The organism is Bradyrhizobium sp. JYMT SZCCT0428, assembly GCF_018131075.1.
In the GTDB taxonomy this organism is placed as follows: Bacteria; Pseudomonadota; Alphaproteobacteria; order Rhizobiales; family Xanthobacteraceae; genus Bradyrhizobium.
In genome coordinates this window covers 56287-112806 of sequence record NZ_JAFCLS010000022.1, presented here as the reverse complement: position 1 = coordinate 112806, position 56520 = coordinate 56287, and the positions used below count along the sequence as shown (strand labels likewise).

Annotated in this window: 53 protein-coding genes, 1 tRNA gene and 1 pseudogene; 30 read left to right on the top strand and 25 right to left on the bottom strand. The window is 63.2% G+C overall.

Annotation, left to right across the window (positions count from 1 at the left end):
• Positions 1-114 precede the first annotated feature (114 nt).
• The 7 genes from JQ575_RS22995 to JQ575_RS22965 all read left to right on the top strand — a co-directional run bounded on the left by JQ575_RS22995 (position 115) and on the right by JQ575_RS22965 (position 6485).
• The gene (locus tag JQ575_RS22995; RefSeq protein WP_044540085.1) at positions 115-342 is read left to right on the top strand and encodes a DUF2007 domain-containing protein; all 228 of its coding nucleotides are present in this window, start codon (positions 115-117) and stop codon (positions 340-342) included.
• A complete protein-coding gene (locus tag JQ575_RS22990) occupies positions 335-1099 on the top strand; it encodes a tRNA1(Val) (adenine(37)-N6)-methyltransferase (RefSeq protein WP_212035430.1) in 765 nt (254 codons plus the stop codon). The genes JQ575_RS22995 and JQ575_RS22990 overlap by 8 nt, the downstream gene beginning before the upstream one ends.
• 270 nt (positions 1100-1369) lie before the next feature.
• Positions 1370-2281 carry a S49 family peptidase gene (locus JQ575_RS22985; protein WP_212035429.1) on the top strand — a complete coding sequence of 304 codons (912 nt, stop codon included), beginning with the start codon at positions 1370-1372 and terminating at the stop codon, positions 2279-2281.
• A gap of 114 nt (positions 2282-2395) precedes the next feature.
• Positions 2396-2587, top strand: coding sequence for a hypothetical protein (locus JQ575_RS22980; RefSeq protein ID WP_192735211.1), 192 nt, complete (start codon positions 2396-2398; stop codon positions 2585-2587).
• Positions 2588-2814: 227 nt separating this feature from the next.
• Positions 2815-3750 carry a glycine--tRNA ligase subunit alpha gene (locus tag JQ575_RS22975; protein WP_212035428.1) on the top strand — a complete coding sequence of 312 codons (936 nt, stop codon included), beginning with the start codon at positions 2815-2817 and terminating at the stop codon, positions 3748-3750.
• Positions 3750-5879: a glycine--tRNA ligase subunit beta gene (gene glyS, locus JQ575_RS22970; RefSeq protein WP_212035427.1), complete on the top strand. Its 2130-nt coding sequence runs from the start codon at positions 3750-3752 to the stop codon at positions 5877-5879. Before JQ575_RS22975 ends, glyS begins: the two co-directional genes overlap by 1 nt.
• A gap of 3 nt (positions 5880-5882) precedes the next feature.
• Positions 5883-6485, top strand: coding sequence for a bifunctional 2-polyprenyl-6-hydroxyphenol methylase/3-demethylubiquinol 3-O-methyltransferase UbiG (locus JQ575_RS22965; RefSeq protein WP_212035426.1), 603 nt, complete (start codon positions 5883-5885; stop codon positions 6483-6485).
• Positions 6486-6598: 113 nt separating this feature from the next.
• Here the strand turns inward: JQ575_RS22965 and JQ575_RS22960 are convergent, their stop codons facing one another.
• On the bottom strand, positions 6599-6958 hold the full coding sequence (locus JQ575_RS22960) for a DUF1236 domain-containing protein (RefSeq protein WP_212035425.1): 360 nt from the start codon (positions 6956-6958) through the stop codon (positions 6599-6601).
• A gap of 233 nt (positions 6959-7191) precedes the next feature.
• On the opposite strand from JQ575_RS22960, the gene JQ575_RS22955 reads away from it, so the two are divergent.
• A complete protein-coding gene (locus JQ575_RS22955; protein WP_192735205.1) occupies positions 7192-7347 on the top strand; it encodes a DUF3096 domain-containing protein in 156 nt (51 codons plus the stop codon).
• Here the strand turns inward: JQ575_RS22955 and JQ575_RS46130 are convergent, their stop codons facing one another.
• Positions 7348-7686 carry a hypothetical protein gene (locus JQ575_RS46130; protein WP_312015999.1) on the bottom strand — a complete coding sequence of 113 codons (339 nt, stop codon included), beginning with the start codon at positions 7684-7686 and terminating at the stop codon, positions 7348-7350. It abuts the gene before it with no gap.
• Here JQ575_RS46130 and ppdK point away from each other — a divergent pair.
• From ppdK to JQ575_RS22925, 6 genes are all read left to right on the top strand, one after another.
• A complete protein-coding gene (gene ppdK / locus JQ575_RS22950) occupies positions 7679-10387 on the top strand; it encodes a pyruvate, phosphate dikinase (RefSeq protein WP_312015998.1) in 2709 nt (902 codons plus the stop codon). The two genes, JQ575_RS46130 and ppdK, sit on opposite strands and share 8 nt — an antisense overlap.
• Positions 10388-10870: 483 nt before the next feature.
• Positions 10871-12343 carry a cell wall hydrolase gene (locus JQ575_RS22945; RefSeq protein ID WP_212035423.1) on the top strand — a complete coding sequence of 491 codons (1473 nt, stop codon included), beginning with the start codon at positions 10871-10873 and terminating at the stop codon, positions 12341-12343.
• 346 nt (positions 12344-12689) lie between these two features.
• Positions 12690-13934 carry an MFS transporter gene (locus JQ575_RS22940; RefSeq protein WP_212035422.1) on the top strand — a complete coding sequence of 415 codons (1245 nt, stop codon included), beginning with the start codon at positions 12690-12692 and terminating at the stop codon, positions 13932-13934.
• A gap of 41 nt (positions 13935-13975) precedes the next feature.
• On the top strand, positions 13976-14962 hold the full coding sequence (locus JQ575_RS22935) for an MDR family oxidoreductase (RefSeq protein WP_212035421.1): 987 nt from the start codon (positions 13976-13978) through the stop codon (positions 14960-14962).
• A 164-nt stretch (positions 14963-15126) separates the two neighbouring features.
• Complete coding sequence (locus JQ575_RS22930) at positions 15127-15714, top strand: hypothetical protein (RefSeq protein WP_212035420.1); 588 nt, start codon at positions 15127-15129, stop codon at positions 15712-15714.
• A 138-nt stretch (positions 15715-15852) separates the two neighbouring features.
• Complete coding sequence (locus tag JQ575_RS22925; RefSeq protein ID WP_212035419.1) at positions 15853-16119, top strand: DUF6894 family protein; 267 nt, start codon at positions 15853-15855, stop codon at positions 16117-16119.
• A 9-nt stretch (positions 16120-16128) separates the two neighbouring features.
• Here the strand turns inward: JQ575_RS22925 and JQ575_RS22920 are convergent, their stop codons facing one another.
• From JQ575_RS22920 to JQ575_RS22895, 6 genes are all read right to left on the bottom strand, one after another.
• The gene (locus tag JQ575_RS22920) at positions 16129-18846 is read right to left on the bottom strand and encodes a DUF2339 domain-containing protein (protein ID WP_212035418.1); all 2718 of its coding nucleotides are present in this window, start codon (positions 18844-18846) and stop codon (positions 16129-16131) included.
• 137 nt (positions 18847-18983) lie between these two features.
• Complete coding sequence (locus tag JQ575_RS22915; protein ID WP_192735197.1) at positions 18984-19490, bottom strand: tyrosine phosphatase family protein; 507 nt, start codon at positions 19488-19490, stop codon at positions 18984-18986.
• A gap of 547 nt (positions 19491-20037) precedes the next feature.
• Positions 20038-20226 (bottom strand): DUF3606 domain-containing protein, encoded by a 189-nt coding sequence (locus JQ575_RS22910; protein WP_212035417.1) that lies wholly within the window; start codon positions 20224-20226, stop codon positions 20038-20040.
• A 285-nt stretch (positions 20227-20511) separates the two neighbouring features.
• A complete protein-coding gene (locus tag JQ575_RS22905; protein ID WP_409363629.1) occupies positions 20512-21120 on the bottom strand; it encodes a hydrolase in 609 nt (202 codons plus the stop codon).
• 11 nt (positions 21121-21131) lie between these two features.
• Positions 21132-21758 carry a DNA-3-methyladenine glycosylase I gene (locus tag JQ575_RS22900; RefSeq protein WP_212035415.1) on the bottom strand — a complete coding sequence of 209 codons (627 nt, stop codon included), beginning with the start codon at positions 21756-21758 and terminating at the stop codon, positions 21132-21134.
• A gap of 10 nt (positions 21759-21768) precedes the next feature.
• Positions 21769-22650, bottom strand: coding sequence for a folate-binding protein YgfZ (locus tag JQ575_RS22895; RefSeq protein WP_212035414.1), 882 nt, complete (start codon positions 22648-22650; stop codon positions 21769-21771).
• A gap of 150 nt (positions 22651-22800) precedes the next feature.
• On the opposite strand from JQ575_RS22895, the gene JQ575_RS22890 reads away from it, so the two are divergent.
• Positions 22801-24135, top strand: a complete 1335-nt coding sequence (locus JQ575_RS22890) for a dihydroorotase (protein WP_212035413.1) — start codon at positions 22801-22803, stop codon at positions 24133-24135.
• A 128-nt stretch (positions 24136-24263) separates the two neighbouring features.
• Here the strand turns inward: JQ575_RS22890 and JQ575_RS22885 are convergent, their stop codons facing one another.
• From JQ575_RS22885 to JQ575_RS22865, 5 genes are all read right to left on the bottom strand, one after another.
• Positions 24264-24530 (bottom strand): hypothetical protein, encoded by a 267-nt coding sequence (locus tag JQ575_RS22885; RefSeq protein WP_192735255.1) that lies wholly within the window; start codon positions 24528-24530, stop codon positions 24264-24266.
• Positions 24531-24621: 91 nt separating this feature from the next.
• Positions 24622-25326, bottom strand: a complete 705-nt coding sequence (locus tag JQ575_RS22880; protein WP_249166828.1) for an HAD family hydrolase — start codon at positions 25324-25326, stop codon at positions 24622-24624.
• 1 nt (position 25327) lies between these two features.
• A complete protein-coding gene (locus JQ575_RS22875; protein WP_212035411.1) occupies positions 25328-25705 on the bottom strand; it encodes a TIGR02301 family protein in 378 nt (125 codons plus the stop codon).
• Between the two features lie 129 nt (positions 25706-25834).
• The gene (locus JQ575_RS22870; protein WP_212035410.1) at positions 25835-26254 is read right to left on the bottom strand and encodes an NUDIX hydrolase; all 420 of its coding nucleotides are present in this window, start codon (positions 26252-26254) and stop codon (positions 25835-25837) included.
• A 91-nt stretch (positions 26255-26345) separates the two neighbouring features.
• Positions 26346-26858: a hypothetical protein gene (locus JQ575_RS22865; protein ID WP_249166827.1), complete on the bottom strand. Its 513-nt coding sequence runs from the start codon at positions 26856-26858 to the stop codon at positions 26346-26348.
• 62 nt (positions 26859-26920) lie between these two features.
• Between JQ575_RS22865 and JQ575_RS22860 the strand changes: the two genes are divergently transcribed.
• Positions 26921-27613 carry an SOS response-associated peptidase gene (locus tag JQ575_RS22860; RefSeq protein WP_212035409.1) on the top strand — a complete coding sequence of 231 codons (693 nt, stop codon included), beginning with the start codon at positions 26921-26923 and terminating at the stop codon, positions 27611-27613.
• A gap of 143 nt (positions 27614-27756) precedes the next feature.
• On the opposite strand, the gene JQ575_RS22855 is transcribed toward JQ575_RS22860, so the two are convergent.
• Genes JQ575_RS22855 through JQ575_RS22840 form a run of 4 tightly spaced genes read right to left on the bottom strand, consistent with a single transcriptional unit; the run spans position 27757 to position 31258 of the window.
• Positions 27757-28338 carry an NUDIX domain-containing protein gene (locus JQ575_RS22855; RefSeq protein ID WP_212035408.1) on the bottom strand — a complete coding sequence of 194 codons (582 nt, stop codon included), beginning with the start codon at positions 28336-28338 and terminating at the stop codon, positions 27757-27759.
• A 15-nt stretch (positions 28339-28353) separates the two neighbouring features.
• Complete coding sequence (locus JQ575_RS22850; protein ID WP_212035407.1) at positions 28354-28803, bottom strand: GNAT family acetyltransferase; 450 nt, start codon at positions 28801-28803, stop codon at positions 28354-28356.
• 8 nt (positions 28804-28811) lie between these two features.
• Positions 28812-30239: an FAD-binding oxidoreductase gene (locus JQ575_RS22845; RefSeq protein WP_212035406.1), complete on the bottom strand. Its 1428-nt coding sequence runs from the start codon at positions 30237-30239 to the stop codon at positions 28812-28814.
• 26 nt (positions 30240-30265) lie between these two features.
• Positions 30266-31258, bottom strand: a complete 993-nt coding sequence (locus JQ575_RS22840; RefSeq protein WP_212035405.1) for an L-threonylcarbamoyladenylate synthase — start codon at positions 31256-31258, stop codon at positions 30266-30268.
• Positions 31259-31326: 68 nt separating this feature from the next.
• Here JQ575_RS22840 and JQ575_RS22835 point away from each other — a divergent pair.
• Together JQ575_RS22835 and JQ575_RS22830 are read left to right on the top strand one after the other, a co-directional pair.
• A tRNA-Pro gene (locus tag JQ575_RS22835) sits at positions 31327-31403 on the top strand.
• A 517-nt stretch (positions 31404-31920) separates the two neighbouring features.
• A complete protein-coding gene (locus JQ575_RS22830) occupies positions 31921-32613 on the top strand; it encodes a DUF2270 domain-containing protein (RefSeq protein WP_211999088.1) in 693 nt (230 codons plus the stop codon).
• A gap of 130 nt (positions 32614-32743) precedes the next feature.
• On the opposite strand, the gene JQ575_RS22825 is transcribed toward JQ575_RS22830, so the two are convergent.
• Together JQ575_RS22825 and JQ575_RS22820 are read right to left on the bottom strand one after the other, a co-directional pair.
• Entirely contained in the window at positions 32744-33361 is a 618-nt protein-coding gene (locus JQ575_RS22825; protein WP_212035404.1) for a PepSY domain-containing protein, read from the bottom strand.
• A gap of 49 nt (positions 33362-33410) precedes the next feature.
• Positions 33411-34604 (bottom strand): patatin-like phospholipase family protein, encoded by a 1194-nt coding sequence (locus JQ575_RS22820; protein ID WP_212035403.1) that lies wholly within the window; start codon positions 34602-34604, stop codon positions 33411-33413.
• 361 nt (positions 34605-34965) lie between these two features.
• Here JQ575_RS22820 and JQ575_RS22815 point away from each other — a divergent pair, with 361 nt between their 5' ends.
• The 4 genes and pseudogenes from JQ575_RS22815 (at position 34966) to dinB (ending at position 39898) form a co-directional block, all read left to right on the top strand.
• Entirely contained in the window at positions 34966-36249 is a 1284-nt protein-coding gene (locus JQ575_RS22815) for a four-carbon acid sugar kinase family protein (protein WP_312015997.1), read from the top strand.
• A complete protein-coding gene (gene pdxA, locus JQ575_RS22810) occupies positions 36246-37256 on the top strand; it encodes a 4-hydroxythreonine-4-phosphate dehydrogenase PdxA (protein WP_212035402.1) in 1011 nt (336 codons plus the stop codon). The genes JQ575_RS22815 and pdxA overlap by 4 nt, the downstream gene beginning before the upstream one ends.
• Before the next feature lie 88 nt (positions 37257-37344).
• A pseudogene (locus JQ575_RS22805) lies at positions 37345-38540 on the top strand (adenylate/guanylate cyclase domain-containing protein).
• Between the two features lie 110 nt (positions 38541-38650).
• A complete protein-coding gene (dinB, locus tag JQ575_RS22800; RefSeq protein WP_212035401.1) occupies positions 38651-39898 on the top strand; it encodes a DNA polymerase IV in 1248 nt (415 codons plus the stop codon).
• A gap of 3 nt (positions 39899-39901) precedes the next feature.
• On the opposite strand, the gene JQ575_RS22795 is transcribed toward dinB, so the two are convergent.
• Positions 39902-40273, bottom strand: a complete 372-nt coding sequence (locus JQ575_RS22795) for a helix-turn-helix domain-containing protein (protein WP_212035400.1) — start codon at positions 40271-40273, stop codon at positions 39902-39904.
• Positions 40274-40431: 158 nt separating this feature from the next.
• Here JQ575_RS22795 and JQ575_RS22790 point away from each other — a divergent pair, with 158 nt between their 5' ends.
• The 4 genes from JQ575_RS22790 to JQ575_RS22775 all read left to right on the top strand — a co-directional run bounded on the left by JQ575_RS22790 (position 40432) and on the right by JQ575_RS22775 (position 45362).
• Complete coding sequence (locus JQ575_RS22790) at positions 40432-41358, top strand: DMT family transporter (RefSeq protein WP_212035399.1); 927 nt, start codon at positions 40432-40434, stop codon at positions 41356-41358.
• A 112-nt stretch (positions 41359-41470) separates the two neighbouring features.
• Positions 41471-43804 carry a xanthine dehydrogenase family protein molybdopterin-binding subunit gene (locus JQ575_RS22785; RefSeq protein WP_212035398.1) on the top strand — a complete coding sequence of 778 codons (2334 nt, stop codon included), beginning with the start codon at positions 41471-41473 and terminating at the stop codon, positions 43802-43804.
• Complete coding sequence (locus JQ575_RS22780; protein WP_212035397.1) at positions 43801-44709, top strand: 2-dehydro-3-deoxygalactonokinase; 909 nt, start codon at positions 43801-43803, stop codon at positions 44707-44709. The genes JQ575_RS22785 and JQ575_RS22780 overlap by 4 nt, the downstream gene beginning before the upstream one ends.
• Positions 44710-44723: 14 nt before the next feature.
• Positions 44724-45362, top strand: coding sequence for a 2-dehydro-3-deoxy-6-phosphogalactonate aldolase (locus JQ575_RS22775; protein ID WP_212035396.1), 639 nt, complete (start codon positions 44724-44726; stop codon positions 45360-45362).
• A 71-nt stretch (positions 45363-45433) separates the two neighbouring features.
• Here JQ575_RS22775 and JQ575_RS22770 read toward each other — a convergent pair whose 3' ends face one another.
• Together JQ575_RS22770 and garD are read right to left on the bottom strand one after the other, a co-directional pair.
• Positions 45434-46837: a glycosyltransferase family 39 protein gene (locus JQ575_RS22770; protein ID WP_212035395.1), complete on the bottom strand. Its 1404-nt coding sequence runs from the start codon at positions 46835-46837 to the stop codon at positions 45434-45436.
• Positions 46838-47496: 659 nt separating this feature from the next.
• Positions 47497-49041 carry a galactarate dehydratase gene (gene garD / locus JQ575_RS22765; RefSeq protein ID WP_312015996.1) on the bottom strand — a complete coding sequence of 515 codons (1545 nt, stop codon included), beginning with the start codon at positions 49039-49041 and terminating at the stop codon, positions 47497-47499.
• 214 nt (positions 49042-49255) lie between these two features.
• On the opposite strand from garD, the gene JQ575_RS22760 reads away from it, so the two are divergent.
• From JQ575_RS22760 to JQ575_RS22750, 3 genes are all read left to right on the top strand, one after another.
• Positions 49256-50317: a ketopantoate reductase family protein gene (locus JQ575_RS22760; protein ID WP_212035394.1), complete on the top strand. Its 1062-nt coding sequence runs from the start codon at positions 49256-49258 to the stop codon at positions 50315-50317.
• Between the two features lie 99 nt (positions 50318-50416).
• Positions 50417-50857, top strand: coding sequence for an SgcJ/EcaC family oxidoreductase (locus JQ575_RS22755; protein WP_212035393.1), 441 nt, complete (start codon positions 50417-50419; stop codon positions 50855-50857).
• Positions 50858-50916: 59 nt separating this feature from the next.
• A complete protein-coding gene (locus JQ575_RS22750) occupies positions 50917-51789 on the top strand; it encodes an alpha/beta fold hydrolase (protein ID WP_212035392.1) in 873 nt (290 codons plus the stop codon).
• Here the strand turns inward: JQ575_RS22750 and JQ575_RS22745 are convergent.
• The gene (locus JQ575_RS22745) at positions 51776-53770 is read right to left on the bottom strand and encodes an AI-2E family transporter (protein WP_212035391.1); all 1995 of its coding nucleotides are present in this window, start codon (positions 53768-53770) and stop codon (positions 51776-51778) included. The two genes, JQ575_RS22750 and JQ575_RS22745, sit on opposite strands and share 14 nt — an antisense overlap.
• A gap of 285 nt (positions 53771-54055) precedes the next feature.
• Between JQ575_RS22745 and JQ575_RS22740 the strand changes: the two genes are divergently transcribed.
• Positions 54056-54319, top strand: a complete 264-nt coding sequence (locus tag JQ575_RS22740) for a hypothetical protein (RefSeq protein ID WP_212035390.1) — start codon at positions 54056-54058, stop codon at positions 54317-54319.
• A gap of 246 nt (positions 54320-54565) precedes the next feature.
• On the opposite strand, the gene JQ575_RS22735 is transcribed toward JQ575_RS22740, so the two are convergent.
• Positions 54566-54718, bottom strand: coding sequence for a hypothetical protein (locus tag JQ575_RS22735; protein WP_212035389.1), 153 nt, complete (start codon positions 54716-54718; stop codon positions 54566-54568).
• Between the two features lie 182 nt (positions 54719-54900).
• Complete coding sequence (locus JQ575_RS22730) at positions 54901-56151, bottom strand: multidrug effflux MFS transporter (RefSeq protein ID WP_312015995.1); 1251 nt, start codon at positions 56149-56151, stop codon at positions 54901-54903.
• Between the last annotated feature and the right edge of the window lie 369 nt (positions 56152-56520).

Here is a 56520-nt window from a genome sequence, read left to right as displayed (position 1 = left end):
CAATTCGCACTATCCTTATCTACAATAGAAAGTGCAGGCTGAAGCGGCAAGGGCAGGCAGTGGTTGACAGGTACCAGCCGGCCTTGGACCGGGCCGGCCTAAGGAGGGCGCAAATTGCGGGAATTGGTTCGGACCAACGATATTGTGCTGGTTTCCGCGGTCGGCGCGCTGCTCGACGGCGCCAATATCCATCATCTGGTGCTCGACCAGAACATGAGCATCATCGAGGGATCGCTCGGCGTGCTGCCACGCCGCATCCTGGTCCATGAGGACGACAACCGCGAGGCGCGCCAGCTTCTGACCGATGCCGGGCTTGCCCATGAATTGCGGGCGGATGAGTAATTCCCCCGATGTCACCGAGGACGCGTTTCTCGGCGGGAGCTTGCACCTGCGGCAACTGAAATCGGGGCACCGCGCCGGTCACGATGCCATGCTGCTGGCAGCGGCAACGCCGGCCCGTTCAGGCAATCGCGTGGCCGATCTTGGCGCTGGTGTTGGTGCGGCAGGGCTGGCGGTGGCCAGACGCGTCGGGGATGTCGACCTCGTGCTGGTCGAGATCGATGCCGGTCTCGCAAGCCTGGCGCGCGCCAATGCCGAGGCGAATGCCCTTGCCGCCGAGGTCATCGTGCTCGATGTCGAGGCGGCCGCCGACGCCTACGCCGCGGTCAACTTGCATCCTGATAGCGCCGATGTCGTTTTGATGAATCCGCCGTTCAACGATTCCGTGAGGCATCGGGTCTCGCCGGACCGCGCGCGCGGGATCGCGCATGTCGCGACATCCACCACGCTCTCGAACTGGAGTCACGCGGCCCGCCGCATCCTCAAATCCAGGGGCATGCTGACGCTGATCTGGCGCGCCGACGGAATTGCCGAGGTGCTGGCGGCGCTCGATCACGGTTTTGGCAGTCTGGAAATTTTGCCCATTCACGGCGATGTGAAGGCGCCTGCGAATCGAATCCTGGTTCGCGCCACCAAGGGCGGGCGCGCGCCGACTCGAATTCATGCCGGACTGATGCTCAATGATGAGCGAGGGGTGCCCAATAAAGCGGTGCAGGAGATTTTGGCGGGGAGGGGGATATTGCCGTTGGCCACCCCCTGAGGTGGCCGAGGAACTGATGTCTCGAACGCGAGACGAAGCGGAAAAGCCTATTGCGGAAGGGTTTCCGACTGCCGTTTCGGAGCGTTGGTGAAGTGGACCGCGGTCAGGATGGTGCCGATCAACAATATCAGCAGGTAGATTTTCATGTCACTCTCCGCTGCGCCATTGCAGCCGTAACGGCCACGTTGCACAAGGCATTCCTGCCCCAGTTCGTTCCAGCTCTTCCAATGACACTGGCGTGATAAAAAATGGTTAATTCGAGGTAACGGCATGAGTGAACAAATAAGTGATCGTGTGGGATTGCCGGGCCTTATCGAACGGCTGAAGGGATTGGTCCCGGCCAAATTCCGGCGCGGCGCCGCGGTGGTGCCGGTGGTGCGGTTGTCCGGCGTGATCGGCGCGGTGACGCCGCTGCGGCCGGGCATGTCGCTCGCCGGTGTCGCCAAGACCCTCGAACGCGCTTTCGGTACCAAGAATGCCAAGGCGGTTGCGCTCGTGATCAATTCGCCCGGCGGCTCGCCGGTGCAATCGCGCCAGATCTATCTGCGGATCAGGCAACTCGCCGCCGAAAAGAATTTGCCGGTGCTGGTGTTCGTCGAGGACGTCGCCGCATCCGGCGGCTACATGATCGCCTGTGCCGGCGACGAGATTTTCTGCGATCCGTCCTCGATCCTCGGTTCGATCGGCGTGGTCGGCGGCACTTTCGGCTTCCAGGAGCTGATCAAGAAAATCGGTGTCGAACGGCGGCTCTATACCGCGGGCGTCCACAAGGCGACGCTCGATCCGTTCCTCCCCGAAAACCCCGATGACGTGGCGCGCATCAAGGCGCTCCAGCGCGAGATCCACACCATCTTCATTGCACTGGTCAAACAGAGCCGCGGCAGCCGCCTCAAGGGGGCCGACGACACGCTGTTCACCGGCGAATATTGGGCCGGCGAAACCTCGGTGTCGCTGGGCCTTGCGGATGCGGTCGGCGATTTGCGTTCGACGCTGCGCGCCCGCTACGGCGACAAGGTGCTGACCCCCGTGATCGCGCCCGCCAGCGGGATGCTGTCCGGCCTTCTTGGCCGGCGGTCGCCGGGGGCGGGCTCCATGGGCGCGCTCGACGGTTTTGGGGGCCTGCCGGATGAGCTGATCTCCGCGCTCGAAACCAGGGCAATTTGGGCCAAATTCGGGTTTTAGAGCCCGGGAGAGGCGCGCCATTTAGTCCTAAAGGCGGGAATTGCGGCGCAGCCCGGCTTGCGCGAGAATGCACCTATTGGGGGCGTGACCGACGTGAACGACAAGGATCGACCGATGCCACCGTTGATCGCATTCGCAGGGGCCCTGGGTGGGCTCGCCGTGGTCCGCTGGGCTTACAAGACCGCCGTCCGGATCAACCGGGAGCTGGAAGAAGCGCGGCTGGCCCGCGTCTCGGAATCTGCTCAAACCAGCGAAATTCCGACCCTGCGCCGGGACCCCGTCACCGGGGCCTATCGTCCGGGTTAAACTGATTTTCGTCATGCCCGGGCTTGTCCCGGGCATCCACGACTAAGCTTTCTCCAGCCAAGAAAGACGTAGATGGCCGGGCATAGGCGAGCGGAAGCGACGCCGTCCTTCAGACGGCTATGCCCGGCCATGACGACGGTCATTGGCTCCCCATCGCCTTGATTCCCCTCGCCACCGCCGATACGGTCCCGCGCGCCCAAAACCCCCTCGCGAGACCGATTCTGCCGATGGACGAATTGCCTGCCCATATGCGCCCGGAACGTTCGTTCCAGGGCTTCATTCTCGCTCTGCAACGGTTCTGGGCCGAACAGGGCTGCGTGATCCTGCAGCCCTACGACATGGAAATGGGCGCGGGCACCTTTCATCCCGCGACGACCTTGCGCGCGCTCGGGCCAAAACCGTGGCGGGCCGCCTATGTGCAGCCCTCGCGCCGGCCCAAGGATGGCCGCTACGGCAAGAACCCCAACCGGATGCAGCATTATTACCAGTATCAGGTGATCATGAAGCCATCGCCGCCGAACCTTCAGGAATTGTACCTGAAGTCGCTCGCCGCGATCGGCCTCGATTCCAGCCTGCACGATATCCGCTTTGTCGAGGACGATTGGGAAAGCCCGACGCTGGGCGCCTGGGGGCTCGGCTGGGAGTGCTGGTGCGACGGCATGGAAGTGTCACAATTCACTTACTTCCAGCAGGTCGCGGGCGTCGAATGCGCTCCGGTCGCCGGCGAACTCACCTACGGAATGGAGCGGCTCGCCTGCTACCTGCAGGGCGTCGACCACGTCATGGATCTCAACTTCAACGGCCGCGAGGGCGTCGACAAGGTGACCTATGGCGACGTGTTCCTGCAGGCCGAGCAGGAATATTCCCTGCATAATTTCGAGCACTCCGATTCCGAAATGCTGTTCAAGCAGTTCGTGATGGCCGAAGAGGCCTGCAAGAAATATCTCGCGGCGGGCTGGAAATCCGGCAGCAACCAGAAGGAACACCTGATGGCGCTGCCGGCCTATGACCAGTGCATCAAGGCGAGCCATGTCTTCAACCTGCTCGATGCCCGCGGCGTGATCTCGGTGACCGAACGGCAAAGCTACATCGGGCGCGTGCGCGACCTCGCAAAAGCCTGCGGCGAAGCCTGGGTCCACACCGAAGCGGGCAGGGCGTCCTGATGCCTGATCTTTTGCTCGAATTGTTTTCCGAAGAAATCCCCGCGCGCATGCAGGCGAAGGCGGCTGACGATCTGCGCCGCATGGTCACCGATAGGCTGGTTGCCGAGGGGCTGGTCTACGAGGGTGCAAAAGCCTTCGTGACGCCGCGGCGGCTGGCGCTGACGGTGCACGGCATTCCGGCACGGCAATCCGACCTGAAGACCGAACGCAAGGGTCCGAAAATCGGCGCGCCCGATGCGGCCGTGCAGGGCTTTTTGAAAGCGACTGGGCTGGATGAGGCAACAATCCAGCGCGACCCGAAGGGCGACTTCTATGTCGCGCTGATCGAGAAGCCCGGCCGCCCGACGCTCGACGTGCTCGCCGATATTCTTCCGGTCATCGTGCGCACTTTCCCGTGGCCGAAATCGATGCGCTGGGGTGAGCGCTCGGCCAAATCAGGCGCGCTGACCTGGGTGCGGCCGCTGCACTCGATTATCGCGACCTTCGGTCCGGAGACCGAAGAGCCTGAAATCGTAAAATTCTCGATCGACGGCATCGAGGCCGGCCAGACCACTTTTGGGCATCGCTTCCTGGCGCCATCAGCGATCTCCGTGCGCCGCTTTGAGGATTACGAGGCCAAGCTGAAGGCCGCCAAGGTCGTGCTCGACCCGCAGGCGCGCAAGGACATCATTTTGGCCGACGCCAAACAGCTGGCGTTCGCGCAGGGCTTTGAGCTGGTCGAGGACCAGGTGCTGCTCGACGAGGTGTCAGGCCTCGTCGAATGGCCTGTCGTGCTGATGGGATCGTTCGACCAGGAGTTTCTGTCGATCCCCGGCGAGGTGATCCGCGCCACCATCCGCAACAACCAGAAATGCTTTGTGGTCAGCGATCCCAAGGATTCTGATAAGAATCCTGACAAAACCGGAAAGCTCACCAACAAATTCATCCTCACCGCCAATATCGAGGCCACCGACGGCGGCAAGGCGATCATCGCCGGCAACGAGCGCGTCATCCGCGCGCGCTTGAGCGATGCGAAGTTCTTCTACGAGAGCGACCTGAAGACGAAGCTCGAAGACCGCCTGCCGAAATTCGAGAACATCGTGTTCCACGAGAAGCTCGGCACGCAGGGCGAACGCATCAAACGCATCGAGCGTCTGGCCGCGGAGATTGCGCCGCTGGTTGGCGCCGATGTCGAGAAGACCAAGCGCGCCGCGCATCTGGCGAAGGCGGATTTGCTGACAGAAGTGGTCGGCGAATTCCCGGAGTTGCAGGGCCTAATGGGCAAGTACTATGCCCTCGCGCAGGGCGAAGACGCTTCCGTCGCGGCTGCGAGTGAAGAGCATTACAAGCCGCAGGGGCCTGCGGATCGCGTGCCGACTGATCGGGTGAGTGTCGCCGTCGCTTTGGCTGACAAGATGGATACACTGGTTGGTTTCTGGGCGATCGACGAGAAGCCGACTGGAAGCAAGGATCCGTATGCGCTGCGAAGGGCGGCGTTGGGCGTGATTCGGCTCATCGCGGAGAACACGATCAGGCTTCCAATCCTGAAAGCTGCACAATCGGCCATTCTCGGTCTCCCCGAAAAGGGAGCCAAGTATCCGGCCGCCGATGCGCAAAAGCTTCCGGGCGATCTCCTCTCCTTCTTCGCCGACCGCCTCAAGGTCCAGCTCCGCGACCAGGGCGCACGTCACGATCTCGTCGATGCCGTGTTCGCGCTCGGCGGCCAGGACGATCTGCTGATGGTGGTCCGCCGCGTCGAGGCGCTCGGCAAGTTCCTCGACACCGACGACGGCAAGAACCTGCTCGCGGGTACAAAACGCGCCAGCAACATCCTCTCGATCGAAGAGAAGAAAGACAAGCGCAGCTTCGACGGTGCGCCGGATCCGACGCTCTACAAGCTCGACGAAGAAAAGGCGCTGGCGAAGGCGATCGACCAGGTGAAGAGCGAGGCCGGCGCTGCGGTGGCCAAGGAAGATTTTGCCGCCGCGATGAGCGCGATGGCCAAGCTGCGGCCGGCGGTCGATGCGTTCTTTGACAAGGTCAAGGTCAACGACGATGAACCAAACGTGCGCGAGAACAGACTGAAGCTCTTGAACGAAATCCGCGCGGCGACGCGCGCGGTGGCGGACTTTTCGAAGATCGAGGGCTGACACGTGGATCAGAAGACGCTGGCCGCTTACGATTTGGATGCGGCGGCGTTCGCCAAGGACTGGCTCGAGCAACCGGCGCCGGTCGATTTGCACGAAATCGTCGAGCGCTTCTTCGTGCGCGGCGGCAATTCAGCCGATATCGGCTGCGGCTGCGGCCGCGAGGTAGCCTGGCTCAACGCCAACGGCTTTTCCGCCACCGGTTTTGACGCCTCGGAAGGCCTGCTGGCGGAGGCGCGGCAGCGGTATCCCGGTTTTAAGTTCGCGCATGCCGAATTGCCCGACCTGAAGGGCATCGGCACCTACGACAACGTGCTGTGCGAGACCGTGATCATGCATCTGGAGCGCGCGCAGATCGCCCCTGCCGTCCGCCGGCTGCTCACCGCCGTCAAGCCCAGCGGAATTCTCTATCTGAGCTGGCGGATCACCGACAATGCCGACCTGCGCGATTCGCAGGGGCGGCTTTACTGCGCGTTCGATACGGCGCTGGTGCTGGGGGAATTGAAGTCGACGTCGCTGTTGCTCGATGAAGAGGTCGTCAGCGCCTCCTCGAGCAAGAAGATTCACCGTCTCGTCGCCAAGAAGCCGGGTCTGGAGATCAGGGAATAGAGCGCCAACGAAAAGCCCCGCCCAGGGGGAAACCGGGCGGGGCTTTCTTGTCCGGTCGTATCTCGCGCACATCCGCTTGCGCGGCGCCCGGACTATCGTTCAGGCTAGCGGGATTAGTCGACCACCTGAACGATGCGACGCGAACGCGGTTCGACCAGGACCGTCTGGCCGTTCACCACGGTGTAGCGATAGGGCGTTGCCGCATAGGTCTGCGGTACGTCGTAATAGGTGATGCCGGCTTCTGGCAGCACGCCGCCAACGGTCACGCGCTCAGGAATGGTGAAAGGCGGCACGCGCTCACGCACGACATATTCCCGGAACGCCGGGCGTTGTTCGATGGTGATGCCCTCATGCTCGCCGATCACCACGGTGCCGCCGCCAACGACACCCACGGTGCCGCTCTGCGCCTGTGCTACGATCGGTGCAGCCATCACGCCGGCGATAGCTGCGATGGCAAGAAGTCTGTTCTGCATAGTGTAACTCCCTCGTGCAGAAGAACGCCGGCTGGCCAGCGTACAATGCGAGCCAATTCATCGCGCGCGGCATTGTTCCGGAAAAACGCGGCCACATCCGCGGCATTTCTGGGGAATTATCGCGAACGCGGGAACCCGTTGAGGCGACAGGCGTCTCCTATTCCGGAACCGCGCCAGCGGTTAAGTTGCCGCCCTCGATTCGAGCTTCCCCTCATCACCAGGAGAAATTTCAAATGACCATCACCGCCGCGCATATTTCCCCGATCGTCGCCCTGATCGCGGGAGTCCTGATCCTGATCATGCCGCGGTTCCTGAATTTCATCGTCGCGATCTACCTGATCATCGTCGGTCTGGCCGGGCTCGGCGTGTTCAAGATGCTGCGCTTCTAGTCAGGCAAGCGGGGTTTCGCGGCTTGCGCGGAACCCCTCAAAGTGGTGTAAGGCGCGCATCTTCTCCTCTCTTTTCGGATTGTCATCTGCCATGGCCAAAGCGGTTGCGAAGTCCAAGAAAAACCTTGTGAAAATCGTAGCGAAATCAAAGTCATCGGCGCCGGGCAAAGCCGCGCCGGCGGCCTCGGCGCGCAAGACGCTTACGAAGGCTCCGGTTGCGAAGGCAGTTGCGAAGCCCGCTCCCAAGGCGGTTACGAAGCCAGTTGCCAAACCTGTTGCCAAGCCAGCTGCGAAGGCTCCGAGCAAGCCTGCCGGCAAGACGGCGAAGAAGGTGAGCAAGCCGGCCGTCGAAGCGGTAAAATCCGGCCAGTGGGTCTACACGTTTGGCGACGGCAAGGCCGAGGGCAAGGCCGGCTTGCGCGATCTGCTCGGCGGCAAGGGCGCCAATCTCGCCGAAATGGCCAATCTCGGCCTGCCGGTGCCTCCGGGCTTCACGATTCCGACCTCGGTCTGCACTTACTTCTACGCCCACGACAAATCCTATCCGGCCGCGCTGAAGGCGCAGGTCGAAAAGGCCCTGGAGCATGTCGGCAAGCTCGCCGGCAAATCGTTCGGCGATTCCAAGAATCCGCTGCTGGTGTCGGTGCGCTCCGGCGGCCGCGCCTCGATGCCGGGCATGATGGATACCGTGCTCAATCTCGGCCTCAACGATGAGACCGTCGAAGCGCTCGCCGAATTGTCCGGCGACCGCCGCTTTGCCTATGACAGCTATCGGCGCTTCATCACGATGTATTCGGATGTCGTGCTCGGCTTCGAGCACCATCATTTCGAGGACATCCTCGACACCTTCAAGGACGGCCAGGGCTATACGCTCGACACCGATCTGACCGGCGACGACTGGGTCGAACTGGTCGGCCGTTACAAGGATGCGGTGGCGCGCGAGACCGGCCACGATTTCCCGCAGGATCCGCACGCGCAATTGTGGGGCGCGATCGGCGCGGTGTTCTCATCCTGGATGAACGCGCGCGCGGTGACCTACCGCCGGCTGCACGATATTCCGGAATCCTGGGGCACCGCTGTCAACATTCAGGCCATGGTGTTCGGCAATATGGGCGAGACCTCGGCGACCGGCGTCGCGTTCACGCGCAATCCCTCGACCGGTGAGAGCAAGCTGTACGGCGAATTCCTGATCAACGCTCAGGGCGAAGACGTGGTGGCGGGTATCCGCACGCCGCAGGACATCACCGAATATGCGCGCCAGGAATCCGGCTCCGACAAGCCGTCGATGGAAGTCGCGATGCCCGACGCGTTCAAGGAGCTGACGCGGATCTACACGCTGCTCGAAAAGCACTACCGCGACATGCAGGACATGGAGTTCACGGTCGAGCAGGGCAAATTGTGGATGCTGCAGACCCGCGGCGGCAAGCGCACCGCCAAGGCGGCGCTGCGGATTGCGGTCGAACTCGCCAATGAAGGCCTGATCTCGAAAAAGGACGCGGTGATGCGGATTGATCCCGCTTCGCTCGACCAGTTGCTGCACCCGACCATCGATCCCTCCGCCAAGCGCGACGTCATCGCCACCGGCCTGCCGGCCTCGCCCGGCGCGGCCTCCGGCGAAATCGTGTTCTCGTCCGATGAAGCGGCGAAACTGCAGGCCGACGGCCGCAAGGTCATTCTGGTGCGGGTCGAGACCAGCCCGGAAGACATTCACGGCATGCACGCCGCTGAAGGCATTCTCACCACCCGTGGCGGCATGACCTCGCATGCCGCCGTGGTCGCGCGCGGCATGGGCAAGCCCTGCGTCTCCGGCTGCGGCACCATTCGCGTCGATTACGGCCGCGGCACCATGAGCATCGGCACCCGCACCTTCAAGACCGGCGACGTCATCACCATCGACGGATCGGTCGGCCAGGTGCTGGCCGGACGGATGCCGATGATCGAGCCGAAACTGTCGGGCGAATTCGGCACGCTGATGGGCTGGGCCGATGCCGTCCGCAAGCTCGGTGTTCGCGTCAATGCCGACACGCCGGAAGACGCGCGCACCGCGATCAAGTTCGGCGGCGAGGGCATCGGCCTTTGCCGTACCGAGCACATGTTCTTCGAGGAAACCCGCATCCGCACCGTGCGCGAGATGATCCTTTCCGAGGACGAACAGTCGCGCCGCGCGGCACTGTCGAAACTGCTGCCGATGCAGCGCGCGGATTTCGTCGAACTGTTCGAGATCATGAAGGGCCTGCCCGTCACGATCCGCCTGCTCGATCCGCCGCTGCACGAGTTCCTGCCGCACACCCAGGCCGAGATCGAGGAGGTCGCGCGCGCGATGAACACTGATCCGCGCAAGCTCGCCGATCGGGCCCGCGATCTTGCCGAGTTCAACCCGATGCTGGGCTTCCGCGGCTGCCGTCTTGCGATCGCCTATCCGGAGATTGCCGAGATGCAGGCGCGCGCGATCTTCGAAGCCGCGGTCGAGGCCGAGAAGCGCACCAGCAAGGCTGTCGGCCTCGAAGTGATGGTGCCGCTGATCGCGACCAAGGCGGAGTTCGACCTGGTCAAGGCGCGGATCGACGCCACCGCGCAGGCGGTGATGAAGGAGACAGGCAAGAAACTCGCTTATCAGGTCGGCACCATGATCGAGTTGCCGCGCGCGTGCCTGATGGCCGGCGACGTGGCGCAGACCGCCGAGTTCTTCTCCTTCGGCACCAACGATTTGACGCAGACCACCTACGGCATCAGCCGCGACGACGCCGCGAGCTTCCTCGGCACCTATGTGGCGAAGGGCATCCTCGAGATCGATCCGTTCATCTCGGTCGATCGCGATGGCGTCGGCGAACTCGTCAAGATCGGCGTCGAGCGCGGACGCAAGACGCGGCCCGATCTCAAGGTCGGGATTTGCGGCGAGCATGGCGGCGATCCCGCCTCAGTGGCATTCTGCCACGAGATCGGCCTCGACTACGTCTCGTGCTCGCCCTATCGCGTGCCGATCGCGCGGCTCGCCGCGGCGCAAGCCGCGCTCGGCAAGACGGTCGCGAGCCAGGCGTAGTTCTTACTCAACGCTGAGAATTAACAGAGACCTCGTCGTGCCCGGCCTTGTCCCGGGCATGAACGTTTTTGGGCGCACAGGCCTTTCGTCATTGCGAGGAGCGCAGCGACGAAGCAATCCATCCATCCGTTATGCCGCGCGATGGATTGCTTCGCGGAGCCTGTCATCGGGCGCGCATTCGCGCGACCCGTTGGCTCGCAATGACGGGGCCTAGGCTGCGATCATCAGTCCCCGTAGTGACACGGGAACCCGCAACATTTTCTTCATCATCTTCGTTGACGGGATGTTTACCACTTTCATCACGTCCCCGTTTACCAACACTTCTCAAGCGCCACAGCACATGCGCGCAAAATCTTGCGTGGTGCACGCAGGCCACGCCGATTAACTCCCCGGCAACCTAAATTCGATACCAACAATAAAGATCGAATTGCACGGATGTACTGAGTTCGGTCGTTTTTTGTAAGCGTTGCGTAGAGCGTATCGATGAATGTGTTGCGTAACCAGCCGAAGGGCGCGCGGTTCGCGTCCTTCGGTCTCGGTCTTTGCATCTTCGCATTGATGCCGACCGAGATCGGATATCAGGATATCGCGTCACTGCTGGCCCGGCAGCCGGGCGTCGCCGAACGCTGGCAGAAGCGGGTGTTCTCCACCGCCAGCAATATCCACGTCGCGACGTTCAGCTTCGGCCGTCCGATCGGAACGTCTTCGCCGCAGACCGCAACCTTTCGGCTCGCCAGCCTCGACAATCAGGGCATCGACATCACCGGTGCGGTGACGCGCAACCCGATCATCGCTCCGCCGCCGCGTTATCATGCCGCCGATTTCCCCAAGGTCGATCGCACCATGAAGGGCGATCGCCTTGCCATCGCGCCGTCCACGCCTGCGGAGAGCTCGATCCCCGCCGGCAGCGCGCCCGCCATCGAAGATCCTTCGTCTTCAAACGCCTCCGTCAAAGGCCAGAAGACCGCGGCCACGCCGCCTTCAGGTGAGCCCGCGCCGCTCGATCCCGAACTTCAGGCCGCTCTGCGCGCGCCGCCGCTGCCGCAATTCGATGTGTCGATGTCACTCGAAGCCAAGCCGCTCGACGACAAGCCGCTCGGTAAGCCAAAGGACGTCTCGGCAGCACCGGAAGTGGCGCTCGCGCCCGCGCCGCCGCGCGACAATTTCTCCTTCAAGACCTCGAGCCTGTTTTTTGGCTCGTCGCTCGGCTCGCCCGAAACCATGGAGCGCTGGCGGCCGGGCGAAGAGCCCATCGTCATGCTGCCGAGTGCGGTGGTGGCCGATCCCGACATGAAGATCATGGCCTCGCTGCCGGTCGATGCCGACGGCCCGGTCAAGGCCGGCGAGATGGGCGTCAGCGTTGCGCCGAAGGGCGAGGTCAATTCCGACAACCAGCGCGCCAAGACCCCGGCCGAGCGGCTCGGCCTGTTCGACGAGAAGTCGCGCGCCAAGTCGGAAAAATGTCTGACTGAAGTTGTCTATTTTGAAGCGCGCGGCGAAGCGGTGCGCGGCCAGATCGCGGTGGCGCAAGTGGTGTTGAACCGCGCCTTCTCCGGCAAATATCCGGATACGGTGTGCGGCGTAGTCTACCAGAACAAGCACCGCCATCTGGCCTGCCAGTTCACCTTCGCCTGCGACAACAACAAGGACGTCGTCAAAGAGCCCGACATGTGGGATCGCGCGCAACGGATCGCAAAGGCGATGCTGGACGGCCAGCTCTGGCTGCCCGAGGTCGACAAGTCGACGCACTACCATGCCTATTGGGTGCGTCCGTCCTGGGTCAGCGAGATGAAGAAGATGTACAAGACCGGCGTGCACACCTTCTATCGGCCCCGCAACTGGGGCGACGGCAGCGACGCACCAAGCTGGGGAACGGCGGCGGAGACGGCGCAAATTTCCGCCAAGCTCGCCGAAGCTGCAAAGAGCTCAGCAGAACAGGCAAGTTTCAGAAGGTAGTTATTGTCGTCCCGGCCTAGTGCGCAATTGCGCACGGGGGCCGGGACCCATAGCCACCGGCGGTAATTGTTTTTACGCGCTGATCATTATCTTCCTTTTCCAACAATGCGGCCGCGGCGTATGGGTCCCGGCCTTCGCCTGGCCTTCGCCGGGACGACGAGTTGACTTCTTGGCTCGCCCGCCCGTCCGACCCACCCCCAAAATTGCACTCGACGATTTTGCAGGGCTGCCCTGCAGCGGAAAAATTTTCTCCGCTGCCCTTGGGATTTCCATGCGAATGCATTAACTCCTCCCGGCGCACCCGGCCGATCCCTTCCGGCCGGGGCGCCAAGCATCGAGGAAACCCATGGCTGTAACCGCAGACAATCTTCGCCCGGCCAAAGCCAGCTGGCGGACGCCATTGGTGATCATCATCTGCGGATGCGCGATTGCGCTGTTGAGTTTTGGGCCGCGATCGAGCCTTGGTTTCTTCATCCAGCCGATGAGCAAGGAATTTACCTGGGGCCGCGACGTCTTCGGCCTTGCGCTGGCGCTGCAGAACCTGTTGTGGGGATTGGGCCAGCCGATCGCCGGCGCGATCGCCGACCGCTTCGGCATCCTGCGCGTGATGGTCATCGGCGCGCTGCTCTACGCCGGCGGACTGCTCTTGATGCGCTACGCGTCGACGCCGGCCTCGCTCGATCTCGGCGCAGGCGTCCTGATCGGCTTTGGGCTCTCCGGCTGTTCGTTCAACCTGGTGCTGTCGGCGTTCAGCAAACTGCTGCCGCCGGAGAAGCGCGGCCTGGCGCTCGGCGCCGGCACGGCGGCCGGCTCGTTCGGGCAATTCCTGTTCGCGCCCTTTGGCGTTGCGTTGATCGATAATTTCGGCTGGCAGCCGGCGCTGACCGTGTTTGCCCTGCTGATGCTGTTGATCGTGCCGCTGTCGCTGGCGATCGCGACACCGCCCGCAACGTCGTCGAACGTTCCCGCCGCCGACCAGCAATCGTTCAAGACCGCGCTGGCGGAAGCGTTCGGCCACCGCTCCTACGTTTTGCTGGTGCTCGGCTTCTTTACCTGCGGTTTCCAGCTCGCTTTCATCACGGTGCATCTGCCGGCCTATCTGTCCGATCGCGGCGTCTCGGCGCAGACCGGCGGGTGGGTGGTCGCCGCCATCGGCCTGTTCAACATCATCGGCTCGCTCAGCGTCGGCTGGCTGCAGAACAAATATCCGAAGCGCTACATCCTCTCGATGCTCTATTTTGCCCGGGCACTGACCATCCTGGCGTTCATTTCATTCCCGATCACCACTTTCTCGGCGATCATGTTCGGCGCTGCCACCGGTCTGACCTGGCTCTCGACGGTACCGCCGACCTCGGCGCTGGTGGCGATCATGTTCGGGACCCGCTGGTTTGCGACGCTGTATGGTTTTGCCTTCGTCAGCCACCAGGTGGGCGGTTTCCTTGGGGTATGGCTTGGCGGCATCGTGTTCGAGCAGTTCGGGTCGTATACGCCGCTTTGGTGGCTCTCGATCTTCTTCGGCGTGCTGTCGGCGCTGATCAATTTGCCGATCGTGGAACAGCCGGTCGCGCGCCCGGTTGCGCAGCCCGCCTGATCCGGTAAAACCCCGGACATACAAAGTTCGGGGAGTTTGCCGTGGGAACGTTCAAGGCCATCAGGATCGACAAGGCGGAAAAAGGTACCACCGCCGCGCTGACGCAGTTCGACGAAGCCGAATTGATGGAAGGCGATGTCACCGTCCGCGTCGAATGGTCGACGCTGAACTACAAGGACGGTCTGGCCCTCACCGGCAAGGCCCCGGTGGTGCGGCGCTTCCCGATGATCGCCGGCATCGACTTCGCCGGCATCGTCGAACAATCCACCCATCCGCAGTGGAAGGCCGGCGACAGGGTGGTATGCAACGGCTGGGGCATGGGCGAGACCCATCTCGGCAGCTACGCCGAGAAGGCCCGCGTCAAGGGCGACTGGCTGGTGCGGCTGCCCGATAACCTCTCGACCCGCGACGCGATGGCGATCGGCACCGCCGGCTATACCGCGATGCTGTCGGTGCTGGCGCTGGAGAAGCACGGCCTGACGCCCAAAAGCGGTCCCGTTGTTGTTACCGGTGCTGCGGGCGGCGTCGGTTCGGTCGCGACCGCCGTGCTGTCGAAACTCGGCTATCACGTCATCGCCTCCACCGGGCGGGTGTCGGAGACCGATTATCTGAAGGGTCTCGGCGCCGCCGAAGTGATCGACCGCAACGAATTGTCAGGCCCGGCAAAGCCGCTGGCCAAGGAGCGCTGGGCTGGCGGCATCGACAGCGTCGGGTCGACCACGCTCGCCAACATCCTTTCGATGACGAAATATGGCGGCGCTATCGCCGCGTGCGGCCTTGCGGCGGGCATGGACCTGCCGTCTTCGGTGGCGCCGTTCATTTTGCGCGGAGTGTGCCTTCTCGGCATCGATTCCGTGATGTGCCCGATCGAGCAGCGCAAGCTTGCCTGGAGCCGCCTGGCCAGCGATTTGGATCACGGCAAACTAGCTGATATTACTCATGAAATCGGCCTGGACCAAGTCATCGGCGCCGGCGCCAAAATCCTCGCCGGCGAGGTCCGCGGTCGAATCGTGGTAAAAATTCTCTAACGGCGTTCAGACTTTACCAACCATGCTGCTCCAATGTTGCCACGGTTCGTATGGTAAGCAGCGGGTAAAGAGGCCTGCATGATCCGGAAAACGGGATAACGGTTTTCCGCGGAGGTCATGTCTAGCAAGGCGGGTGCCCGCGCTCAGTAGGGTGGAGTTGCTGCATGCTTGCGCGTTTGGTGTTGGGGGCCGTCACGGCCACGGCGATGGTGGTGCCGGCGCTGGCCGGGATGATGAATGCCGATGAAGCCCGCAAGTTTGTGGCCGGCAAGGTTTTCGCCTTCACCTGTTTCGACGGCTCCCGCGGCGCAGGCCGCGTGCTCGACGATCTCGGGGCGGCCGGCTCCATTCAATTCAGCGGCGCGGGACCGACCCGCCATGTGCGCCTGCCCGGCAACACGCTGCAGATCCGCGGCCAGGCGGTTTGCGCTTCCATCAAGGGTCTTCCGTTCGAGCCGTGCTTCAATCTCGAAAAGCGCGATGACCGCTCCTTCCGGGGGTCGGTGTCGGGCATGGGCTTCGCCTATTGCGATTTCCGCCACCAGGGCGCGCAGCAGATGCTGATGGCCCGCTCGGTGGCACGGCCGCGTTCGCTGCATGCGCCGGCGCAGACACGCTCGGCCGACGCCTCGCGCACGGAGGTCTCGGCTCGCGTCGAGACGCCGGCGGTTGAGGCCGCGAAGCTCGAGCCGGTGAAGGCGGAGCCGGCGAAGGCCGAAAGCGCGCCGGAGCTGCGCCGTTCCACCGAGTGATATCCGGCGAAATGAAGCCCAAAGTTGGGAAAGTGTGCCCGTAGTCATACGGGCTGGCGTTTTCACGTCTTGGTAGCGAGTCTAGCCCACCGTGGCGGCCAATGACGGCCTGGGGGCGGCTCATACGTGAGATCAACTATGCCGCTGTATTTTTTCCGGATTAGCAACGGTCACTACGCTGGCGCATCCGACCAGGGCTCTGAATTCGAAAGCCGCGAAGCCGCCTGGGCCGAGATGACCAAGGTGTCCGGCAACCTGCTCGGCAGCATTTCGCGCAGCATGAAGCAGAATGCCGAATGGCAGATGGAAATGCTGGACGAATCCAAGAAGCCGGTGTTCAGGATCCGGCTCGTCGCCGAATCCGTCGGCGATGAGCAAATTCCTCGAATAAGTGCGCGCTGCTAGATCAATTAGCTAGCTCCCAGTCGGCACAGCAGGCGCCACCGCCGCCCGCCTGCGGAACAGGATCCGCTGATACAGCCAGCCGATCGCCACCAGCACCAGGCCCAGGCACATAAAGGACAGCGCGCGATAGACACCAGTCAGCGTCGACATGTCGATCAGGAAGGCTTTCAGGATCGTCAGCGCGATCACGACCGCTGACGCCAGCCGCGCACGTTGCGAGTTGAAGAGGATGCCGACCCCGAGCATGCCGACGCCGAACGCCAGATAGGCGATCGAGTAGGTGTATTGCTCGGCGCCAGTGGTCGGGCCGACGGCCATGACCGGACCGTGATAGATCCTGCGGATTTCAAACGTCACATAGGCCAGCGCCAGAATCAGCGCGCCCGCCGTGATCGTGTTGGCGTATTCGACCGGACGCCGCCCCGCCACAGCATAGGACAACAGCAGCGCCAGCACCGCGGGCAGGGCATAGCCGAGCAGCAGCAGGTTGATGACGACGCCGCCGACATCGATCGACCATAGCATCGGGTTCTCCAGCACCAGCAGCCCGAATACGGAAGCCAGGCCCGCAAAGACGGTGAGCAGGATTGCGCCGGCATTGTGAACGACACTTCCGGTGCGGAGGCGCAGGCGCTCCAGCCCGATCGCCATCGCCAGCGCGACACAGACCTGCAGCGCGACTTCGGCGAGGCCGGCGCTCGGGCGATAGACGTCGCCATTGTTGACGGCATGGCGGATTTCCATGAACGCCAGCAGCACCGTGAACAGGATGGCGGCGGATTCCACGATGCGCAGCGGCGCATCGTCGCCGCCGCGCCGCAGGAAGATGCTGCCGGCCCAGAACGATAGCGCCGGAATGCCGTAGCCCCACAGCAGCCAGTTGAAAATCGGCGTGGTGCCGACGGCGTGGCCTACGATGCGCGGCTCATAGCCGATCCGCAGCACCACGATGGCGGCGAGGATCGCGGCCAGCGAACGCAGGAACGGGATCGGCCGCTGCACCGAGATCCAGGCGGTGCCTGCCGACATCAGCGCCAGCGCGATCGTGAGCCAACCTTTTTCCAGTGCGAACGTCAGAGCCAGCGCCAGCGCTGCGAGCGCACCGGTCGCAAACAGCGCGATCGAGGCCTGCAGGCCCGGACGGTCCTCGCGCTTGGTCAGGATCTCGGTCGCCGCAGCATAGGCGGCGGCAAGGATCACCGCGAGGACCGCGAATGGGATCGAGCGGTCGAGATTCGCGATCCGGGCATAGAGCGCGACCAGCAGCGCCAGCGGCGTGAACACGGCCGTAGCCGACCAGACCACGGGAATGGTCGAACTGCTTGAACGGCCCTGCGCCAGGAATCCCGCGACGCCGAAACCTGCCGCGAAGATCGCAGCCGAGATCAGGTGCAGCGAAACAGAACCATCCGTTGCGCTCGGCCCGATGCCCGCGATCGGCCCGCCGGGCAGCACCAGCATGTCAGGGTTGGCGCGGATCGCCCATTCGGCGAACACGATGAAGACGAGACCGGCGGCGGCGCCGACCGCGCCGACCGCGGCATCGGTGCGCTTGGCGACAAACAAGCTGCCGGCTACCAGCAGGCCGAACGCGACCATCGCGACGTCGGCATGAGAACTGTTCAGCACGATCAGGGTCGCGCCGAGCAGGTAGGCGGCGAGCGAGCCGGACGAAATCGGTTCGATCTCGCCGTCTTGCGCTGAAGGCCCGAACATGAAGCCGCACACGACAAGCAACGCGGCGAGGATGAAGCCGGCGATCACATGGAACACATGCGGCGCGACCATCGACGGGCCGCATTGCAGGCAGGGGAGCGTCCAGAGCAGCGCGAACACGATGGTGGTCACCGCAAGCCAGCGCCACATCCGCACCCGCGCCAGACCGAAGGCGGCCGCGGTGACGATTGCGAGGTACACGTAGAGCGCCCAGAAGTCCGGCTTGCCGGAGGAGACCAGGATTGGAGTCACGAAGGCCCCGGCGATGCCAAGCCCGGCCAGCGCCGGCCCGTGCAGCAGTGCCGCGGCCAGCGTGCCCATCGCCACCAGCCCAAGCAGGATGAACGCGGTGGCGGGCACCAGGAAGCCGTACAGCGCATAGGCCGCGTAGACGGTTGCAAAGGCCACCGCCGTGCCGGCGGCGGTCAGGATCGCGGGGATGTTGGCGATCGGTGTCGCTTCGATTGTGGAGATGCTTTCCTTGCGGCGGGTCCATTCGCCGGCAGCGAGCAGCGCCAGCGCGAACAGGCCGCCGAGCAGCACACGCACCCCGGGGCCGAGCAGGCCGGCCTCGATCGAATAGCGCACCATGAAGAAGCCGCCGAGCGCCAGCGTCAGGCCGCCGATCCACACAACCCAGCGGGTGCCGAGTGTTTCCTCGAAGCCGCGATCGGGCTGCGGCAGGGGCGGCGGCGGCGCGGCGGGCAGGCCGTCAGCCGTTTCCGCTGTGGTCTCGGTCGGCGCTTCGGTCTGCGGCCCGGCGGCGGGTGGGGTCCATTCAGCCTCGGGCGCGATCGGCGGCGGTTCGGCCACGACGCCGGGAGAGGCGGGCGCGGTGCCTTGCTCGAACATCTGGGGAAGCGGTGGCGGGACGGGCCTGGCGAGCGCTGCCGCTGCTTCCATCCTGTCCAGCCGCCTTCGCAACTCCCCGATCTCGTTCATCGCCTTGACGGCAACGATAACGGCGACAATGGCGAACAGGAACGGAAGAATTGCAAACTCGTCGAGCATCAGGCCTCCAGGCGGGCACGCAGAAACGTTAACCGCCTCTATGCGGCCCGTCGCAATGCTGTGAGTGCAGTTCTGCCCGAAAAAAGTTCAAACCGCCCCCGGCTGGCGGCATTTTAGCACAGCTATTTCGCGCAAGATTATTCGAGGTCCACGCGGAAGGGGCGGCCCTCGACGGTCATGCTGCCCGGGCCCATTTCATCGAGCGCCCGCAGCATCCGTCCCTCGCGCCCCAGCGCCTTGTCGGCGAGGCTGACGATCAGCCGGTTGGGCTGGGCGATCGGCGAGGCGGCGCGGATCTGCCGGGCGATCGAAATCTCGTCGCGGTGCGGATTGAGCATGCAGGCGGCGGCAAAGGCGCTGGCGGTCGAACGGCTGATGCCGGCATAGCAATGCACCACCATCGGCGCGCTGCGGTCCCAGCCGCGCACGAAGTTGAGCACCTTCTCGATATGCGCGTCCGACGGCGCCAGAAAGCCGTCCATCACCTCGGTGATGTCGTCCATCGACACGCGCAAATGGTTGGCCTCGAGCACCGAGGCCGGCCGCTGCACCTGATCGACATTGGCCATCACGGTGAGGATATGGCTGGCGCCGGTGGCCTTGACGGTTTCGGGAAGGGCGGCGAGCGAGCAGACGTGAAGCATGGCGATCCTTTTGGGGAGGTGTCCATTGCGGACCGTCCCTGGGCAGTCGCCATTATAGGCCCGGGTGGGGGCCGGTCAAAGCGGGTTCACCCGCGCTTTTTGCCTTCAGAACCGCGAAATTATCCGATGTGCAGTTTGGCCCCTCTGTACTTCTGCAACGTCCGCCCGCTGCGATGCGGTAAGGCAAGGAGAGGTAATTTCACTCACCCATCAACCGATCGCCCTACCGAAGAACCAAATCGATGAAGCAGCGTTGAGAAATGCACTTGCCGGGTGTCAACCGGACGCAACGGAGATTGATGGACGTGGGCATTTTTCCGGTTTCTGCCTGCGACACCAACGCATCGGTACGCGCTGACATCTAACCTGTTCCTGGCGAGTGCGCTTTTTATGCTGTTTGAGTCGTCCGGACAATTCGCACGGATCTCGCCCGCACTTACGGTCACTGCGTGCCTTTGATGGTCCATGCGCGATGCGGATGATTTCACACGCCCACTGAGACCGACACAGCCGGACATCAGTTCTCAAGCGACCACTTCATCGGTGCCTAGTGCCAACTGCCGATGAGCCCGAGCTCCTTCCGAACCGTGGCAGCGGAATTGCCGACCTTCTCCACGGCCTTCTGAAGCTCCTCCTCGGATACGCGAAGCGCCTTGGCCCAGTATTTGACCTCACGCGGATCGCGCATGTTGATCTTGGACCGGTCGGGTCGTTCTTTTTTCGTAAGACCGCTCATAGCCATCCTCCACGGAAGAAACGGCGCAACGGACGCTCGGTTCCGTTTGACACGAACTATGCCGAAGAAGGGCCTCCCAAGCGGTGTCGCGGTACGCGAAGCTGCATTTTTCCGTCATTGCGAGCCAACGGGTCGCGCGAATGCGCGCCCGATGACAGGCTCCACGAAGCAATCCATCTTGCCGCGCAAAGAAAGAATGGATTGCTTCGCTGCGCTCGCAATGACGAATGGGCTGTTGAAATCCGAATCGGAAATGCGCGACGCCGCTGCCGGAATGCATCACCGCTACGACGCCACCGCGCCAAACCGCGCCAGAAACTGCTTCTCGGCCTTGGCCGCAGTCCATGGCGTCAGGTATTCGCGCACGGTTGGTTCGGGCAGGCCGGGGTCTTTGCCGAACAGGCGCTTGGCTTCGGCTTCGGCAAAGCCTGCCAGATGGGTGGCTTCGAGATAGGCCGCGCCGCGGTCGGCGGCCTTGATCGCCTGCGTGATGGCATCGGCCAGCACCGGCGGCAGGCCGAAGCGGATGTGGATCGCCGCCAGCAGGCGTTTCTCCACCACCTTGTAGTCGCCGCCGATCACGGCCTTGAACGGCGAGATCATGTCGCCGATGACATATTCCGGCGCATCGTGGAGCAGGGCGGCAAGCCGGAATTTCAGGTCGACACGCGGCATCTGCTCGCGCAGCACGGCTTCCACCAGCAGCGTGTGCTGCGCCACCGAAAAAATATGTGCGCCGCTGGTCTGGCCGTTCCAGCGCGCGACGCGCGCCAGGCCATGGGCGATATCGGCGACCTCGATATCGAGCGGCGAGGGGTCGAGCAGATCGAGCCGCCGTCCCGACAGCATCCGCTGCCAGGCCCGGGTCGAGACATCGGAAGATTTGCCAGCCATCCTTCTTGTCGTCATTTGGCCTTGAGGCGGGGCTTGCGATGTTGTCCGCTGCAGGTCTCGTGGCAGAAGCACGTGACCAGATGGTCGTTGACCATGCCGGTGGCCTGCATGAAGGCGTAGACGATGGTCGGGCCGACGAACTTGAATCCGCGCGCGCCGAGCTCCTTGGAAATCTTGATCGAGAGCGGCGTCGAGGCCGGCACGCTGGCGGTGGTCTTGAACTGGTTGACCTTCGGCTTGCCGTCGACGAAGTCCCACAGGAATTTCGAGAAGCCCGCGCCTTCTTCCATGATCTTGAGATAGCCCTTGGCGCTGTTGACGGCGCCTTCGATCTTGGCGCGGTTGCGGACGATGCCGGCATCGTTCATCAGCGCGTGGACCTTCTTCTCGTTGTAGCGGGCGATCTTCTCCGGCTGGAAATCGTCGAAGGCTTTGCGAAAGTTCTCGCGCTTGCGCAGGATCGTGATCCAGGAAAGGCCGGCCTGAAAGCCGTCAAGGATCAGCTTTTCATACAGCGCGCGGTCGTCATACTCGGGCACGCCCCATTCGGTGTCGTGATAGGCCATGTAGAACGGATCTTCGCCCGGCCACGGGCAGCGGGTCTTGCCGTCGGCGTGCAGGCGTGCGGAGCGGCTCATTGGACTTTGCTCATGCGACGGTCTGCTTCGGCGGCGTGCGCACGTCGTTCGGATCGGTGAGGCGGATCGCAAGCCCGCCGGCTGACAGCGTCAGGCCGGCGTCGAGCGCGTCGGCGACGCGATCGGTCCGCAGCAGCGCGATGCCATGGCCGCCCGCGGTCGATCCCATGGTGCCGACCGGCTTGTCGCCGGCGACAACGGGGATGCCGGCCTCGGGCGAGAAATCTTCCAGCGTGATCCGAACCGCGCGGGTGCGCGCGGTGCCGCGATGCTGCATCCGCGACACCACCTCCTGCCCGACGTAACAGCCCTTGTCGAAATCGATGCCGTGCAGGCGGTCCATATTGGTCTCGTGCGGAAACGCGTCGCTGTACATGAAATCGAGCCCGCCCCGCGGCACGCCCGCGGCGACACGGCGGACCTCATAGGCGGCTTCATCGACCAGCTCAGCGCCGATCAAATCGGCGACCTTCTGCTTGAGGTCTTCGGGAACCAGGATGCGCCAGCCAAGCGTTTCGTTGCGCGGGTCGGCGAAGGCAAGATCAGGCTTCATCGCGGGCTCGCCGTCCCATACTGCGAGCACGCCGAGGCTGTCGGAGAGGTTTTCCACCGCGACCTTGGCACGCAGCTTGTAGAAGGAGAGCTTGTCGGCGAGGCCTTTTGCCAATGGGCGCGGCAGGTCGATCAGGAAGCCGCCGCCATGGCCGCTGGAAGCCTCCGTGATCAGGAAATCCGCTGTTATCTTGCCCTGCGGCGTCAGCAGCGCGCCGAACCGGCCGAGGCCCGGCTGCAGCAGCGTGACGTCGGTTGTGACGAGGCCATTGAGGAAGTTGCGGGCGTCCTCGCCTGAGACCTTGACCACGCCCCGGTCGGTAAGAAACGCTGCTTTCATGCGCTGAAAAGGCCTATTTTGGAGGTTCTTCTTGAATTTCTCGTTCAAGTTCCTGGGGAAACACAGGTGCCGGATATCACATGGGAAGCTAAGGCGCTAAGGTGCCGTCAACAAGCCCGAGAGGCAGCCTAAAACGGGCGTCGAGGACCGATGAATCAGCGATTTGATACCATTCTAAAATCCGGCACCGTGGTCAATCCGGACGGCGAGGGCCTCCGTGACATCGGCATCACCAATGGCCGGATCGCCGCGATTGGCGGGCTCGGTCAGGCCTCCGCCGCCGAGACGATTGACTGCAAGGGCCTGCACATCCTGCCCGGCGTGATCGACACCCAGGTGCATTTTCGCGAGCCGGGCCTGACCCAGAAAGAAGACCTGGAAACGGGATCGCGCAGCGCCGTGATGGGCGGGGTCACCGCCGTGTTCGAAATGCCGAACACCGATCCCCTGACCGTCACCGAGGCGACCTTCAGCGACAAGATCAAGCGCGCCCATCACCGCATGCATTGCGATTTTTCGTTCTTTATCGGCGGCACCCGCGAAAACGTGGCCGATCTGCCGGAACTGGAACGCGCGCCGGGCTGCGCCGGCGTCAAGGTGTTCATCGGCTCTTCCACCGGCGCGCTGCTGGTCGAGGACGACGAAAGCCTGCGGCGGATCTTTGCGGTCATCAAGCGCCGCGCCGCCTTCCATGCCGAGGACGAATACCGCCTCAACGAACGCAAGTCGCTGCGCATCGAAGGCGATACGCGTTCGCACCCGGTCTGGCGCGACGAGACCGCGGCGCTGATGGCGACGCAGCGCCTGGTGAATATCGCCCGCGAGAGCGGCAAGCGGATTCACGTGCTGCATATCTCGACCAAGCAGGAGATCGACTATCTGCGCGACCACAAGGACGTCGCGTCCTGCGAGGCGACGCCGCATCATCTGACCTTGGTGGCGCCTGAATGCTACGAGCGGCTGGGCACCCATGCCCAGATGAACCCGCCGGTGCGCTCGGCCGATCACCGCGACCGCATCTGGTACGGCATCGAGCAGGGCATTATCGACGTGCTCGGCTCCGACCACGCGCCGCATACGCTGGAGGAGAAGGCAAAAACCTATCCGGCCTCGCCCTCGGGCATGACGGGTGTGCAGACGCTGGTGCCTGTCATGCTCGACCACATCAACGCCGGGCGCTTGTCGCTGCAGCGTTTCGTCGATCTCAGCAGTACCGGTCCTGCGCGGCTCTACAACATCGCGACCAAGGGCCGCATCGCCGCCGGCTATGATGCCGACTTCACGATCGTCGACCTCAAGCGCTCCGAGACCATCACCAACAAATGGGTGGCTTCGAAGGCGGGCTGGACGCCTTATGACGGCATGCGCGTCACCGGCTGGCCGGTCGGCACCTTCGTGCGCGGCAAGCGCGTGATGTGGCAGGGCGAACTGACGACGGCATCGACCGGCGAGCCGGTGCGGTTTTTGGAGACGCTGAGGGCGTAGCATCGGGTGCCGTCACCCGCGAAGGCGGGTGACCCAGTACGCCGCGGCTTATCGGTTCAATCGCTGACGTCTCTGCAATACTGGATCGCCCGCCTTCGCGGCCGACGACAGTGGAGGATGTCGAGAGATTACTGCCGCGCCAGCGAGAGCGAAAACTCGCCGTTGCGTACGCGCGCGGGAAGGCCTTCGACGAATTTCGCCACCGCGTCCTCGCCATAGGTCGAGACCAGTTCGGCCAGCGCCGTAAACAGGCTCGCTTGCGCCAGGCAGTCGCCGTCGACGCCATCGTGGCGCGCCTCGGCCCAGGCCTCATGAAGGTAGCTGAGCGCAGCCTGCTTCTGTTCGTGGTCGGGCAGCGGATCGCGGTGAAGCGAATAAGACGCAGGATGGCTCATGAAACTCGACAGACGTTGCGCGCGTTCCCCAGCGGAGCGCGTCTGATCGCCAAGCTGTAGCATGCGCCGCGGGGCCTGCTAGGCCACATCTTTAAGAAAGGTTAACGCCGCTCCCGGCATTTGATGGGGTCGCGGGTTCCGCGGAAAAATCCCGGGAAATGCAGTCGAGTATGGCCTGCGGCGTGGCGCAGACATGCAGCGCGCCGGCCCCGATCAATTCGTCCTTGCTGCCATAGCCGTAGAGCACGCCGATTGCCTGCATGCCGTTGTTCTTGGCGCCCACGATGTCATGGCTGCGGTCGCCGATCATCAGCGTTCTGGCCGGATCGACCGAAGCGGTCTTCAGCGCGTATTCCAGGAGATCGGACTTGTCGACACGGGTGCCGTCGAGCTCGGAGCCGAACACATGCTCGAAATGATGGCGCAGCCCGAAATGCTCGACGATGCGTGTCGCGAACACATGCGGCTTGCTGGTGGCGACGAACAACGGGTGGCCGGATTGGCGGAGCGTCGTCAGCACTTCGCTGATCCCGTCATAGACGCCGTTCTCGTACAGCCCGACGTCGGAAAACCGCTCGCGGTACAGCGACACGGCGCGGTCGGCGGAATCTTCCGCGCCCAGCAGTCTGACAAAACTGGCGCGCAGCGGCGGGCCGATGCACCAGGTCAGTTCGTCCTCGGTCTGGATGGTGTGATGGTCGAGCTTTTGCAGCGCATACTGGATTGAACGCGTGATGCCGGGCTTGGGGTCCGTCAGCGTGCCGTCGAGGTCGAAATAGATTGCGTTGAGGCTCATGTCAGTTCGCATAGCGCGCGGTCAGATCGCGCGAAATCTTCGAGCCTTCCTCGATGTAGCGGCGGATCGCGATCGAGGCGGCGGGCGTGCAGGTGCGGTAGGTCTGCTGAAATCCGTTATAGCCGCGGTTGAAGGCGGCGATCATGCGCGCGCGGCGTTCGCCCGAAGGCGTTTCGGCATCGACCAGCGCCTGCATTTCGTTGCGCCATTTCGCGCCTTCATTGTTGCCGCAGATGCCGCGCAGATAGTGCAGCGTGCCGAGGATTTCGGCCAGCCGCTGCAAATCGCGGTCGAACGGCGCGGCGCCATCCTGGGCCCGCGCGGGCACCAGATGGCAGGCCGAGATGAGGATGAGGACGGCGAAAAAGTGCTTGCGCATTTGGGGGTCCAGAACCCGCCCGATATGCCCCCTCAATGCGCCGGAGGCAAGACATAGCGTTTTGGACTTGATCCGGGGGTGGACACCGGTTCGCGTCAAGAAAACGCGTCAAAATAAAAGGACTCGCGCCTAAACCAGCTTCCGTGCCGCTGCTAAGACCTCCAGGAGGCCGCCGGTGAGCCTGAGATCGCCGAGCGCATCGGGGTCAAACCATCCGAAATCGTCGTGCTCATCGTTCAGGACCGGCTCTCGGGCGGTCCAGCGCGCCGCGAACGACATGATCAGATAATGCCCGCCGCCGCCGGTTCCCGGCAGCACTTCGCGCCAGCCGGCCAGCTCCAGAATCTCGATTCGCAAGCCCGTTTCCTCGTCGACCTCGCGATGCAGCGCCGTATGCAGCGATTCGCCGAATTCGACCCGGCCGCCGGGGAACGAATAAAACCCCTTGCCCGGCGAGCGCGAGCGCCGGACCAGCAGAATCTTGCCGTCGCGAAAGATCGCGCCGCTGACGGCGAGCTGGGGACGGATGGGTGGCGCGGGGGAGTCCAAGGTGTGATCCGGCAAAAGTGGAAGACGGTTTCGGGCCGGATCATGCCCGATCGGTGCGCGAAGGTCTAATGCACTGCCGACAGGTCAGGCCTTAGTTCGACATGATGCTTTCGACGTCGGCCTCGGTGGCGCCGTTGATGATGCCGCCCGCCAGCATAACAAGCGGCTTGACCCAGCCGGTAGCCTGCTCGGCGAGTGTGGCGCGGGTCTTGTCCTGGCGGGCTTCGCGCATCGCCGAGCCTACCGCGGTCAGGATCGAGGTCATGGTGTTGGCGACCTTGTCGAACTCGCTGCGAATCTTGGGGTCGGCCAATTCGTAGGCCTCGATCGCGAGATCGCGGGCCTTGAAATTGGAAGCCCAGAAATGCTCGGCGTAGGACAGCGGGGTCCAGGTCAGAAAATCCTCGGCGCATTCCGGCATATCCGGAACCATCTCGAGCAGCATGATGGCTTCGTTGAAATGATTGAGATAGTCGGTGGCAAGCCCGGTGCGGGGATTGATGTTGGCGGCGCGCAGAACCGCGGCGCGGGCCTCATCGATGTGGCCCGTCGGCGGCAATGTCGGGCGATCGGATCGCGCTTCTGTGGCGGCCTGTAAGCTCATCTGTTCCAGTGTTAACAACTGGGGTTAAAAGGGATTAAACGGACCCCCATTCGGGTTAGATTATGTGCGGACGTTTCGTAATTACCTCGCCGCCGGCGGCACTTAGGCAGATTTTCGGCTATGCCGAGCAGCCCAATTTCCCGCCGCGGTATAATATTGCTCCGACACAGCCGATCCCGGTGGTGATGCTGGAGAATGGTGGCCGGCATTTCCGGTTGATGCGCTGGGGCCTGGTGCCGGCCTGGGTCAAGGACCCGCGCAAGTTCTCGTTGCTGATCAATGCACGCTCCGAGACGGTGCGGGAAAAGCCGGCCTTCAAGAACGCCATCAAGCGGCGGCGCTGCCTGATCCCGGCCGACGGCTATTACGAATGGCAGGATTCGAGCGGCCGCAAACGGCCGTTCTTCATCCACCGCCGCGACGGCAAGCCGGTCGGCTTTGCCGCATTGGCCGAGACCTGGATGGGGCCGAACGGCGAGGAGGTCGACAGCGTTGCGATCGTCACCGCGCCGGCCAGCCGCGATCTGGCGGCGCTGCATCACCGCGTGCCCGTGACGATCGCGCCCGATGAATTCGAACGCTGGCTCGACGGGCGGGCCAATGATGCCGACGACGTCATGGTGTTGTTGACCGGCCCCGCGGAAGGCGAATTCGCCTGGCACGAGATTTCGACGCGGGTCAAAGCGCCGAAGCCGAAGGCCACGCGCAAGGCGGCAGCGGCGCCCGAGGATGAAGGGCAGGGGAGTTTGTTCTGAGTCGTCGTCCCGGCCTTGAGCCGGGACCCATGCGCCGTGCCCTATCGATGAGAACCGTGACGTTGGAGACCTTCAAACACAACGAACGCCGCGGGTATGGGTCCCGGCGCAAGGCGGGACGACAGATACCCCGGAACGACGGCTTACCGAAAAATATGCAGCGCCGCATATTGCAGCAGCATGATCGTCTTGGCATCCGCGATGCGGCCGTCGGCGATCATCGCGAGCGCCTGATCAATCGGTAATTCCAGCACCTCGATGTCCTCGCCTTCGTCGGCGAGGCCGCCGCCGCTGCCGATCCGCATCGAGGCTTCATACTCGGCGACAAAAAAGTGCAGTTTCTCCGTCACCGCGCCCGGGCTCATGAAGGCCTCGAACACCTTCTTGACGTCGTGGAGGCGATAGCCGGTTTCCTCTTCGGCCTCGGCGCGGATTCGTTCCTCCGGCGATGCATCGTCGAGCATGCCGGCGGCGGCTTCGATCAGGAGATCGTCGTAACCGTTGACGTAGGCCGGCAGGCGGAACTGCCGCACCAGCACCACGGTGCGCAAGGCTAGATTGTACGGCAGCAGGGCTGCGGCATTGCCGCGATCATAGACTTCGCGGGTTTGCGTCTGCCATTCACCGTTGCCGCGGCGGTAGTCGAGCGTGATGCTCTTCAACAGGTACCGGGCATGGGAGAGCACACGCTCGTCTTTGATGCGGACGCGGTCGGAGATGGTCATGGCATTCCTTCTGCATCAAGGCGTCGGCTCGCAGCCGTCGAGCCATTTGGCGAAGACGATCGTCTGCGCCTCGGCATAGCCGATCGACTGGTAGAACGCGCCGGCGAGGGCGTTTTCGCGCCGGACCATCAATTGCACCTTGGCCATGCCGGCCGAGCACAGCCAATCTTCGGCCGCGCTCATGATAACGCGGCCATAGCCGCGGCCGCGGCGTTCCGGATCAGTCGCGACGTAATACACCCAGCCGCGATGGCCGTCATGGCCGACCATGGCGGTCGCCACGATGGCGCCGCCGTCGCGGCCAATCAGCACGGTCGAATTCGGCTCGCGCCGCGCCAGCGCGATGTCGGACGCCGGATCGTTCCACGGCCGCGTCAATCCACAGGCCTGCCACAGCGCGATGACGGCGGGAATGTCGGCATCCGCGATCGGCGCGATGGCGAGTGGCGGAAGCGGCTTTGGCACCGATGTGTTCACAGCACCTTGCCGGGGTTCATGATCCCTGCGGGATCAAGCATCGCCTTGATGCTGCGCATCAGTTCGATCGCGACCTTGTCTTTCACGTCAGGCAGTTCGTCGCGCTTGAGCACGCCGATGCCGTGCTCGGCGGAGATCGATCCGCCCATCCGCAGCACGATCGCGAACACGACCTCGTTGACCTCGTGCCAGCGCGCCAGAAAGTCCGCGGTGTTGCCGCCGACCGGCTGGCTGACATTGTAATGGATGTTGCCGTCCCCGAGATGGCCGAACGGCACCGGCCGCGAGCCCGGGATCAACTTCACCACCGCCGCATTGGCCTCTGCGATGAAATCAGGCACGGCGGCGACCGGTACGGAGATGTCATGCTTGATCGAGCCGCCTTCCGGCTTCTGCGCCGCCGACATCTCGTCGCGCAGCTTCCAGAACGCCGAGCGCTGGCTGAGGTTCGCCGCGATCACGGCGTCATCGACGATGCCTTCTTCCATCCCCTTGGCCAGGATCGCTTCCAGCGCATCGCGGGCGTCGTCGCGCGAGGACGACAACTCCATCAGCACGTACCAGGGATGCTTGCTCTCGAGAGGATCGCGGATGTCGATGCCGTGGCGGATGCTGAAATCCACCGCGATGTCGGCAAGCATTTCGAAGCTGGTCAGGCTGCCGGCGGCCTCGTTCTGCGAGATCGACAGCAGCTTCAGCGCCTGCGCCGGCGATTGCAGGCCGACATAGGCGGTCTCGATCGCACGCGGGTTCGGGAACAGCTTTAGCGTCGCCGCCGTGATGATGCCGAGCGTGCCTTCGGCGCCGATGAAGAGGTTGCGCAGATCGTAGCCGGTGTTGTCCTTTTTCAGCTTCGACAGCGAGTTCAGGATCCGCCCGTCGGCCAAGACCACTTCCAGGCCGAGTGCCATCTCGCGCGCCACGCCGTAGGCGAGCGCGGCCGTGCCGCCCGCGTTGGTCGAGAGATTGCCGCCGATGGTGCAGCTTCCTTCGGCGCCGAGCGACAGCGGAAACAGCCGGTCGACGTCGCGGGCGCGCTGCTGCGCGACCTGCAGCACCACCCCTGCCTCGCAGGTCATGGTGTTGGACGCGGCATCGACCTCGCGGATTTTATCGAGCCGCCGCAGCGAGACGACGACTTCGCCATTGTGCGGCGTCTGGCCGCCGACCAGCCCGGTATTGCCGCCCTGCGGCACCAGCGCGATTTTATGCAGGGTGGCGAGCTTGCAGATTTCGGAGACTTCCGCGGTCGATCCCGGCCGCAACACCAGCGGAGATTTGCCGTGAAACAGATCGCGCTCTTCGGTGACATAGGGCGCGATATCGGCAGCATCCGTCACCGCATATTTGTCGCCGACGATCGCGCGGAATTTCGCGATCAGTTCGGGCGGAATCTGTGGCGCGGCAGGCTGCACGATATTCATGGTCTTCTCTTTCACTCCCGTCCGATTCACTCCCGCCCAACTGCGGCGCGGCGCAGCCGGTCGTTGATGGCTTCACCCAGTCCGTCGTTGGGAATGGGCATCACGGCGATGGTTTGCGCAGCTTTGCTGTCGAGCGCGCGAAGATAGCCGAACAGATTGGCGGCGGCCTCGCTGAGATCGCCGCGTACGGACAGATTCATCACCGCGGCGGCGGCGTCAATTCCCGAAACTGCATCGCTGCCGAACGCCAGCAGCGCTTCGCCGGGCTCGATCCGAATTGCACCGAGCCGCACACGTGTTCTCGGAGCATAATGCGACGCCAGCATGCCCGGCGCCAGCGGCTGGGCGCTGTCGCTCTCGGCGTCCGCAGGCGGTTGCTTGAGCGCATGGCCCAGCACGCGCTCGATGTCGGCGCGCGGCAGGCCGCCTGGCCGCAGCAGCATCGGTTCGTCGAAAATGCCGACGATGGTCGATTCGACACCGACGGCGACCGCGCCGCCATCGACGATCAGGTCGATCCGCCCCTCGAGGTCGCTTTGCACATGGGCGGCCGTCGTCGGCGAGACGTGCCCGGACAGATTGGCCGACGGCGCCACCACCGGCCGGCCGAAGACGCGCAGGAGGTCGCGCGCCACAGGGTGCGCCGGTATCCGAATCGCGACGGTCTCGAGCCCTGCCGTGGCGAGGTCGGCGACCGCGCAATGTTCGGTTTTCGGCAGCACCAGCGTCAGCGGCCCCGGCCAGAACGCTTCGGCCAGCCGCATCGCGGCCGGGTCAAAACGGCCGATTTCGCGCGCCGCGGCGAGATCGCCGACATGGGCGATCAGCGGATTGAAGGCCGGCCGGCCCTTGGCCTGGTAGAGCCGGGCGATTGCAGCCGCATTGGTGGCATCGGCGCCCAGCCCATAAACCGTCTCGGTCGGGAACGCGACCAGCCCGCCTTCACGCAAACAATGTGCGGCAGAGCCCACCGCGGCCTCGCTGGCAGGCAAAACGGGCGTTTTCAGGCTTGTATTCACAGGGATTAATTCCTCAAATCGGTGCCTTGCGGTGACCGAAACCGGCAGCTATAAGCCGCGTTCTTAGTCGGAGTGTGGCTCAGCCCGGTAGAGCACTGCGTTCGGGACGCAGGGGTCGCAGGTTCGAATCCTGCCACTCCGACCATTAAATCAATGGCTTGCGCGACCTTCTCGCGGCCTCTTATTGACCAAAAATCCCGGTTTTGCACGCAAAATGCACGCAGCATTTTCGGTGCGCGCGAGACGGTCTTCATCACGCGCCCGATGGTGCAGAAGGTCGTCGGGCGGGCACCGGCGCGACGTTCTCCGAGCGCATGGCGAATCAGCGTTGCGTTGATGCGGTCCTCGAGACTGGTCCTCCTCACCAGATGCGGTCATCGTCAATGATGAAGCCGTCATCGAATCCCCACCCGGTGTTACTTCCTTGACGGCCGCTGCCCAGCGCTCCGCTTGGGCATTCACAAACGCCGCGAAGGGTCCGGTCGTGTCACCCAGCGGCCCGAAACCGAAGTCCGGGATTCTGGCCTGCACGTCCGGCAAGCAAAGCGTACGATGCGGCCGATCTCGACCGCGAGCCTATCGATGATAGGCATCGGTGCGTGCATGCCGCTGGCCGCTGTGCCGGACGATCGCCGTGATGAATTCGAAACAGGGAGATGAAAATGCAGGAACCGGAAAGACGCGAAATCGGCCGCATCTATTTTCCTTCATCTCCCAGCGAGTTCATAACTGCATTCGCTCATTTCCATCGGGCCGAGATTGCCCGCATGGCCGGATGGCGAGATCGCATCGACCGGACCACCAATTGGGCCATTACGCTGGTCGCCGCGATGCTCTCGGTCTCGCTCTCGACGTCGAATGCGCACCACAGCGTGCTGATGTTTGCGATGGTGCTGGCATTCTTCCTGCTGATGATTGAGTCGCGGCGCTATCGCTTCTTCGACGTATATCGGTCTCGCGTGCGCAGGCTGGAGCGCAATTACTACGCCAAACTGTTTGATCCCGGCGTGAAAGCAGAGGAGGACTGGCAGCGCATCATGGCTGCCGATCTCCTGGCGCCGACATTCGTGATGTCGATGGCAGAGGCCGTGTCGCGAAGGTTGCGACGCAACTACATCTGGATATTCCTGATCCTGCTGGGCGCATGGGCGCTCAAGGTGACCTTTCCCTCCTTCAGCGGCGAGGTCCCGTCGGCTCTCACCTTCGACGATTGGGTCAGGAATGCCGGCGTGGGTCCGGTTTCCGGCTGGATCATATCGGCGGTCATGCTGGCTTTTTACGGCTGGATCGTCATCGCTGCATTGAGGACTGGCGGCCGTCAGGGTGAACTCGCGCATGGCGATGCTCACGTGTGAGGCGTGCAGGCATGTCTTTCGATCCTGGAGGTGGGACTGCAAGCAACCAATCGATGTCCGCGAATTTTTTTCTACATGATCTTCACGCAGCGGGCGGAATCGAATTGGTGTTCGCCGGGGCGTGATTGAATCATCGCGATCCGTGGCGGGCGTTCGATCCCCGGCCTCTTGTCTGCGGTGGTTCGAGAACGACCTGCTTCAGATCGCCGCCGCCGTTCACAACGACGACGACGAAATTGAGTTTGCCATTGTCGTCCACCAGGCTTCCGCCAATGGCGCGTCCCGATGCAACTTGTTCCGCGATGACGACGGCGTCCGACAGCTCTTGCCGGACGGTCCGCAGCGCCATGACGTTGTTCCTGTCGTCCCAATTGAGGTCGTTCAGGTGCGACACCGTTTCCGTGCCGATCATGTCCCCGGTTTTTGCATCGATGGCGTGTTCCCAAAGACGATTTTCCCGAACTGTCTTCACGCGATAGACCGGGGAGCCCGAGGCGCCATCGAAGCTGACATCCGCGGTCCTCGAACCGGTGTGCCGCTTTTCAGCGATTCCCATCGCCTGGCGGAGTGACAGCTGTGACGCACGGAACGCCTCGAGCTCGCGGTTCACCGCCTCCTGGTGAATGCGCTCGCCCTCTGCGCCTTCCTCCTGAGCGGCCTGTGTGGCCGATAACGGGGGTATCGCAAACGGCGGAACAAGCGCGAGGAGGGAGAGAAGGATGACCGCAAATCGTTGCTTGTTTGACATCGGCTGCTTTCGTTGTTTGCACGGGCCGGATTGAAAGTCGGGGCTGACATCAATTGCCGCTGGCGAGATGCCGCCTGGTTGAGACGCCGGACATCGCCGCAGGTTCCAATTCGTCCGGTGGAGGAGATACCGACCAGACACGGTTGCCGCGCGCCCTGTCGTAACCGTACTGGAACAACGCGCGCATATAGGCGGTGTCGAAGCCGGAGGTCGGCGAAGCCGGCTGATCGCCCTCTATGTAAGTCAGGTTGAATCCGAACCTGTTGCGGCGGGCGAAGATATAGGTGCTGTACAGGATCGAGCGGGTCTGGATTTTCGTCATCGTCGATGACGACCGCGCCGCGATTTCGACGGTGGCATTCCGAACCAGCTTGAATTCACGCTCGATGTAGAGCTGCAGATTGCCCATCTGGCCCGGCTTGGCGTCGTGCAGCAGGTAGGCCTCCGGCAGCGTCAGGACAGGCGCGGTCACGCCGCCATCGACGTGCATCTCCTCGAAACGCTTGCCGTTGGCTTCCGCGGTCACCAGCATCGGCGGAAACACCACGGGCAGGCTGGCCGATGCGGCGACGACGTCCCGAAACAGGTTCAATGCTGCGGGCGTGCGGAGCGAGGCGATGCGCCCCATGTCCCAGATCGCGGTGCGCTGCGAATCCAGATTGGTCGTGACGACGAGCAGCCGCCGCCCCTTGGCGTGTTCGGCTGCGACCGCCGCGACGAAGTCGGCATCGATATATTTGGCCACCAGTTCGCGCAGCCGGGCGTTGCCGAACAGGCCCGCCCCGAAGATGGCATTGAACGGGTTCGGTGCGTCGAGAAGGCTCTCGGCGATGCCGCTGGTGTAGAGCTCGCGCAAGGTCGCGTCATGGCCGGGACCGAGGAACGCGAATGGCGCGATGAGCGCGCCGGTGCTGACACCCGACACGATCGAGAACGAAGGACGCTTGCCGGTCTCGGTCCAGCCGATCAGCACGCCGGCGCCATAGGCGCCGTCGGCCCCGCCACCGGATAACGCAAGATAGGTGCGAGGTCCGCGCAGTACGGCTGGTGCGGGATATTGCCGGAATGTGGCGGCGGGCTCGTCGGCGTAGCGGCGCAGATCCGAAAGATCGAGGACGCGCGCGGAGGATGCCTCCGCAAAGCTGTGCGGCGTCCTTGGCAGCGACGAACATCCGGCGGTGAGAAGGCTGAGCGCTGAAACCATGGCCAAAGCTACGGATGTCCGAAGACCGATGCAGTTCATGACATTTCCGGATTGGAAGGGAGCGCTCAGGGGCGACCCGCGGGGCATCGCGAGTGGCTTCGCCATTCGGCCCATCGGGATGCGACCATTGGCTCCGTCAGGCGCCGGCGATTGCTCGACGGCCGCGGCTCTCGCCGCTCCGGCCTGGACCGGATTCCCTTGCACGCATCCGGACGCACCGCCGGAAACAGGGCCACTTTGACGCCATAAGACACATCCGAACCAATCAAGTGAGTAATCACTTACTAAAGTTGACTGGCTCGAAAGTCAATAGTGGGTCATGTTTAAGGTATTAAAATACCTTTATGAAAGGATCCAGCCTGCGCACCGCAGCAGGCGACAAATAGGGTAGGGTCCGGGAGTGACAAAGCATATCACCGACCGCGCAAGGATGGCCCGTCACTGGCTGATCCTTGCAGACGATCTGACCGGAGCCGCCGACTGCGCCATTGCCTTCGGCAGGATAGGGCGTGAGGCGGTCGTGACGTGGGGTGACGCCACAAAGCCCTCGCATCGCCAGGCAGCTGTTTGGGCCCATGACGTCGCAAGCCGCGGTCTTTCGTCCGAGGCCGCGGCGGCGCGCCATCTCGGCGTGCTGACACGCTTGCCAATGTCCGAACGTGCGCTGTTCAAGAAGATCGATTCAACGTTGCGGGGACAGCCCGCGGCGGAACTGGCCGCGACGCTTGCCCATCTGAAGTCAGGGGCCGAGCGGATATTTGGTGTGCTGGCACCAGCCTTTCCGGCGACCGGCCGCACCACCGTCGATGGCCGAGTCCTCGTTCACGGCGCGGCCCTGGAAGAAACCGAGCTATGGCGGCGCGATCACACCTATCCGAATGCCGACCTCGTCGACGTTCTCGCGGCCGCCGGAATTTGCGGCGAGAAGGTCACGCTTGCCGCTGTGCGTGGGGGCGATCTGCGAGCCAGGTTCGCCGCGATGGCGGATCGGTCGGCCACAATGGTTGCCATCTGTGACGCCGAGACCGAGAATGATCTGGCCCTGATCGCGGAGGCGGGGCTGCATGCATCGCCTGCGAGCGTCTTCATCGGCAGCGCGGGTCTTGCGCATGCGCTGGCGAATCTGGAGGGGCGTGGCAGCAGCGAAGCGCTGCGTATTCCCGCCAGCAAGTTCGGAACGCTCACCGTCGTCGGCTCGCTCGCCGCTGCCTCCCGTGTCGCGGCACGCCGATTGAGAGAGACGGGAACCGCCGCATATTTTCCGGTCGAACCGAAAGCCCTGGCTGGAAATGATGTCGATCGCGCGGAACTTGCTTCCGGGGTGATGGCGCGTCTCGCTGATGGTGGCGATGCTCTCGTCGAGATATCGCTGAACGATTCTCCCAACATGTCGGTAGGGCCGCCTCTGGCGCACAATCTCGCGACAGCGCTGCAAGTCGCCGCGCCTGTGATCGGTGCGATTGCGGCAACGGGCGGCGAAACCGCGGCAGCACTCTTGTCGGGCCTTGGCGTCAACGCTATCCGTCTTGCCGACGAGATCGAACCCGGCGTGTCGCTCGGCCTCACGCTGGGCTCGCTGTCCGTTCCTGTCGTCACCAAGGCAGGCGCATTCGGCGACGAGGATAGTCTTGTCCGCATCAACGAGCGCCTCCACGCCGTTCGAACCAGAGGAAGTTTTGCATGAGCCGCCCGACGATTGCGATCACGATGGGCGATCCCGCCGGCATCGGGCCCGAAGTGATCATGAAGGCGCTGGCGCAGGAGGCGGCGCGGGCAATCTGCAATCCGCTCGTGATCGGCGACGCCAACCGGCTGCGCAAGGCAGGCGGGCTTGTCGGCACGTCGGTTGCGGTCGATGCACTCGGCGATGCCAAGCAGGCGAATTTTGCCGCCAGCGCCGTGCAATGCCTGGACCTGAAATTGGTGCCGGACGATTTGCCGTTCGGCCAGGTGTCGGCAGCAGCAGGCGAGGTCGCCTATCGCTGCATCGAAAAGGCCGTCGAGGTGGTGCAGGCGGGCGACGCGCAGGCGATCTGCACGGCGCCGCTGTCGAAGGAGGCTCTTCACGCAGCCGGCCACAAATTTCCGGGCCACACCGAATTGCTGGCGCATCTCACCGGAACGCCCGAAGTCTCGATGATGCTGGTGTCATCGAAGCTCCGCGTCATTCACGTCACGACGCATATCGGTCTTCTCGATGCGATCGAGAAGATCGAGCCCGGCCTCGTCGAACGCGTGATCTCGCGCGGACACGGCGTACTGGTACGCGCCGGCATCGCCAATCCAAGAATTGGTGTTTGCGCGATCAATCCGCATGCCGGCGAAAACGGGTTGTTCGGCCGTGGCGAGGAAGCGGCGAAGATCGCGCCCGCGATTGAAGCCTGCCAGCGCCGTGGCTGGGATGTACGCGGCCCGCTGCCGGCGGACACCCTGTTCTTCCTGGCTGGCCGCGGCGATTACGACATGGTGGTTGCGATGTACCACGATCAGGGTCACGGCCCCATCAAGGTACTCGGGCTGGAAGCGGGTGTTAACATCACGGTCGGCCTGCCCGTGATCCGGACCTCGGTCGATCACGGCACGGCTTTCGACATTGCGGGCAAGGGTATCGCGGATGAGCGCAGCCTGATCGAGGCGCTGCGGCAGGCGGCCGATCTGGCGCCGGACGCGGATCTCCGCGATCGTGTGTGACTAAGTATGTGCGGCGCGCTCTATTGACGTCGCCGCGCGGGAACACATATCCCGCACCATCGATCCACGTCACCGCTCAGGAGAAAATATGGACGCGCCGCCGAAGATCGATCCCGTCACAGCGCATTCTGACAACGATGTCGTGCACTGGCTGACCAACGGCACGCGCGATCAGCGCTTCATCGACAATATCTTCGGTGAGCTTTGTATCCGGCTCCAGCAAGCCGGCATTCCCGTCAAACGGGCGTCGCTTCATATCCTGATCCACCATCCGCAATGGCTCGGCGCCCGGATCATGTGGGAAGACGGGCGCGAGGTCGAGATTGCGCGCGTGGACTACGATGTCCAGGAGCGATCCGAATATATCGGCAGTCCCGCCAACGAGATCCATGAGGTGTCACCGAAGTGCGCGAGAATCTCGAGCGCGATCCTTCGCTCGGCCGCAAGCACGCCGTCTATGACGAGATGCGGGCGAAAGGCCTGACCGACTATGTGGCGTGGCCGCTCTATCATACGCTCGGCAAGCGGCACATCGTGACCTTTGCAACCGATCGTCCAGGCGGTTTCGACGACGCGCATATCGCAGATCTATTGAAGCTGTTGCCGGTGCTGGCGCTGGTCAGTGAAATCCGGGTCAAGAACCGGCTGGCGCGTACGCTGCTGGAAACCTATGTCGGATCGCATGCCGGCGAGCTCATTCTGGCGGGCGCCACCAGGCGCGGAACCGGGACGACGGTTCGCGCCGCCATCATGATCTGCGACTTGCGTGATTTCACCCGGATCTCCGACAACTGGCCGCGCGATGACGTCATTGATCTCCTGAACGGCTATTTCGACGCGATGTCGGAGCCGATCGCGCGTCATGGCGGCGAAATACTGAAGTTCATCGGCGACGGCCTGCTCGCCATCTTTCCGCTCAGCCAGCCCCAAGCCTGTGCAAACCTGCTGCATGCCGTGACTGAGGCCCGTCAGGCCATGACGGCCCTGAACGAAAAGAACAGCGAAACCGGCCGGGCGCCGCTGAACTACGGCATCGGTGTTCACGTCGGCGACGTCATGTACGGCAATATCGGATCGCGCAGCCGGCTCGACTTCACGGTTATCGGTCCGGCGGTCAACATGGCTTCGCGTCTCGAAACCCTCACCAAGCAATTGGGGAAAACGGTGCTGCTGTCCCGCGCGTTCGCCGACTCTGTCGAAGGCGATTTCGATCTCGAACGCGTCGGTGAACATCCGGTGCGCGGCTTCAATGATCCGATCGAGCTGTTCGCGTATCACGGCTGAATGCCGATCCTGGTCCCGCGCGTCTCCGATCGCTTGACACAAGGCGTCCTTGTTCTCATTATGTTCTTTCTGCGAGAACATCGTCAAAACGACATGGGCGAACGGTCAGGATGGCAACGACAGCCACCATCCTCCATGCGGACCTGGATGCTTTCTATGCCTCGGTAGAGCAACTGCTTGATCCATCGCTGCGCGGCAAACCCATTGCCGTCGGTGGTGGGGTTGTGCTTGCCGCGTCTTACGAAGCCAAGGCCTTCGGTGTCCGCGGCGGTATGCCGGGACGACAAGCGTGCGAACTCTGTCCGCAACTTATTTTTGTCAGCGGGCATTTCAGGGAATACCAGCGGCTGGGCGATGCAGCTATCAAGGTGATCGGCGATTTCACGCCTCTCGTCGAGCGGATCTCCATCGACGAGGCCTTTGCCGACGTCGCGGGCTGCACCCATCTGTTCGGTCCGCCTGCCGAAATCGCGATGGCCATCCGCCAACGCGTGCGCGCGGAGCTTGGTCTTCCGATTTCGGTTGGTGTCGCGCGCACCAAGCATCTGGCGAAAATTGCTTCGCAGGTGGCCAAACCCGATGGGCTCGTCGTTGTCGATCCCGACACGGAGCTCGGATTCCTTCACCACCTGCCGGTCGAGCTGATGTGGGGCGTGGGTCCGGCGACGCGGACACGGCTGGCCGAAATTGGCGTGCTCACGATCGGGCAACTCGCAGCGACACCGGGATGTTCGCTCAAGCGGGTGCTTGGTGCCGCGGCAGGGACGAAACTTGCGGCGCTGGCGTGGAATCGTGATCCACGGGAAATCAGGACCCACCGCCGGGCTCGATCGGCAGGAGCGCAATCGGCGCTTGGCAGGAAACCCGCCGAAGAGCGGGTTGTTCGATCCACCTTGCTTCACCTTGCTGACCGTATCGGCAGCCGGCTCCGCGCCAAGTCCAGGCCCGGGCGGACCGTGACGGTCCGCGTTCGCTTCGCCAATCTGAATTCCGTCACGCGTTCGGTCACGCTCGACGCACCGGTTTCCGCGACCCTGATTCTGGCTGAGGTCGCCGAGGAGCTGGTGCGCGCCGTCCTCGCCGATCATCCTCACGAGAAAACCATTTCGCTGCTGGCGATTTCCGTATCGCATCTTGGAGAGCAGCGGGATGTGGAGCTCGAGCTCCCGCTCGGCCTTGGCGATGAAGCACGCCGCCCCGGCACCAAGAGAGGCATGGCACGTTGGGCGGTCGACCATGCCGTCGATAAAATCCGCGAACGCTTCGGATGGGATGCGATCGGCTACGGATCGGTGGCGCCGGGCGTCTCTTCTTCCGTCCCCGACGCGTTTCGCGAACTCGCGGAAAAGGACCTGTGAACTTCACCCGGTTCGCGCTTTCCAGCTCTTGCCTGATTTCGGGTCGTAGCGACCGCCACCGAGGTGCTCGTGGCCCCAAGTCATGATTTGCAGCAGGACGGGTTCCAGGCGTCTTCCTTCGTCGGTCAGCTGATAGGCGTATCGGACAGGGTTTTGCTGATAGGGCTCGCGTTTCACCAGCCCCCATTCCGCAAGCCTCTTGAGCCTTTCGGAGAGGATGTTCGACGGGACGCGTTCAGCGCTGTCCTGCAGCGCCTGAAAGGTCTGCTTGCTGTGCCACATCAGGTCGCGAACGATGAGAAGCGTCCACTTGTCGCCCACGACTTCCAGCGCGCGCGCGATGGAGCATGTCGATCGGAAGTCATGTCTTGCCATGGCGAACGTGCCCGCGTTTTCAGCACCGAACCTGCCCGGAACGGTGTCCCTCGATAATCTATCAGACCGACTTGCATTTTTAAAGTGTCGTGGCTAGTGTAACTTTCGATTTTAAAGTTACTGGCCGGCGCCGGGCGGCTGATCGACGTGGCGACGTCATGAACAGGATTGTACTCGCCCATGCTGCCGCGGCGGCAGCGGCCTTGATCGCGGGGGCTGCCGTCGTGGCCACGCGCTCGGTCATTGGAGAGATCGACCCGATCTCGCTGGTCTTCTATCGCTACCTGATCTCGACCGCCTGCTTTGCGCCGTTTCTGCTGGTGACGTGGCCGCGTGGCGGCCTTGCGCTGTCCGAGTGCGCAAAGATCGCCGGGTTCGGGATTCTGTTCTTTGTGCTTTTTCCCTGGGCCTTCAATGCGTCGCTTCAATACGTGCCGGCCGCACGCGGCGCGGTTGGTCTGGCGACGATACCGATCCAGACCCTGATCGTCGCAGCGATCTTTAGCCGAGAGAAGCTGACGAGTGCGAAGGTCGCAGGCGTCGTGCTGGCGTTTTCGGGCATCGCGGTGGCGTTTGGCACCGCTGCATTCGGGCGGGGAAATGCCGATTACATGGTCGGAGACGCGCTGATGCTCCTCAGCGTCCTCTGCGCCGCCATCTACTCGGTTTTCAGCCGCGCAACCCTGATGCGCCACGGGCCGATTTTCGTGACGGCATTGGCGATGGCGTTCGCTGTCGCTGTCTTGTTGCCGGTTGTCGGTCTCCAGCAAGGCAGCGTGGCTCTGCCGGTACTCAGTGCAAAAGGATGGATCGCGGTGGCGTTCCTTGGAACGGTTGCCGGTGTTCTGCAGTTTTCGCTTTTCATGTGGGCATTGCGCTGGCTGCCGCCGACGACAACCGTGTTGTACCTGACGCTCAATCCCATCACGGCGATGGCCCTGGGAATCGTGCTGCTTGGAGAATCGCTGACGGTGGAACTGGTCGCCGGTATGGCCCTCGTCCTCGTCGGCATCCTGGTTGGCAGCGGGGTCGTTTCGGCCAACAGGGATTGGGCCCGGCAGGCGTCATCGGGTCCGGCCCGCTAGAGCGAGCGAAGTGGTCGACAGGTCTGCAACCCAAATTCGACGGGGCAAGGAGGGTGGCGGTCACCGCAAGCGCCCAATATAACCCTTGTTGCTTCGGCAAGGAGGTGAGCGGTTGCGCGAACGTTATCAAGGCAAATCCCTGAACCGGCTGGAAGACCATCGCTTCCTCACCGGGCGCGGGACATACGTCGCCAATGACCACGTGGCTGATGTGCTTTACGCCCATGTGGTCCGCTCGCCGCACGCCTTCGCACGAATTACCCGGATAAGTCTGGACGCTGCCCGTGCGCTCCCCGGCGTTGTGGCGGTGCTTTGCGAAGCCGACCTCGCGGCCGATGGGATCGGCGAGTTGCCCTGCGTCACGGTGATTGACGCGGCCGAGCCGATCATCGCGCCGCCGCGCCCCGCGCTGGCCCGTGATTTCGTGCGGCATGTCGGCGATCCCGTCGTCCTGATTGTCGCAGAGACGCTGGAGGCGGCGGTGGCGGCCGCCGAAGCGGTCGACATCGCCTATGAGGCCAAGCCCTGCGTTACCATGGCGACCGCGGCGCTCAAGCCGGACGCTCCGCTGCTTTGGAAGGAGGCGCCGGGCAATTCCGCCTTCCTGTTCCATAGGGGTGACGCGGCGGCGGTTGCTGCGGCGATGGCAGAGGCCGCTCATATCGTCGAGTGCGACCTGTTCAACAACCGCGTGGTGGCCGCTCCCCTGGAGACGCGCGCCGCGATCGGCTTTCATGATCGCAAGACGGATCAATTTCTGCTGTCGGTGACTGGTCAGGCCGTTCACGACACCCGCAAGGTGCTGGCTAGCGCCGTCTTCAAGATACCGCTCGAGCGCCTGCGCGTGGTGGTGCCTGACGTCGGCGGCGGCTTCGGGATGAAGAACTACGTCTATCCCGAATATGTGCTGGTGCTGTGGGCGGCCAGGAAGCTCGGCCGCCCGGTGCGCTGGGTCTGCGAACGATCAGAAGATTTCGTCAGCTCGGCGCATGGGCGCGATTTCTTTTCCCGTGCTCGGCTGGCGCTCGACAAAGATGGCCGGTTTCTCGCGCTCGAAGTGAAGGCGGTCGCCAATATGGGCGCGTACCTGTCGACCAGCGGCCCGATCAGTTCCACCAACGCGGCCGGTAGCGCGATCGGCGGTGTCTATGACATCCCGTCAGTTTTTTACGAGGTGCGCGGCGCCTTCACCAACACGCCGCCGATCGACGCCTATCGCGGCGCCGGCAAGCCCGAGGCCAATTATCTGATCGAGCGGCTGGTGAACCTTGCATCGATCAAGTCAGGCATCGATGCCGTCAAATTGCGCCGCCGCAACATCGTCAGCAGGTTTCCGCATCGCACCGCGATGGGCATGAAGATCGACGGCGGCCGCTTCAAGGCCAATCTGGACGACGCGATCGCGCTCGCCGATCGCGACGGTTTTCGCAAGCGGCGCAAACAATCTGACAAGGCCGGCCTGCTGCGCGGCCTCGGGATTGCGTGCTTCCTCGAAACGTCCCGGGGCGTGCCGTTGGAAATGGCGCGGGCCGCATTCGAGGCCGACGGCACGGTGTCGCTGGCGGTCGGTACGCAGTCCAACGGCCAGGGGCACGAGACCGCCTATCCGCAGGTCGCGGCCGACCTGCTCGGATTGCCGATCGATGCATTCCGCTTCCAGCAGGGCGACACGGATTTTCTGCCCGGCGGCAACGGCCATGGCGGCGCGCGTTCGATGCATATGGGCGGCACAGCGCTCGTGATGGCGATCGAGAAACTGATCGAGAAGGGCCGGCTGATTTCAGCGCATCTGCTGCAGGCGCCGGCCGATCAGGTGGTGTTTGTCGATGGCCGCTTTGTCGTGAAATCCACCGAGCGCGCCATCGAGATCGGCAAGGTAGCCGATGCCGCACGGGATGCCGCCAATCTGCCGGAGGGATTGACGCCGGGGCTCGAGGGAAGTGCGACCAACAGTTCCGACCTCTACAATTTTCCGAATGGGTGTCATGTCGCGGAAGTCGAGATCGACCCTGATACCGGCGTGGTGCGGCTCGACCGCTACACCATCGTCGATGATTTCGGCCGCCTGATCAATCCGCGCGTGGCGCTCAGCCAGGTGCATGGCGGGGTGGCGCAAGGCATCGGGCAGTCGCTGCTGGAGCACATCGTGTTCGATCCCGAGGGGCAGCTGCTCAGCGGCTCTTTCATGGACTACACGCTGCCGCGCGCGCAGGATCTGCCGAGCTTCGCCGGTGGTCTGAATGAATCGTCGCCGACCAGGTCGAATCCGCTGGGCGTGAAGGGAACCGGGCAGGCCGGCAGCATCGCCGCGCCGCAAACCATCATGAACGCCGTGCTCGACGCCTTGTCACCGCTCGGTATCAATGAACTGGACATGCCGGCGACGCCGTATCTGGTGTGGAGCGCCATACAGAAAGCACGAACATCAGGACGGATTTCGAAATGAGCCAGGCCGCCTATGTCGCCGTCGATTGGGGCACCAGCAGCTTCCGCCTGTGGCTGATGAATCAAGCCGGCGACGTTCTGGCGGAACGCCGCAGCGATGAAGGCATGATGGCGGCCGCCAAGGTCGGCTTCGTCGCCGTGCTGCAGTCGCATCTCGATGCCGTCAGCGCCGCCGATCATTTGCCTGTCATCATCTGCGGCATGGCGGGAGCCCGGCAGGGCTGGGTTGAAGCGGGATATATCGACACGCCGGCAAGCCTCACATCCATCCTGCAGCGTGCCGTGCCGGTTCCCGAACAGTCGCGCGATATCCGGATCCTTCCAGGCATCGCGCAGCGCGACTCCAAAGCGCCGGACGTGATGCGCGGCGAAGAAACCCAGTTGCTCGGTGCCCTCGGTGCGGATGGCGAAGCGCTGGTCTGCATGCCCGGCACCCATTCGAAATGGGCGAGCGTGCGTGGTGGGACGGTGGAGCGCTTCACCACGTTCATGACCGGCGAACTCTTCAGCGCCATATCGCAAGGGACGATCCTGTCGCTTGCCGTGGCGAACGCGGACGAAGCCGTGGATAGCGAAGCGTTCAAATCGGCGGTCGTTGCCGCCTTTGAGGCGCCTGCCTTCACGGCCAATTTGTTGTTCCAGGTGCGCTCCGGTCAGCTTCTGTTCGGCGGCAGTCCCGCCTCGGCTCGCGAGAGAATTTCGGGAACCCTGATCGGCCTCGAACTGGCGGCGGGGCTGGCCGGCGATCGATCGAAGAGCAACATCACCCTGGTTGCGTCAGGCAGGCTCGAGGCGCTGTATCGATTGGCGTTTGACAGTCTTTCCGTTGCGGTCCAATCCATCGATTCAGATGATGCGGTCCGACGTGGTCTTGCCTCGGCTGCCAAGACCATCTGGACTTTATAGAAGGACACAAATTTGTGAACCCTGTTCCATTCCCGCCGATGAAGCGTCCGCTGGTCGCGATCTTGCGCGGCGTGAAACCCGAAGAGGCCGAGGGCATCGTCGACGTGCTGATCGAACACGGCATGACGGCGATTGAGATTCCACTCAACTCCCCGGACACGTTCCGCTCCATCGAGATCGCCGTGAAGAAAGCCCCTGCCGATATCCTGATCGGTGCGGGCACCGTACTGACGCCAGAGGATGTCGAACGGCTCCATGATGTCGGCGGGCGGCTGATGGTTTCCCCGAACGTCGACCCTGATGTCATTGCCGCCGCCTGGGATCGCGGCATGGTCACGATGCCCGGCGTCTTTACCGCGACGGAGGCGCTGCTTGCGGCCAGGGAAGGGGCTTCTGCGCTGAAATTCTTTCCGGCCGGTATCCTTGGCGCGTCGGGAATAACAGCGATCCGCGCCGTTCTTCCCGCGGGCCTGATGATCGCCGCCGTGGGCGGCATCTCCGACAAGAATTTTGCGGAATATACCAAGGCCGGAATTCACGCCTTCGGTCTCGGCACCAGCCTTTACAAACCGGGCATGACCGCGGCCGAAGTCGCCGAACGCGCCAGGGCAACGATCCGCGCCTACGACACCGCGATGCAGGAACAGAAATAATTCAGCGAACGGCTCCGGGCTTCGCCCTCATCGCCCAACGCGCCATCCGTGTGGACCGCCCCCAGAGGCAACTACGGCGTGACACGAATCAGCTGACCAGGCTGCGTTGGATCGCTGCGACTGTAGCGCCAGATCGACCGGTCGGGGAACGCCTTGCGCAGCGCGCCGACATCGGTCCCCACACGGGCATGAAGAACGGCCGCGTCCATGGATGGCGGATTGCGCACGAGGTCCCAATCATGCATGCCGAGGCCGCTGGAGGTGTCGTGAATGACGACCGCGTTCCCGGTCACGGCTTGCTGCACCAACCGAAACGGCTCCTGGCGCGAAAACACCTGGAACTGGAAGGCCGTCAGCACCAGCGGCCAGATGCCAACCAGATACAGCACGCAGGCAATCGGAGCGAGCGGCAGCATCGCGCGATCCATCGACCGCTCCAGTCTCGCGGTAACTGAAGGGAGCGCCGAAACGATGGTGACCATCATCAGAGGGAACGCATCGAAGTAAAAGCGAGGGCCATAGCGGTTGCCGCCGAGATCGGCGTAAATCACATAGGCCAGCACGAAGCCCGGAAAAATCAGATCGTAAAAGGCGAACTTGCGGTCCTTGAATTTGAGTATGAGGCAACAACAATACACGATCAGCAAAACCGGCGACGTCCACAACGCAAGTTCGACCAGGCGACCCGCGGTTATCACCACCCCATTGAAGATCCGCAAGGGGTCGAGGCTTACGAAAATATTGGATACTTCCGGCGTGTTGATGACGTAGTATGCGGTGCGGAACGGGCTGCCGGTGATCAGATAATGATAGAGCATCAGCAGCAGGAGTGCCGGGACAAGTCCTGCCGCCAGAAGTCCGATCAGGCGCGGCCATGCGTTCCGCCGCTGCCGGCTCAACCACAACAGCGTCGCCGGAATCAGCGGCAAAACGTCGTAATAGCGTGTCGCCCCCAGCAAACCGACGATGGCTCCCGCCGCGACCAGCCTGTGCCCCCGCGGAATCTCACCATCCGGCAGCAGGCAGAGGCAGAACGACAGGATCAGCAGTGACGCGAGGACGTGCGGAAAATACGAAGCCGCGTTCATGACGTAGAACGGGGTCAGCGCAAAAAGCGCCGCCGCGACGACAGCCGCGGATGGATTACCGACACGCCGGCAAAACGCGGCAAGCGCCACGACGCTGGCTCCACCCAGCAAGGCATTTACCGTCCATGGCGGTATTCCCAGCAGCAACCCTGCCGAGAGCACCATCGGCCATGCCGGTGGGGACTGGCTGACCCATTTGGATTCGAAAAGATAGGTGCGGAACGGGATCAAATCCGTTCCCAGAATTGGCGGGGCTTCCCACAATCGAAACGCAGCAAACGCGCGCGCCTGAAACAGATAGCAGTCCTCGTCGCCGGAATTCGGAAACCGGTCCAGGATGAAGTAGGCCACTGCCAACGGCAGCAGCATCGCGGCGATGACGGTCACGGATATGCACCAATTCGTCCGTGCCCCGATCCAGGAAACGATCTTCCCGGTTATTCGATCAACCTCGCCAACGGGGCTGATTGCAGCGCCGATCATAATGAAACCGATGCAGAGCCCGGTTTGGATGGCGAACGTCCAGCGCAGGTCGTCCAACGGACCTGCGCAGTCGCCCGCGATCCGGCCAGGGCATGGTGTGAACCAGAGGGCTCCCTGCAGCCATGGCACAATGAGTACAAACGCTAAACCCAGTCCCAGCAGAGCGAGCCAGCGAGATCGCGGCAACATTCGGCTTTGTCGAACGCCCAGCACGTCAACGCTATCCGCATTCATGGCTAGATCCCTTGCGCGTCACGCATATGATTCAGGCGCTCTCGCTGTTCCACTGCAATGGCAGGACAGCGTGACGGAAGCCAATACGAAAATTGCAAAATATGGCGGCCTGTAATTCTCGGGAAGGGCTGCAAAACAGGGCTCCTCAATGACGCCGGTCAATGCGCGGTGCTGCCCCTTTTGCCTATGCTAGATTCCGTAATGTTCGCTTAAATAGATCGCATGATTTGAAACGCCGGGCGCAACCTTCCAATCGCGAGCCAGGCGCAATCGCCCGGCGCAATGGTTAACGCAGGCCTAATGGCAACTTGCGACGAAGTGGACGCGCCTCAGGTCACCGGTCCCGGCGTGAACAGCGTCAGATCGTTGTGAATGCCCCAGCGGTCGGACCACACTTTGGTGCGGCCGCTCGCGACATCGAGGATCAGGCGGAACAGGTCCCAGCCGGTTTCCTCGATCGTCGCTTCGCCGGTGGCGATGCGGCCGGCGTCGAAATCGATCAGGTCCTTCCAGCGCCGCGCCAGTTCGGTGCGCGTCGAGACCTTGATGACGGGGGCGGCGGCGAGCCCGTAGGGCGTGCCGCGGCCGGTCGTGAACACCTGCAGCGTCATTCCCGACGCAAGCTGCAGCGTGCCGCAGATGAAGTCGCTGGCGGGCGTTGCCGCGAAGATCATGCCTTTAGTTCGCACGCGCTCGCCCGGCGCCAGCACGTCGACGATCGCGCTGGTGCCTGATTTGACGATCGAGCCGAGTGACTTCTCCACGATATTGGCGAGCCCGCCCTTCTTGTTGCCGGGCGTGGTGTTGGCGCTGCGGTCGGCGTCGCCCTTGGCGAGATAGCCGTCATACCAGTCCATTTCGCGGATCAGCGCGCGGCCGACCTCTTCGTTGGCGGCACGCCGCGTCAACAGATGTATGGCGTCGCGCACTTCGGTGACTTCGGAAAACATCACGGCTGCGCCTGCGCGCACCAATAGATCGGCGGCGAAGCCGAGCGCGGGATTGGCGGTCACCCCGGAAAAGGCGTCCGAGCCGCCGCATTGCAGGCCGATCACGAGGTCGGAGGCGGGGCAGGTTTCGCGGCGGCGCGCATTGAGCACGGCAAGTCGCGCGTCTGCCATCTCCATGATGGCGTCGACGATGGCGCCAAACCCGTCGAACGCTTCGTCCTGCATCCGCACGACGCTGCTGTCGGTCCCTTCCGGCAGCAACCGCTCGGGAACCAGTTTCTCGCAGCCGAGGCCGACGACCATCACCTCGCCGCCGAAATTCGGGTTCAGCGCGAGGTTCTGCAGGGTGCGTATCGGCACGATCGCCAGCGGCGCATTGATCGCTACGCCGCAGCCGTAATTATGCGTCAGCCCGACGACGTCGTCGACATTGGGATATTTCGGCAGCAGCTCGGCCTTGATGCGCTTGATCGCAAACTGCAGCGTGCCGGCGACGCATTGTACGCTGGTCGAGATCGCCAGCACATTCTTGGTGCCAACCGAACCATCGGGATTGCGAAAGCCCTCGAACGTGTATCCCTCGAGCGGAGCCTGCGGGGCCGGGACGGCGGTGGCGAGTTCGAGGCTGTCCAGTTCCGGCGGCGTCGGCATGTCGATGCGCGCCTCGTCGACCCATTCGCCGGCCAGGATAGACTTTGCCGCGGTGCCGATCACCTCGTTGTAGCGGCGGATCGGCTCGCCCGGCGCAATATCCGACAGCGCCACCTTGTGGCCCTGCGGCACGAAGGTGCGCAGCTCGAGACCGCAGGCAAAACGGCTCTTCGCCGGCAGGCCGCGATCATTGACCACGATCGCGACATTGTCGTTGGGGTCGAGCCGGATGTAGCGCGGCTCAAAGGCCTGCGCCGTCGCAGTTCCTGTCACGAAATTCTCCTTAAGCGTGCTTCCTGCCGCATCCCCGCGCCAGTCCGGACAAGTATAGGCCGTTTTGGCGAGTATATGAAACTCACGCATCTGACGCATGGCGATGATCAGCTTCCGCACGCATTCAGCCATTGTGACGAGGCCGGCCAGTGCGCTAGCCTCCGTGCCAAGAAAATGTGTCAAGAAACGCCAAAGAGAAAACGAAGGGGCATGCATGGGCAAGAAGATAGCGATCGTCGGAGCCGGCGCCGTCGGCGGATATGCCGGGGCCCATATGGTGCAGGCGGGCGAGGACGTGACGTTCATCGATCCCTGGCCCGAGCATGTCGAGCATATGCGAAAGCACGGCCTGCGCGTCACCCACGCGATGGATGTTCCGGAGTTCTCGGTTCCCGTGCGCGCGCTGCACGTTACGGACGCGCAGCAGCTTGCGAAGGAGGCGCCGGTCGACATCGCCTTCGTCTGCATGAAATCCTACGACACCGCCTGGGCCACCATGCTGATCCGGCAATATCTGGCGCCGGACGGTTATGTCGTCTCGCTGCAGAACTGCATGAATGAAGAAACCATCGCCGGCATCGTCGGCTGGGGCAAGACGCTCGGCTGCATCGCCAGCAGCATCACGGTCAATTTGCCCGAGCCCGGCCACATCCATCGCGGCGCCGGCAAGCACGGGGCCGCGCACACGGTGTTTCGCGCCGGCGAAGTGCACGGCCGCATCACGCCACGGGCGGAGGAAATCTGCCGCCTGGTCGGTTACACCGACAGCGCCAAGGTCACCAGCAACCTGTGGGGCGAACGCTGGTCCAAGCTGGTCGCCAACGTCATGGGCAACGGGCTCTCCGCCTGCACCGGCATGACCGGCGGCCAGATGCTGGAGAGCGAACCGATCCGCCGCTTCTCCACCCGGCTCGGCAGCGAGGCCATTCGCGTCGGCCAGGCGCATGGCTATCAGCTTGAGGAGATCCTGCATCTGCCGCCGGAAACGATCGCGCGGGCCGGCGAGGGCGACGAGGCGGCGATGCGCGCCTGTGACGAGCAGCGCTTTGCGGACGGCAAGCGCACGGCATCAGGGCAACGTCCCTCGATGGGCCAGGACATGCAGAAGGGCCGGCGCACCGAGATCGAATTCATCAACGGCTTTGTGGTCGATGAGGGCGAGAAGATAGGGATCGCATGCCGCGCCAATGCCGCGCTGACGGATATCGTGATGCGCGTCGAACGCGGTGAGCTGAAGCCGGATCCGCGGCACATCACCGAGCTGCGGTTGAACTGAGGCCCACGCGATTGCGATCAACACCACCGCCTATCATGGGGCTATGATTTTCCCTGAGTTGTCGTAACCTCCATCGCCAGAGATATTGGGAGGTGTGCCATGCGTCTCTTTCTTTATGGGTTTATGTTGATGGCTTCGATTTCGACGGCGGCTGCGGATTCAAAAACAGATGCGCTTCAGATCATCGATAGATGGGCCAAGGCATTCACAGCGTCGGACGTTGACGCGATCGTCAAACTTTATGCGCCGGACGCGTTGTTCATGGGGACTGGAAGCAAGGCAGTCGTGACCAAGCCCGAGGGTATCAGAACCTATTTTGAAGCCGCGCTTCTCAACAACCGGCCGAGAGGGGCGACCCTCGACAGCTATGAATCGATGGTGCTCTCTGACAACGCCGTGCTGGTGACCGGTCTCGATACGACGACCCGTGTCAAAGACGGAACCCCGATCAGCGCATCCGGACGGGTCACTTTCGTGGTGGCAAAACGCGGCGCCGATTGGCAGATCGTGCATTTCCATCGGTCGGCCATGCCGCAATAAGCGGCTGGATGTCTTGGCGGGCGCTGGACCAATCCTGCGCCAGCCCTTAAGTAATCCCGATGGACATTGCATCGGACGCGCCGCAGTCGCGCTATTTTCAGTCGCAGGGGCTCAAGCTTCATTTCACGGATTGGGGTAACGCGCATGCGCCGCCATTGCTGCTGGTGCATGGCGGCCTCGACCACTCCCGCAGCTGGGACTATCTGGCGCGAGCGTTGGCTGCGAATTATCACGTCGTGGCGCCCGATTTGCGCGGTCACGGCGATTCCGGCTGGGCTTTCGGCTCCAGCTATAGCCTTGCCGACCACGTCTACGATCTGACCGGCCTGGTGAAAGCGGAAGGTTTTGAGAAGGTCGCCATCGTCGGCCATTCGATGGGCGGCATGGTCAGCCTGACCTATGCCGGCGCCTTTCCGGATAGAGTCTCGAAGCTGGTCGTGCTCGACGGCGTGACCAATTTTCCGGCGCGCCGCCCCAAACCCGCCGACGTCAGGATATCGGATTGGGCCGGCGACCTCGACAAGCTGGCGCAGCGGAAAATCCATCGCTATCAGACCGTGGCCGATGGCGCCGATCGGATCGTCGGCCGCAACCCGCGGCTGACGCGCGCGCAGGCGATGCATCTGGCCACCCACGGCATGAAGCGCAACGACGACGGCAGTTTCAGCTGGAAGTACGATCCCTATTTGCGGGCGCGGGCGCCGTACCGGCTGTCGCTCGAAGACAATATCGGGCTGTGGTCACGCATCGCGTGCCCGACGCTGCTGGTTGCGGCCAGCGAGAGCTTTCTGCCCGATCCCGAGAAGGCCGGCGTGATGTCGCATTTCAAACACGCCGAACTCGCCAAGATCGCCGGCGCCGGCCACTGGCTGCAGCACGACAGGCCGGATGAGGTGCTGGGATTGATCCAGCGGTTTCTTACGCAATCTTGAGGGCTGGCGTAGCACGGCCCGGCGGTTCATCGATTTCCTCCACGCCGGCAGCCGTCCGGCAGATCATCATCGCTTCACGCAAGTTCCCCGCGGCGATGTCGGCTTTGGCCGCCTCCCGCAGTTCTTCCAGCGCTTCCTTGTCGAGGTTCTCGGCCCAGCAACCGAGCATGATGATCGTGGCCTTTGGCAATCGGCGACGCAGCCGCCGAACCGAGTAGCGCATATGGGCGGGACTGCTGGCGTCGAGGTAGGACAGGCAGACGATCGCGACACCGCTGAAATCCAGCTGCACGATCCTGGTCGACGAGAGTGCGTCCGCAGGCTCGACGCGCGCACCGAGGCCGTGCGCGTCGGAAAGCTGGGCAAACAGCACCGCTGCGGCTTCGTCGAGCGGGGTGCGTCCGGCCAGGCAGAGCACCGGCGCTTCTCCCTGCCAATGAAGCGGTAGATCGGCTTTTTGCACGACCGGCAAATTGCTTGATATCGCGGCATCCGGGACGGTTTCGACCGCGGCCGCCGCCTCCGCATCCATGGTCGGCGAGGTCACCTCGGGGATCGAATCATCCTGGGTGGAAAGGTCGCTGGCAAACTCGGTAACGGCGTCGCGAATCTTGATCATGCGCGCCTGGTCCAGGGCATCGCGCTTGGCATCTGCCTGCGCCAGTTGAAGGCCTCTCAGGGCGACCTCGTCGAAATAGGAAGACAGCGATTTCTCCTTCAGGAATTCTTCGGCCTTTCCTGCCGCCTCGATCGGATCGCCGGCCAGCATTCGCTGGTAGAACATTTCCGGCGGTGACAATGCGGGCCTGTCGCCAAAAATCACGTCGAGAAATTCGAGCCGCTCGACATGACGTCCGAGGACGACGAGGCAAACCGTCAAGGGCGTTGCAAGGACGAGCCCGATGGGCCCCCACAATGCGGTCCAGAACGTCGCTGAAGCGACGATGGCGACGGGAGAAAGTCCGGTGCTCTGGCCGTAGGCGAGAGGCTCCACGACCTGGCTTATGATCGGTCCGACTCCCAGAAAGAGCACGACCGTCCATACGAGCATCGACCAGCCCGGATCGACGGCGGCCGCCAACGCCAGCGGAAAAGCCGCCGAGATGGCTGTGCCGATGTAGGGAACGAACCGCAGCACGGCCGCCAGAATGCCCCAGAGGATCGCGCTGGGAATACCTATGAACGATAGTCCCGCCCCGATGATCACGCCGAAAGTGGCGTTGATCATCAACTGAGCCAGAAACAGCCGGCTGAGGCGCGTAGCCGCATCGTCCAGCGCCGCTGTCGTGCGTTGCAGATCATGCGAGCCCGCCAATCGAATAAGGCGGTTTCGCAGATCCTCGCGCTGGATCAGGATGAAGATGACGAAAATGATGATGATGCCGGTGGTCGCCAGCGGATTGAGCAATGGTGCGATCAAGGTTCGCAGATTCTCCAGCGCTCCCGGGTCGGGCTGGCGCACTTCAACGGGGATAGGCAAGGCCGTGACGGCAGCATTCGGCGCGCCGAGACGCGGGATGGCACCGCGGACCGATTTATCATCCTTCGGCCTGTCGAGTTCCCGGCTCAATTCCTGGAGCATGTCCGCCGCACGTTCGAGGGTGCCGCTGCTCGCCGTAACGCCGCGCACTGACTTGATCTTTTCGCGCATCGTCGATTGATAAACCGGCAGGTCTCCGGCCAATTGGTTCAATTGATTGGCGATCAGGGTGCCCAGGCCGAAGATCACGGAGAATGCCAGAAAGACGATGCCCACGACAGCAAGGCTGCGGGGAACGCGGGCGCGCTGCAGCAGTCCGACCGGCGGTCCGAGCACAAAGCTGAGAAGGATAGCGAGCGCGATGGGTACGAAAATTTCTCGGCCGAAATACAGCGCCGCAATGAACAATGCAGCCATGATCGAGCAGGCGACGGCACTCAGTAAAGCCAGCAGCTCGTCCATCGTGCGTCCGGCGCTGACTTTTCTGGTGATCAAGCTCATTGAGGCTTTCCGAGGCGTTGCAGGAAATAGACGCCGGGCACGGGGAACAAAGAATGGTTTGAATAGGCGGCTCAAGCTGGTTCTCCCGTAACCAAGGCGCGACCGGCGCATAGGTTGCACCGGGTAAGGCAGCCTATTCACCGGGGACCATGGAACCTTTTCGCGAATTGCGATCCGGCCTTCGTCAGAGGCCTCTGGCGAGCAGGTTGCCAGCCCGGCGCGGTCCGCGACATCGAACAAATCCGGCAGCAACGCGTTATTCCAGATGCAGAAAAGCAAACCACGATGCGCCGGCCCAATGAGCATGCAGCCCGTCGATCACGGCTCGACGAGGCCCGCACCGTTGCTTCCTGCAATGCCTGGCTCGGACGACGCAGAGAGGAAATCCCTACCGAAAACCAAACTGACCAGAGCCGACGCCGTCCGCGCTGCGAAGGCCAGGATCATGCGGCGCAATTCACTGCGAAAGCAGCGGCTGGCGCAAAAGGGATGACACCGGAAACCTCAATTTCTGGAATCGTTATCCCGATCCAGCTTTTGAAGGTATGACAGCCCATGCACGGTCAAGCGGTGCTCGTTCGTTTCGCCGTCGACGTATAATTTCATCAGATGCCTTGAAAGACGCTCGCGGGCGCCCTTCGTCTCGGAACGGTCCGCAAGGGCGCCGTAGATGCTCAGCGCGCGGTCAACGGGTAGCGTTTGCATTGGCCCAGCTCATCGGTTGGAGTTCGATCTGAAGAGGTAAAGTCCGGTGCCCCGTATCGTTCCGGCGTTATGCTGATGCAATTGTGAGCGTCAGGTCCGGAAAAACACGAAAAGGACAACCGCCAACGTGACCACGGCAATACTCAGGCTGATGAGGAGCAAAAACAGTATCGACGGTCCAGGCTCGGCCTGGCGAGCTTCTATTGGCGTTTCGATAATGACGCCGTGTTTTTTGATGGCCATACGGTTGCGTTCCTTCGCTCGTTCCAGCGGTTCATGGGCATTGGTAGATAGCCTCAGACTCCTGGATCGAGACTGGTTCGGTCGGACACCGGTATTGGCTATCCCTTGCTGGAGACCAAGCCGCCTGGCTCATGATGGTTCCGGCCAATCAGCGACCCGCTGGCTCTACCCGCCCTGCGAAGCTAGTATCCCGCTACCTGATGCGGCCTGAATAGCCGGCCCTTCTCCACCACCAGCACGACGCCGAGCGACGCCAGCGTACACAGGAAGAAACCGGTCGCGAACGGCAGCAGCGTGCCGTCGTAATCCTGGCCGATCGTGGTGCCGATGCCGATGCCGAGCAGGGTGGTGATCGATCCGTACAGCGACGAGGCGGTGCCGGCGATATGGCCCTGCGGCTCCATCGCCAGAGCCGTGAAGTTGGCGATCATCAGCCCGAACGAAAACATCATCAGCGCCGACAGCGCCATGAACAGCGGCAACGGCAGCATCTGCAATTTCACCGCCGCCAGCATGATTCCCGATACGGCGACGTAGCCCAGCAACGCGGCGTGTGAAATCACGCGCATGCCCAGACGATTGACGAAGCGGGAGTTGACGAAGCCGGCAATCGCCGTGCCGATCGCGATGCCCGCGAACGCAATCGGAAAATAATGCCCGAGCCTGTAGATATCGGTGAATACCTGTTGCGATGTGAACACATAAGCGAACAGCGAGCCGAGCACTCCGCCGGAGACCAGCGCGTAGCCCAACGTCTGGCGGTTGGTGACGGTCTGGCGGAAGGCGTCGAGGATGTCGCGGACGGCGAGCGACCGGCGCAGCGGAACCGGCAGTGTCTCCGGCATGCGCCACGCGCTCCAGATCAGCGTCACCACGCCATAGACCATCAGCACGATGAAGATGCCGCGCCATTGCGTCAGCAGCAGCACCGCCTGGCCGAACGACGGCGCGATGACGGGCACCGCGATGAACACCATCATCGCCAGCGACATCACGCTCGCCATGCGGCGGCCGGCGTAGCAGTCGCGCACGATCGAGGTGGCAATGACGCGGGTCGCCGAGGTGCCGAGGCCCTGCAGCGCGCGCGCCAGCAACAAGGTCTCGAACGAGGGGGCGGCGATCGCCAGCAGGCTCGCGATAAAATAGACGGTCATGCCGCCGAGCAGCACCGGCCGGCGGCCGAAGCGGTCGGACAACGGCCCCATCACGAACTGGCCGACGCCGAAGCCGACCAGGAAGATCGACAGCACCATTTGCGGGCGGTTGGCGTCGGCGAGGTGGAACGCGGAGCGGATGTTCGGCAGCGCCGGCAGCATCATGTCCATCGCCAGCGGGTTCAGCGCCATGATGGAGGCGATGATGACGACGAATTCGGGGAAGCCCATCGGGCGATGGCCTGAGGAAACCCAGGCATTGGCATTGATTTCAGACACTTACGACCTCGCTTCAGGCCGTGAATCTATTCCTTTTGTTGCGCCGCACAATGCCCAATCCGGGATGGCTGCCCGTCGGGGAGGGATGGGGTTGTGGGTAAGGTTTGGACGGTCGCGCCACGCGAAAGGTCTGCTCCCTCCCCCCTTGCGGGGGAGGGCTGGGGAGAGGGGTTCTCACGAGCAGTCCCGATGACGCCACCCCTCTCCCTAACCCTCCCCCGCAAGGGGGGGAGGGAACGCACGGTTCGCGCGATTTGCTGCTCGCACATCAATGCAGTAGCCGCGTCGGGCAAATCACTTCTGTTATTCAGAAGTCATGTCAAGCCCCAAAATAAAAAATATTTCTGTTTTACAGAAAGGCAAATCAGG

Excerpts from the sequence above, each read along its gene's own strand:
- JQ575_RS22990 (WP_212035430.1), top strand. The coding sequence starts at position 335 with ATGAGTAATTCCCCCGATGTCACCGAGGACGCGTTTCTCGGCGGGAGC.
- JQ575_RS22985 (WP_212035429.1), top strand. The coding sequence starts at position 1,370 with ATGAGTGAACAAATAAGTGATCGTGTGGGATTGCCGGGCCTTATCGAA.
- JQ575_RS22980 (WP_192735211.1), top strand. The coding sequence starts at position 2,396 with ATGCCACCGTTGATCGCATTCGCAGGGGCCCTGGGTGGGCTCGCCGTG.
- JQ575_RS22975 (WP_212035428.1), top strand. The coding sequence starts at position 2,815 with ATGGACGAATTGCCTGCCCATATGCGCCCGGAACGTTCGTTCCAGGGC.
- glyS (WP_212035427.1), top strand. The coding sequence starts at position 3,750 with ATGCCTGATCTTTTGCTCGAATTGTTTTCCGAAGAAATCCCCGCGCGC.
- JQ575_RS22960 (WP_212035425.1), bottom strand. The coding sequence starts at position 6,958 with ATGCAGAACAGACTTCTTGCCATCGCAGCTATCGCCGGCGTGATGGCT.
- JQ575_RS22955 (WP_192735205.1), top strand. The coding sequence starts at position 7,192 with ATGACCATCACCGCCGCGCATATTTCCCCGATCGTCGCCCTGATCGCG.
- JQ575_RS22945 (WP_212035423.1), top strand. The coding sequence starts at position 10,871 with ATGAATGTGTTGCGTAACCAGCCGAAGGGCGCGCGGTTCGCGTCCTTC.
- JQ575_RS22940 (WP_212035422.1), top strand. The coding sequence starts at position 12,690 with ATGGCTGTAACCGCAGACAATCTTCGCCCGGCCAAAGCCAGCTGGCGG.
- JQ575_RS22930 (WP_212035420.1), top strand. The coding sequence starts at position 15,127 with ATGCTTGCGCGTTTGGTGTTGGGGGCCGTCACGGCCACGGCGATGGTG.
- JQ575_RS22925 (WP_212035419.1), top strand. The coding sequence starts at position 15,853 with ATGCCGCTGTATTTTTTCCGGATTAGCAACGGTCACTACGCTGGCGCA.
- JQ575_RS22920 (WP_212035418.1), bottom strand. The coding sequence starts at position 18,846 with ATGCTCGACGAGTTTGCAATTCTTCCGTTCCTGTTCGCCATTGTCGCC.
- JQ575_RS22915 (WP_192735197.1), bottom strand. The coding sequence starts at position 19,490 with ATGCTTCACGTCTGCTCGCTCGCCGCCCTTCCCGAAACCGTCAAGGCC.
- JQ575_RS22910 (WP_212035417.1), bottom strand. The coding sequence starts at position 20,226 with ATGAGCGGTCTTACGAAAAAAGAACGACCCGACCGGTCCAAGATCAAC.
- JQ575_RS22905 (WP_409363629.1), bottom strand. The coding sequence starts at position 21,120 with ATGGCTGGCAAATCTTCCGATGTCTCGACCCGGGCCTGGCAGCGGATG.
- JQ575_RS22900 (WP_212035415.1), bottom strand. The coding sequence starts at position 21,758 with ATGAGCCGCTCCGCACGCCTGCACGCCGACGGCAAGACCCGCTGCCCG.
- JQ575_RS22895 (WP_212035414.1), bottom strand. The coding sequence starts at position 22,650 with ATGAAAGCAGCGTTTCTTACCGACCGGGGCGTGGTCAAGGTCTCAGGC.
- JQ575_RS22890 (WP_212035413.1), top strand. The coding sequence starts at position 22,801 with ATGAATCAGCGATTTGATACCATTCTAAAATCCGGCACCGTGGTCAAT.
- JQ575_RS22885 (WP_192735255.1), bottom strand. The coding sequence starts at position 24,530 with ATGAGCCATCCTGCGTCTTATTCGCTTCACCGCGATCCGCTGCCCGAC.
- JQ575_RS22880 (WP_249166828.1), bottom strand. The coding sequence starts at position 25,326 with ATGAGCCTCAACGCAATCTATTTCGACCTCGACGGCACGCTGACGGAC.
- JQ575_RS22875 (WP_212035411.1), bottom strand. The coding sequence starts at position 25,705 with ATGCGCAAGCACTTTTTCGCCGTCCTCATCCTCATCTCGGCCTGCCAT.
- JQ575_RS22865 (WP_249166827.1), bottom strand. The coding sequence starts at position 26,858 with ATGAGCTTACAGGCCGCCACAGAAGCGCGATCCGATCGCCCGACATTG.
- JQ575_RS22860 (WP_212035409.1), top strand. The coding sequence starts at position 26,921 with ATGTGCGGACGTTTCGTAATTACCTCGCCGCCGGCGGCACTTAGGCAG.
- JQ575_RS22855 (WP_212035408.1), bottom strand. The coding sequence starts at position 28,338 with ATGACCATCTCCGACCGCGTCCGCATCAAAGACGAGCGTGTGCTCTCC.
- JQ575_RS22845 (WP_212035406.1), bottom strand. The coding sequence starts at position 30,239 with ATGAATATCGTGCAGCCTGCCGCGCCACAGATTCCGCCCGAACTGATC.
- JQ575_RS22830 (WP_211999088.1), top strand. The coding sequence starts at position 31,921 with ATGCAGGAACCGGAAAGACGCGAAATCGGCCGCATCTATTTTCCTTCA.
- JQ575_RS22825 (WP_212035404.1), bottom strand. The coding sequence starts at position 33,361 with ATGTCAAACAAGCAACGATTTGCGGTCATCCTTCTCTCCCTCCTCGCG.
- JQ575_RS22820 (WP_212035403.1), bottom strand. The coding sequence starts at position 34,604 with ATGAACTGCATCGGTCTTCGGACATCCGTAGCTTTGGCCATGGTTTCA.
- pdxA (WP_212035402.1), top strand. The coding sequence starts at position 36,246 with ATGAGCCGCCCGACGATTGCGATCACGATGGGCGATCCCGCCGGCATC.
- dinB (WP_212035401.1), top strand. The coding sequence starts at position 38,651 with ATGGCAACGACAGCCACCATCCTCCATGCGGACCTGGATGCTTTCTAT.
- JQ575_RS22795 (WP_212035400.1), bottom strand. The coding sequence starts at position 40,273 with ATGGCAAGACATGACTTCCGATCGACATGCTCCATCGCGCGCGCGCTG.
- JQ575_RS22790 (WP_212035399.1), top strand. The coding sequence starts at position 40,432 with ATGAACAGGATTGTACTCGCCCATGCTGCCGCGGCGGCAGCGGCCTTG.
- JQ575_RS22780 (WP_212035397.1), top strand. The coding sequence starts at position 43,801 with ATGAGCCAGGCCGCCTATGTCGCCGTCGATTGGGGCACCAGCAGCTTC.
- JQ575_RS22760 (WP_212035394.1), top strand. The coding sequence starts at position 49,256 with ATGGGCAAGAAGATAGCGATCGTCGGAGCCGGCGCCGTCGGCGGATAT.
- JQ575_RS22755 (WP_212035393.1), top strand. The coding sequence starts at position 50,417 with ATGCGTCTCTTTCTTTATGGGTTTATGTTGATGGCTTCGATTTCGACG.
- JQ575_RS22750 (WP_212035392.1), top strand. The coding sequence starts at position 50,917 with ATGGACATTGCATCGGACGCGCCGCAGTCGCGCTATTTTCAGTCGCAG.
- JQ575_RS22745 (WP_212035391.1), bottom strand. The coding sequence starts at position 53,770 with ATGAGCTTGATCACCAGAAAAGTCAGCGCCGGACGCACGATGGACGAG.
- JQ575_RS22740 (WP_212035390.1), top strand. The coding sequence starts at position 54,056 with ATGCGCCGGCCCAATGAGCATGCAGCCCGTCGATCACGGCTCGACGAG.
- JQ575_RS22735 (WP_212035389.1), bottom strand. The coding sequence starts at position 54,718 with ATGGCCATCAAAAAACACGGCGTCATTATCGAAACGCCAATAGAAGCT.